Origin of the sequence: Pseudomonas sp. NFPP28 (assembly GCF_900115535.1) — a bacterium.
Lineage (GTDB): Bacteria > Pseudomonadota > Gammaproteobacteria > Pseudomonadales > Pseudomonadaceae > Aquipseudomonas > Aquipseudomonas extremorientalis.
In genome coordinates, this window is record NZ_FOWT01000001.1 from 1 (window position 1) to 57,671 (window position 57,671).

At 54.9% G+C, this 57,671-nt stretch carries 52 protein-coding genes; 14 read left to right on the forward strand and 38 right to left on the reverse strand.

Annotation, left to right across the window (positions count from 1 at the left end; genetic code table 11):
• From BM110_RS00005 to BM110_RS00020, 3 genes are all read left to right on the forward strand, one after another.
• The coding region (locus BM110_RS00005; RefSeq protein WP_175538829.1) for an RHS repeat-associated core domain-containing protein at positions 1-1,428 on the forward strand (1,428 nt) is incomplete at its 5' end.
• Positions 1,429-1,431: 3 nt separating this feature from the next.
• Positions 1,432-1,839, forward strand: a complete 408-nt coding sequence (locus BM110_RS00010; protein WP_093511839.1) for an Imm50 family immunity protein — start codon at positions 1,432-1,434, stop codon at positions 1,837-1,839.
• A 554-nt stretch (positions 1,840-2,393) separates the two neighbouring features.
• A complete protein-coding gene (locus tag BM110_RS00020) occupies positions 2,394-2,756 on the forward strand; it encodes an Mpo1-like protein (protein WP_058424472.1) in 363 nt (120 codons plus the stop codon).
• Positions 2,757-2,758: 2 nt separating this feature from the next.
• On the opposite strand, the gene BM110_RS00025 is transcribed toward BM110_RS00020, so the two are convergent.
• The 3 genes from BM110_RS00025 to BM110_RS00035 form a co-directional block, all read right to left on the reverse strand.
• Positions 2,759-3,556 carry an acyl-CoA thioesterase gene (locus BM110_RS00025; protein ID WP_093511841.1) on the reverse strand — a complete coding sequence of 266 codons (798 nt, stop codon included), beginning with the start codon at positions 3,554-3,556 and terminating at the stop codon, positions 2,759-2,761.
• A 90-nt stretch (positions 3,557-3,646) separates the two neighbouring features.
• Positions 3,647-4,408 carry a CHAD domain-containing protein gene (locus BM110_RS00030; RefSeq protein ID WP_093511843.1) on the reverse strand — a complete coding sequence of 254 codons (762 nt, stop codon included), beginning with the start codon at positions 4,406-4,408 and terminating at the stop codon, positions 3,647-3,649.
• Between the two features lie 44 nt (positions 4,409-4,452).
• A complete protein-coding gene (locus BM110_RS00035) occupies positions 4,453-4,731 on the reverse strand; it encodes a hypothetical protein (protein ID WP_012722962.1) in 279 nt (92 codons plus the stop codon).
• 214 nt (positions 4,732-4,945) lie between these two features.
• Between BM110_RS00035 and BM110_RS00040 the strand changes: the two genes are divergently transcribed.
• The gene (locus BM110_RS00040) at positions 4,946-5,983 is read left to right on the forward strand and encodes a patatin-like phospholipase family protein (RefSeq protein ID WP_058424475.1); all 1,038 of its coding nucleotides are present in this window, start codon (positions 4,946-4,948) and stop codon (positions 5,981-5,983) included.
• A 61-nt stretch (positions 5,984-6,044) separates the two neighbouring features.
• Here the strand turns inward: BM110_RS00040 and BM110_RS00045 are convergent, their stop codons facing one another.
• The 6 genes from BM110_RS00045 to kdpF form a co-directional block, all read right to left on the reverse strand.
• Positions 6,045-6,734: a response regulator gene (locus tag BM110_RS00045; protein WP_071490041.1), complete on the reverse strand. Its 690-nt coding sequence runs from the start codon at positions 6,732-6,734 to the stop codon at positions 6,045-6,047.
• 37 nt (positions 6,735-6,771) lie between these two features.
• Positions 6,772-9,423, reverse strand: a complete 2,652-nt coding sequence (locus tag BM110_RS00050; protein WP_092247625.1) for a sensor histidine kinase — start codon at positions 9,421-9,423, stop codon at positions 6,772-6,774.
• A gap of 124 nt (positions 9,424-9,547) precedes the next feature.
• Positions 9,548-10,093, reverse strand: coding sequence for a potassium-transporting ATPase subunit KdpC (kdpC, locus tag BM110_RS00055; protein ID WP_071490039.1), 546 nt, complete (start codon positions 10,091-10,093; stop codon positions 9,548-9,550).
• Between the two features lie 64 nt (positions 10,094-10,157).
• Positions 10,158-12,221 (reverse strand): potassium-transporting ATPase subunit KdpB, encoded by a 2,064-nt coding sequence (kdpB, locus tag BM110_RS00060; protein WP_071490038.1) that lies wholly within the window; start codon positions 12,219-12,221, stop codon positions 10,158-10,160.
• An 8-nt stretch (positions 12,222-12,229) separates the two neighbouring features.
• Positions 12,230-13,924, reverse strand: a complete 1,695-nt coding sequence (gene kdpA / locus BM110_RS00065; protein ID WP_071490037.1) for a potassium-transporting ATPase subunit KdpA — start codon at positions 13,922-13,924, stop codon at positions 12,230-12,232.
• Positions 13,925-13,933: 9 nt separating this feature from the next.
• Complete coding sequence (kdpF, locus tag BM110_RS00070; RefSeq protein ID WP_003218754.1) at positions 13,934-14,023, reverse strand: K(+)-transporting ATPase subunit F; 90 nt, start codon at positions 14,021-14,023, stop codon at positions 13,934-13,936.
• Between the two features lie 402 nt (positions 14,024-14,425).
• On the opposite strand from kdpF, the gene eat reads away from it, so the two are divergent.
• Positions 14,426-15,790: an ethanolamine permease gene (eat, locus tag BM110_RS00075; RefSeq protein ID WP_058424481.1), complete on the forward strand. Its 1,365-nt coding sequence runs from the start codon at positions 14,426-14,428 to the stop codon at positions 15,788-15,790.
• 112 nt (positions 15,791-15,902) lie between these two features.
• A complete protein-coding gene (locus BM110_RS00080) occupies positions 15,903-16,070 on the forward strand; it encodes a DUF2897 family protein (protein ID WP_093511845.1) in 168 nt (55 codons plus the stop codon).
• Positions 16,071-16,077: 7 nt separating this feature from the next.
• Here BM110_RS00080 and BM110_RS00085 read toward each other — a convergent pair whose 3' ends face one another.
• Both BM110_RS00085 and BM110_RS00090 read right to left on the reverse strand, forming a co-directional pair.
• Complete coding sequence (locus tag BM110_RS00085) at positions 16,078-16,926, reverse strand: urea carboxylase-associated family protein (protein ID WP_093511847.1); 849 nt, start codon at positions 16,924-16,926, stop codon at positions 16,078-16,080.
• Between the two features lie 15 nt (positions 16,927-16,941).
• Positions 16,942-17,586: a GntR family transcriptional regulator gene (locus BM110_RS00090; protein WP_093511849.1), complete on the reverse strand. Its 645-nt coding sequence runs from the start codon at positions 17,584-17,586 to the stop codon at positions 16,942-16,944.
• Between the two features lie 121 nt (positions 17,587-17,707).
• Here BM110_RS00090 and BM110_RS00095 point away from each other — a divergent pair, with 121 nt between their 5' ends.
• Positions 17,708-18,286 (forward strand): TetR/AcrR family transcriptional regulator, encoded by a 579-nt coding sequence (locus tag BM110_RS00095; protein WP_092247607.1) that lies wholly within the window; start codon positions 17,708-17,710, stop codon positions 18,284-18,286.
• 19 nt (positions 18,287-18,305) lie between these two features.
• Here BM110_RS00095 and BM110_RS00100 read toward each other — a convergent pair whose 3' ends face one another.
• A complete protein-coding gene (locus tag BM110_RS00100) occupies positions 18,306-18,638 on the reverse strand; it encodes a ComEA family DNA-binding protein (RefSeq protein WP_092247604.1) in 333 nt (110 codons plus the stop codon).
• A gap of 725 nt (positions 18,639-19,363) precedes the next feature.
• Here BM110_RS00100 and gmd point away from each other — a divergent pair.
• The 3 genes from gmd to BM110_RS00115 are packed head-to-tail and all read left to right on the forward strand — an operon-like array spanning position 19,364 to position 22,569.
• Positions 19,364-20,449, forward strand: coding sequence for a GDP-mannose 4,6-dehydratase (gene gmd, locus BM110_RS00105; RefSeq protein ID WP_093126539.1), 1,086 nt, complete (start codon positions 19,364-19,366; stop codon positions 20,447-20,449).
• Positions 20,450-20,455: 6 nt separating this feature from the next.
• Complete coding sequence (locus tag BM110_RS00110) at positions 20,456-21,400, forward strand: GDP-L-fucose synthase family protein (protein ID WP_218189507.1); 945 nt, start codon at positions 20,456-20,458, stop codon at positions 21,398-21,400.
• Entirely contained in the window at positions 21,397-22,569 is a 1,173-nt protein-coding gene (locus tag BM110_RS00115; protein WP_092247598.1) for a DegT/DnrJ/EryC1/StrS family aminotransferase, read from the forward strand. The genes BM110_RS00110 and BM110_RS00115 overlap by 4 nt, the downstream gene beginning before the upstream one ends.
• A 113-nt stretch (positions 22,570-22,682) precedes the next feature.
• On the opposite strand, the gene BM110_RS00120 is transcribed toward BM110_RS00115, so the two are convergent.
• The 26 genes from BM110_RS00120 to mtnA all read right to left on the reverse strand — a co-directional run bounded on the left by BM110_RS00120 (position 22,683) and on the right by mtnA (position 53,845).
• Entirely contained in the window at positions 22,683-24,677 is a 1,995-nt protein-coding gene (locus tag BM110_RS00120; RefSeq protein ID WP_092247595.1) for a polysaccharide biosynthesis protein, read from the reverse strand.
• A 109-nt stretch (positions 24,678-24,786) separates the two neighbouring features.
• On the reverse strand, positions 24,787-25,797 hold the full coding sequence (locus BM110_RS00125) for an MraY family glycosyltransferase (RefSeq protein WP_092247592.1): 1,011 nt from the start codon (positions 25,795-25,797) through the stop codon (positions 24,787-24,789).
• A gap of 41 nt (positions 25,798-25,838) precedes the next feature.
• Positions 25,839-26,795 carry an NAD-dependent epimerase/dehydratase family protein gene (locus BM110_RS00130; protein ID WP_092247589.1) on the reverse strand — a complete coding sequence of 319 codons (957 nt, stop codon included), beginning with the start codon at positions 26,793-26,795 and terminating at the stop codon, positions 25,839-25,841.
• Between the two features lies 1 nt (position 26,796).
• Complete coding sequence (locus tag BM110_RS00135; RefSeq protein ID WP_256575323.1) at positions 26,797-27,882, reverse strand: glycosyltransferase family 4 protein; 1,086 nt, start codon at positions 27,880-27,882, stop codon at positions 26,797-26,799.
• Positions 27,883-27,893: 11 nt separating this feature from the next.
• Positions 27,894-28,928, reverse strand: a complete 1,035-nt coding sequence (gene galE / locus BM110_RS00140; protein WP_092247583.1) for a UDP-glucose 4-epimerase GalE — start codon at positions 28,926-28,928, stop codon at positions 27,894-27,896.
• 18 nt (positions 28,929-28,946) lie between these two features.
• Positions 28,947-29,732 carry a glycosyltransferase gene (locus tag BM110_RS00145; protein WP_175507928.1) on the reverse strand — a complete coding sequence of 262 codons (786 nt, stop codon included), beginning with the start codon at positions 29,730-29,732 and terminating at the stop codon, positions 28,947-28,949.
• A complete protein-coding gene (locus BM110_RS00150; RefSeq protein WP_092247578.1) occupies positions 29,719-31,128 on the reverse strand; it encodes a mannose-1-phosphate guanylyltransferase/mannose-6-phosphate isomerase in 1,410 nt (469 codons plus the stop codon). Before BM110_RS00150 ends, BM110_RS00145 begins: the two co-directional genes overlap by 14 nt.
• A 244-nt stretch (positions 31,129-31,372) precedes the next feature.
• Positions 31,373-32,236: an alpha-1,2-fucosyltransferase gene (locus BM110_RS00155; RefSeq protein WP_093511852.1), complete on the reverse strand. Its 864-nt coding sequence runs from the start codon at positions 32,234-32,236 to the stop codon at positions 31,373-31,375.
• Positions 32,233-33,570, reverse strand: coding sequence for a hypothetical protein (locus BM110_RS00160; RefSeq protein WP_093511854.1), 1,338 nt, complete (start codon positions 33,568-33,570; stop codon positions 32,233-32,235). The genes BM110_RS00155 and BM110_RS00160 overlap by 4 nt, the downstream gene beginning before the upstream one ends.
• Positions 33,570-34,760 carry a hypothetical protein gene (locus BM110_RS00165; protein ID WP_139220303.1) on the reverse strand — a complete coding sequence of 397 codons (1,191 nt, stop codon included), beginning with the start codon at positions 34,758-34,760 and terminating at the stop codon, positions 33,570-33,572. The genes BM110_RS00160 and BM110_RS00165 overlap by 1 nt, the downstream gene beginning before the upstream one ends.
• 51 nt (positions 34,761-34,811) lie before the next feature.
• Entirely contained in the window at positions 34,812-36,086 is a 1,275-nt protein-coding gene (locus BM110_RS00170; RefSeq protein ID WP_092247566.1) for an O-antigen translocase, read from the reverse strand.
• A complete protein-coding gene (locus BM110_RS00175) occupies positions 36,086-37,213 on the reverse strand; it encodes a DegT/DnrJ/EryC1/StrS family aminotransferase (RefSeq protein WP_092247563.1) in 1,128 nt (375 codons plus the stop codon). Before BM110_RS00175 ends, BM110_RS00170 begins: the two co-directional genes overlap by 1 nt.
• Positions 37,210-37,674, reverse strand: coding sequence for an acyltransferase (locus BM110_RS00180; protein WP_092247560.1), 465 nt, complete (start codon positions 37,672-37,674; stop codon positions 37,210-37,212). The genes BM110_RS00175 and BM110_RS00180 overlap by 4 nt, the downstream gene beginning before the upstream one ends.
• On the reverse strand, positions 37,658-38,071 hold the full coding sequence (locus tag BM110_RS00185) for a sugar 3,4-ketoisomerase (protein WP_092247557.1): 414 nt from the start codon (positions 38,069-38,071) through the stop codon (positions 37,658-37,660). The genes BM110_RS00180 and BM110_RS00185 overlap by 17 nt, the downstream gene beginning before the upstream one ends.
• A gap of 568 nt (positions 38,072-38,639) precedes the next feature.
• The gene (locus tag BM110_RS00190) at positions 38,640-39,989 is read right to left on the reverse strand and encodes a Wzz/FepE/Etk N-terminal domain-containing protein (RefSeq protein WP_093511858.1); all 1,350 of its coding nucleotides are present in this window, start codon (positions 39,987-39,989) and stop codon (positions 38,640-38,642) included.
• A 424-nt stretch (positions 39,990-40,413) separates the two neighbouring features.
• Complete coding sequence (locus tag BM110_RS00195) at positions 40,414-40,656, reverse strand: lipopolysaccharide assembly protein LapA domain-containing protein (protein WP_093511860.1); 243 nt, start codon at positions 40,654-40,656, stop codon at positions 40,414-40,416.
• A gap of 24 nt (positions 40,657-40,680) precedes the next feature.
• On the reverse strand, positions 40,681-40,977 hold the full coding sequence (gene ihfB / locus BM110_RS00200; RefSeq protein ID WP_003189779.1) for an integration host factor subunit beta: 297 nt from the start codon (positions 40,975-40,977) through the stop codon (positions 40,681-40,683).
• 132 nt (positions 40,978-41,109) lie between these two features.
• A complete protein-coding gene (locus BM110_RS00205) occupies positions 41,110-41,394 on the reverse strand; it encodes a hypothetical protein (RefSeq protein WP_071489068.1) in 285 nt (94 codons plus the stop codon).
• A 162-nt stretch (positions 41,395-41,556) separates the two neighbouring features.
• Positions 41,557-43,248, reverse strand: a complete 1,692-nt coding sequence (gene rpsA, locus BM110_RS00210) for a 30S ribosomal protein S1 (protein WP_071489067.1) — start codon at positions 43,246-43,248, stop codon at positions 41,557-41,559.
• Between the two features lie 119 nt (positions 43,249-43,367).
• A complete protein-coding gene (gene cmk, locus BM110_RS00215; RefSeq protein ID WP_003172653.1) occupies positions 43,368-44,057 on the reverse strand; it encodes a (d)CMP kinase in 690 nt (229 codons plus the stop codon).
• Complete coding sequence (locus BM110_RS00220; RefSeq protein WP_256575348.1) at positions 44,054-46,264, reverse strand: bifunctional prephenate dehydrogenase/3-phosphoshikimate 1-carboxyvinyltransferase; 2,211 nt, start codon at positions 46,262-46,264, stop codon at positions 44,054-44,056. The genes cmk and BM110_RS00220 overlap by 4 nt, the downstream gene beginning before the upstream one ends.
• Positions 46,265-46,292: 28 nt before the next feature.
• Positions 46,293-47,405: a histidinol-phosphate transaminase gene (gene hisC / locus BM110_RS00225; protein WP_093511863.1), complete on the reverse strand. Its 1,113-nt coding sequence runs from the start codon at positions 47,403-47,405 to the stop codon at positions 46,293-46,295.
• Between the two features lie 9 nt (positions 47,406-47,414).
• Entirely contained in the window at positions 47,415-48,509 is a 1,095-nt protein-coding gene (gene pheA, locus BM110_RS00230) for a prephenate dehydratase (RefSeq protein ID WP_003172650.1), read from the reverse strand.
• Positions 48,509-49,594, reverse strand: a complete 1,086-nt coding sequence (serC, locus tag BM110_RS00235) for a 3-phosphoserine/phosphohydroxythreonine transaminase (RefSeq protein ID WP_093511865.1) — start codon at positions 49,592-49,594, stop codon at positions 48,509-48,511. The genes pheA and serC overlap by 1 nt, the downstream gene beginning before the upstream one ends.
• A 216-nt stretch (positions 49,595-49,810) precedes the next feature.
• Positions 49,811-52,465, reverse strand: a complete 2,655-nt coding sequence (gene gyrA / locus BM110_RS00240; RefSeq protein ID WP_010211963.1) for a DNA gyrase subunit A — start codon at positions 52,463-52,465, stop codon at positions 49,811-49,813.
• A gap of 303 nt (positions 52,466-52,768) precedes the next feature.
• Positions 52,769-53,845 (reverse strand): S-methyl-5-thioribose-1-phosphate isomerase, encoded by a 1,077-nt coding sequence (gene mtnA / locus BM110_RS00245; RefSeq protein ID WP_093511867.1) that lies wholly within the window; start codon positions 53,843-53,845, stop codon positions 52,769-52,771.
• 108 nt (positions 53,846-53,953) lie between these two features.
• Here mtnA and BM110_RS00250 point away from each other — a divergent pair, with 108 nt between their 5' ends.
• The 4 genes from BM110_RS00250 (at position 53,954) to BM110_RS00265 (ending at position 57,650) form a co-directional block, all read left to right on the forward strand.
• Positions 53,954-55,285 carry a TRZ/ATZ family hydrolase gene (locus tag BM110_RS00250; RefSeq protein WP_093511869.1) on the forward strand — a complete coding sequence of 444 codons (1,332 nt, stop codon included), beginning with the start codon at positions 53,954-53,956 and terminating at the stop codon, positions 55,283-55,285.
• A gap of 64 nt (positions 55,286-55,349) precedes the next feature.
• Complete coding sequence (ubiG, locus tag BM110_RS00255; RefSeq protein ID WP_071489061.1) at positions 55,350-56,048, forward strand: bifunctional 2-polyprenyl-6-hydroxyphenol methylase/3-demethylubiquinol 3-O-methyltransferase UbiG; 699 nt, start codon at positions 55,350-55,352, stop codon at positions 56,046-56,048.
• Between the two features lie 4 nt (positions 56,049-56,052).
• A complete protein-coding gene (gene mupP, locus BM110_RS00260; protein ID WP_058424511.1) occupies positions 56,053-56,724 on the forward strand; it encodes an N-acetylmuramic acid 6-phosphate phosphatase MupP in 672 nt (223 codons plus the stop codon).
• Positions 56,725-56,909: 185 nt separating this feature from the next.
• Positions 56,910-57,650, forward strand: a complete 741-nt coding sequence (locus tag BM110_RS00265; RefSeq protein ID WP_071496681.1) for a YciK family oxidoreductase — start codon at positions 56,910-56,912, stop codon at positions 57,648-57,650.
• Positions 57,651-57,671 lie beyond the last annotated feature (21 nt).

Consider the following 57,671-nt stretch of genomic DNA (forward strand, 5'->3'; position numbering starts at 1 on the left):
CTCACCTCACACCTGTTCAAGGCCGGTCGCGAACAGCAACGCCAACAAGGCCAACTGTTCAGCCACTACCAACATGACCACCAAGGCCGCCTGTTCAACCAGAGCATCGTTGATGCCGAAGGCCCGCTATACCGCCGCCACTACGACTACGACAAAACCGGCAACCTCACCCGCCTGCTCGACACCCGCAAGGGCGAACACCGCTACCACTACGACCCACTCAACCGCCTCACCCGCGCCGACCACACCCAAGCCGAGCAGGAACGCTTCGGCCACGACCCCGCCGGCAACCTGCTCATGCAAAACCGCCCCGGCCCGGACATCGTCGCCGGCAACCGCCTGATGATCCAGAGCGACCACCATTACGACTACGACGCCTTCGGCAACCTGATCCGCGAACGACGCGGCAAGGGCCATCAACTCGTCACCGAGTACCGCTACGACTGCCAGCACCGCCTGATCGGTATTAAAACGCCCAACGGCCAGACCGCCAGTTACCGCTACGACCCGTTTGGGCGGCGTATCAGCAAAACCGTCGACGGCATCACCACCGAGTTTTTCTGGCAAGGCGACAAGCTGATTGCCGAACACCATGCGGATCGGCATCGCAGCTATCTCTATGAACCGGACAGCTTCCGTCCGCTGGCCTTGCTGGAAGGCTTCGGCCCGAAGGACACCCAGGCCTACCACTACCAACTAGACCACCTCGGCACCCCGCAGGAACTCACCGCCCCGGATGGCGAAATCGTCTGGTCCGCGCATTACCGTGCCTACGGTGAAATCAGCCGTCTTGATACCGGAAAAATCGACAATCCGCTGCGCTTCCAGGGTCAGTATTTCGATCAGGAAAGCGGGCTGCACTACAACCGCCATCGCTACTACAATCCGGATGTTGGTCGTTACCTGACGCCGGATCCAGTGAAGCTGGCGGGTGGGATCAATGCGTACCAGTACGTGCCTAATCCCACGGGATGGGTGGATGCGACAGGGCTGAGCGCCAATTGTCCGCCGAAAGGGATACAACAGCCAGCCTGTAAAACACAGAATGAACCGGAAACACCTGATGTTTCTCGCAGAGGCGCTTTCAGACAAGCGAAAAGAGATGCTGGGATACCGATGGTTCAGGCCCCGGATATGGTAGTAGACCCAGACATAGGAAAGGCCAAACAATACACGACTGAAAAAATGACAGACAAGAATAGGAAAACAGTTCTGGATGAAAACGGCAAACCCATAAACACAAAAGTCTATCAATTCACAAGAGCAAACGGCTCGAAAATCCTTATCCAAGACCACTCAGCAGGCCATAAATACGGTAGCGTAGATGGAATTGGAGACCATTCATCGCACTTTAATTTGAGACCAATCGAAAAACCTCGAAAAGGTTATCTTGAAGGCGCAAAAAAACACTATCCATTCAGGAAATAAAAAATGAAATACTGGAACGAGTTAGAGGGGAGTATATTTCTTAGCAAAGTCTTCAGCCTTCCTGTTGAGATTGGAAAAATAGCCATTTCCTCATTAAGGGTAGAAAATGATCAGCCTTGTATTGGAATAGGATTCGACATCCCCGAATTTCCAGACAAACTACCAGAAAAATGGAAAAACAAAGGGTATAACATGTGCAGACTTGGAATAACCTGCAACGACATTAAAAATCTGAAAGTCTTTAACATCCCCGCACACGAGGTATTTACCGTAAAAATCAATAAGAAAATGGACCACTTTACTTTTGAAGCCACCAGCGATAATGCACACATAGAGTTCAACGCAAAATTTATTTCACTCAGCGGACCAACCGTTTACATCAACGATCCGGACGACTATTACTTCAAATAACCAAACCCAGTATATACTTCCCCATAAATGCGGCTAGGGGGCGCCACCTAATCCATCATCTCGAAAAAATATAGACAACTCATTCGAAACTTTAAATATACGCGCCAGAAAATTGAATCGGCAGAACTCACGACTTCGATTAACAATCTGGCGTGGAGTCTTTTCAAGTCAGAAAGCGATGTACCCGAACCAATCGAATTGAACGAAAAAGCACAGAATACGGCTCTAACTTCTGGCAGGAAATACAGAACAGGATTAGTCAAGAAATCTGGTTTCAGTGGGGTTCGATTCGGCATACAGGGCTTAGAAAATCCATGATGCAAAAGATATTACAGCGGTTCTGGGTGAGACGACCGGTTATCCATTCCAGATAACCGATAACAACCTCACGTTTCTGATACACATGGACGACCATGACTGCGTTATTTGGACATAAGGGGGGACATGCCGAAAACTACCCTCTATGACCCCCATAGCCAGCCCCAATTCGCCGCCCCGCCCGCCCCCGCCTAAACTCTGTTCAAGTTGTTTCAACGGACAGAGGATTCATCATCATGGGCAAACGTCACCCCAATCTCCCCGCCTGGCAATGGCGTCACTACCCGCAGAACCATCAGCACCCGACCAACCTGGCGTTGCACCTGATTGCCGTGCCGCTGTTCATCATCGGGTTTCTGTTGATTGTATCCGGGGTGTTCAGCCTGAGCCTGGCCAGTTTTGCCGTCGGTGTGGTCGGTATCCTGGCTGGCCTGGCGTTGCAGCGTCATGGTCATAGCCTGGAAGCCCAGGCCAGTGAACCGTTCAGTGATCGTAAAGATGCGGTCCAACGCCTGGTGGTCGAGCAGTTCGTGACCTTTCCGCGCTTTGTGTTGAGCGGTGGCTGGTGGCGCGCCTGGCGGCAGCGCCACAGGCATTGAGATCAGGCGAAGACCACCACGGTCTGGCGGCTGATAGCGATGAGTTCGCCGGTCGGGCTCCACAGGGCGGCGGCGGCATGGCCGTAGCCGTCGCGGGCGTGCTCGATATTGACGTAATACTGGCACCAGTCGAGGGTCGTGAGGTCTTGCAACGGCTGGATGAATTCGATGGTCCAGGTCAAGGTGCTGCCCGGTGCCGGCTTTTTCAGGTGCGGCAGCAACGCAGGGGGCCAGGCGTCGACCAGGGCAAGGATATGGGCCTCCGTCAGCGGCTCTTCCTTCACATCGCCACGCAACCGTACCCAACCGCCCATGTCGCGGGATTTATTACCGGTAAAGGGTAAGCCGCCGACGCTCCAGCGCATCGCCAGATGGCGCATGAATTCCGGGGTGACGCCCTTGATATAAGGCAGTTCCTGGCACTCATCCCAGTGCTTGAACACCGGCGGCGCTTCGCTTTCGACCGCGATTTCCGACTCACGGGCCCCACCGAAACTGGCCTGTACCAGTGTCGCCACTTCACCGTTCTGCACCACACGGCCAAGCAATTGGCTGACGGCTTTGCCTTCGCGCAGCACTTCGACTTGATAACTGGCGGGGACGTCCGGCGCTACCGGGCCAACAAAGGTGATTGCCAGCGACCGTAAAGGACGATCCGCGGGCACTTGGGCACGCAGGGCTTCGTATTGCAATGCGGCGACCAGGCCACCAAAGGTCGCACGGCCCTGGGCCCATTCGGCGGGGATGGTGACATCCAGCGGGTTGCTGCGGGCGGCATCGAGCAAATCACTAAAGCGCATGGCGGTCTCACATCAAAGGGAACAGATGAGGGATCTTAACCATCAGGCCAATCAGGTACAGCGCCTATTCCGGCCAAAAGCCGGACCGGCTTAGAAGCAATCAGCGCTGAGTTTATCCAGCACTCGATCCGCCTGCCCTTCCGCCTTGGCCATGGTGCGATGCCATACGGCAACACAAGGTTGCAGATCAGCCTGGTGTTCAGCCTGGACCAACCACTGCCAGCAGTCATGCCAATCCCCCAGGGCGCCCTGGGCTTTTTTCAGGTGCGACATGGCGTTGGCGGGCAATTTATCCAACTCGGGATAGGCCTCGGCGGCGTAGCGCACGCGCTTGATCAGCAAGCGGAGGCGATGGCGATCATGGCCCGGATCCTTCAAGGCCTTATCGAGTGCCTGCCATTGCTTGGCCAGACGCTTTTCGATGCGTGGGCGCAGGCCTTTGAGCAATTTCTGGTGCTCAGAAGCACGGATGAAACGCGGGAAGGCGTCGAGGATCAGCAGCAAGTGCGCAAGTTCCGGGCTTTGCGCCACCTGACGATAGGCCTCGGGTTGCAGGCGCAGTCGTCGGTTTGCAGCCTCATGATGGCCATGCAGGTGCAAATACGCCGCCAGCACCTCGCGGTCGCGTAGCGGCGTAGTCAATTGGCCGACGGTGCTGGCCGCCAATTCAAGCTGCTCCACCCCTGGCAAGCCGCGCAAGGGGCGCAACAGGCTGCGCAGACGGCGCACAGTGGTGCGCAGGTCATGCAGGGCTTCGTCGTCGGTGACGGCGGCAAGACGAGCCTGGCAGCTCAGCAACCCTACTTCCAGGCCAATGACCTGAGCGACTAACTGATCGACCAAAGCTGACATCCTGCCCCCACTACCTGATGAGAAATCCTACTCGCTGCTACAGGTCAACGCCCGGCACGAGACTCACGAATATAGAACCGCGCTTTCTCGGCCTTGTTGGAGCAGCCTTCAAACGCTTCAAATTGCTGCTGGGTCTTGGCGCCTGTCAACAGAGACAGTGCCTTAGAGTAGCTCACGGTGCCGGCAAAGCCTTCGGCCTTGGCCAGGTCAAGTTCTTTCCAGGCGGCGTCCAACTGGCTGCCGCAACTGTCGCGGTAGGCGGTTTTCCCGGCGCAACCAGCCAGGGCCAACACGATCACAGGCACACACATCCAGGCTTTCATCAATGACACCTCAAAAAGAAAAAACAGTCGTACGTTGTAGACGTTGCCTACAGGGAAAAGTGCCTGTCCTTAGCCTGAAATCGATAGTACCTATTGGCCAGAGCATACCCGAGCAGCAGCGCTATCCTGGAAAAATATTGCAGGCTCCCACGAATATTGAAGCCGGCCTCTCATGGGTGCATTGTGGGCACCTGCCTTGGGGAGGACATGGACCATGAAGAAACGTGTTGCCTTGGTGCTGGGTTCCGGTGGAGCCCGGGGCTACGCCCATATCGGGGTGATCGAGGAAATCGAGCGGCGCGGCTACGACATCGCCTGTATCGCCGGCTGTTCAATGGGAGCGGTAGTCGGCGGCATTTACGCCGCTGGCAAGCTGGACGAGTATCGAAACTGGATTGAAAGCCTCGACTACCTCGACGTGTTGCGCCTGGTCGACGTGAGCTTCCGCCTGGGCGCCATTCGTGGCGAGAAAGTCTTCGGGCAGATCCGCAAGATCGTCGGCGAGATCAATATCGAAGAACTGCGCATCCCCTACACCGCAGTCGCCACCGACCTTACCAACCAGCAGGAAATCTGGTTTCAGGAAGGCTGCCTGCACCAGGCCATGCGCGCCTCGGCGGCGATTCCCAGCCTGTTCACCCCGGTGATGCAAGGCAACCGCATGCTCGTGGACGGCGGCCTGCTCAACCCGCTGCCCATCGTGCCGGTGGTGTCGAGCCACTGTGACTTGATCATCGCGGTCAACCTCAACGCCACCAATCAGAAGCACTACCAGTTGCCGGTGATCCAACGCCCGCCCGCGTTCAAGAGCCGCTTCAACAACCTGGCGAGATCACTCGGTTCGCACCTGCCCTTTCGCCGCAAGCAGGCCGAACAATTGATGAAACTCGAGCAGGAGGCGTTGGAAGCGCAGGCGGCGGAGATCAACCCGTGGCTGGAATCTGCCGAACCGGAATCCCAACAACCCGCCGCGGCACCGGAAAAGCCCGGCGCACCGAAGTCGGCAACCGGGTCGTTCATCATTGATAACGTCGGCCCGGCTTCGCTGCTGGACCTGATCAACCAGAGCTTCGAGGTGATGCAGACGTCGCTGGCGCAGTACAAGATCGCCGGCTACCCGCCCGACGTGCTGATCAACGTGCCGAAGCGGGTGTGCCGTTTTTTCGAGTTCTACAAAGCGCCGGAATTAATCGCCCTGGGACGGGAAATTGCCAGTGATACGTTGGATCGCTATGAAAGTGAGCAACGCTGAAACAGGCGCGTCACTAACGCCGTTGTGGCGAGCCCGCTCGCCACAGAGAAGCACCTGAGATCTATCCGCCCAACAACCGATACCCCACCCCCGCCTCGGTCACGATAAACCGTGGCTGGGTCGGGTCATCCGCCAGCTTCTGGCGCAGGTGTCCCACGACGATGCGCAGGTAGTGGCTGTCCTCGGTATGGGTCGGCCCCCAGATATCCTTGAGCAATTGCTGCTGGGTAATCACCCGCCCAGGGTGCCGTGCCAGTTGCGCCAGCACCGCGTACTCCTTGCGCGTCAGCGCCACTTCAGCGCCGTCCAGCAGCACCCGGCGATAGGCCAGGTCCACCGTCAGCGGGCCAAAACGCAAGGCTGCTTCCTGGGCTTCCCCCGCTGGCGCCTGGCGTAGCAATGCACGCACCCGGGCGAGAAACTCCTGGATGCCAAAGGGTTTGGTCACATAGTCATTCGCACCACCATCCAGGGCCTCGACCTTTTGCCCCTCGCTGGCCCGCACCGACAGCACCAGCACCGGCACCGTCGACCACTCGCGAAATTCACGCAGCACCTGCTGGCCGTCCATGTCGGGCAGGCCAAGATCGAGGACCAGGAGGTCCGGCTTGTTCAACGCTGCCTGGGCCAGGCCTTCGTTGCCGGTACCGGCTTCGATCACTTTGTAGCCCTGGGAGGCCAGGCTGATGCGCAGGAATTTGCGGATCTGCGGTTCGTCATCAATGACCAAAATCGTCGCGGTCTGGCTCATGGCTTCCAATCAAAATCCGTGAAGAAAACAGGGTAGCTCATGCCTCGCGCTCCAGGCCAGGCTGTGTCGGCAACGGCAGGAACAAGGTGATGCAGGTGCCACGCCCGTCAATGCCGTCGGCCACGCTGATATGCCCACCGTGGGCGCCGACCATGCCCTGGCAGATTGCAAGGCCCAGCCCCGTGCCCTGCCCGCCTCGATCACCGCGTGCTGCGGTGTAGAACATATCGAAGATCTTTGCGCGCTCATCCTCGGGAATGCCGGGGCCTTCGTCGGCCACGGCGAAGAACAGCTGGTTATCGGCAACGCCGGCGCTCAGTTGCAAACGCCCTTGCGGCGGCGAAAAACGCGCGGCGTTTTCCAGCACATTCACCAACGCCTGCTCGATCAACGCAGCATGCACATACAACAATGGCAACTCGGGCGGTACGTCGGTACTCACCTGCAACGGCGCCAGCACTGCACGCAGACGGCCGAGGGCGCTGCCGACGATATCACCCGGCGACACCCAATCCCGCGCCAGCTTCAACGCACCGTGGCCGAGGCGGGTCATGTCCAGCAGGTTCTGAATGTAACGGTCAAGACGCTCAGCCTCATCGCGAGTGCCTTCAAGCAATTCGCGACGATCCTCCAGCGGGATCGCTTCACCAAGTGCCAGCAAGCTGTCGATGCTGCCACGCATGGAGGTCAGCGGTGTGCGCAAATCATGGGAGACCGACGCCAGCAAGGCGCTGCGCAGTTGCTCGGTTTCGCCGTGCAACCTTGCAGACTCCAACTCCTGGGCCAGTTGCGCCCGCGCCAGCGCCTGGGCCAATGGCTGGCTCAAGGCGGTGAGCAGGCGACGGCGTTGGCCGCTCAATTCCAGGCCCGGTTTGGGACTGACCCCCAGCAAACCCAGCGGGCCTTCTTCGCCCGACAACGGCCACCACCACCAACGCCCGAACGGCAGGGTCCCGGTGCCCATGCCCGCTGGTTGGTCATGTTGCCAAGCCCAATCGGCAGCAGCACGCTCGGCTTCGGTAAGCGTCAGCGGGCCGCCGGTCTCGATTGTCCAACCGCCTTGGCCATCACGGTTGACCAGGCACAGGTCCAGGTCGCTCCAGCCTTCCAGGTGATGTGCGGCAGCACTGATCACCGCCTGGCGATCGGTGGCGGCCGTGAGTTTGCGCGACAGGTCGAGCAGCTCGCTGGTTTCTTCCTGGGTGTCGCGCAACGCCTGCAACTGGCGGCGCTGGCGCGCAGCCAGGTTGCCGGTCAGCGCCGCCATCAACAGGAAGAACAACAGGGTCAGTACGTCTTCTTCACGCTGGATGGCGAAGGAAAAATTCGGCGGGATAAACAGGAAATCATAGGTCAGGAACGACAACGCCGCACACACCAGCGACGGCCCCAGGCTGCTACGCACTGCCACCAGCAATACCGCCGCCAGGAACACCAGAGAGATGTTCGGCAGCGGCAAGGCGCTGGACACCGCCCAGGCCACCGCCGCCGCGACCACCGTGGCCAAAACCGCCAGTGCGTAGTCGAACCACACTAGCCCGCGTACATCCGGCAAGCGCGGCGGCGCCGGGATATCGTCGCTGTCGAGGACGTTGATTTCCAAACCTCGCGCATTACGCAATAAACGCGCAGCCAGGCCACCGCCGAACAAGCGACGGCGCCAACGCATCCGCGACTGCCCCACCAGCAGCAGACTGGCGCGGCGTTCGGCGGCGTGCTGGATCAGCGTCTTGGCCACCTCCCCTGCGCGCAGCAACACCACCTCGCCGCCCAGTCGCTCGGCCAACTGCTGGGCATTTTGCAGGCGCAGCCGCGACTGCTCGTCCCGCGCTCGGCCGTTATCGATATGCACCAGGCTCCACGGCAAATGGCGGCGCTGGGCAACCCGGCTGGCATGGCGCACCAGGCGCTCGGCCTGGGCATCGCCATCCACGCCGACCAGCAAGCGCCCACGCACCGCCGGCGCGGCTTGGCCGAGCTGGCGATAGCCTTGGGCCAAATCGTCATCGACGTGGGCGGCGGCGGTTTGCATGGCCAACTCGCGCAAGGCCATCAGGTTGGTCTGGGTGAAGAACGCATCGATGGCCGCCCGCGCCTGCTCCGGCACGTAGACCTTGCCATCGCGCAGGCGCTCCAGCAGCTCGCGGGACGGCAGGTCGATCAACAGCAGTTCGTCGGCCTCTTGCAGCACCCAGTCCGGCAGGGTTTCACGCACTTGCACGCCGGTGATGCCGCGTACCTGGTCGTTGAGGCTTTCCAGGTGCTGGACGTTGACCGTGGTAAACACGTTGATGCCGGCAGCGAGCAGTTCCTGGATGTCTTGCCAGCGCTTTTCGTGACGGCTGCCGGGGGCGTTGCTGTGGGCCAACTCGTCGACCAGCACCAGCTTGGGCTTGGCGGCGAGCAGGCCGTCGAGGTCCATTTCTTCGAGCATCACGCCACGGTATTCGCTGCGCAGCAACGGTTGCTGCGGCAGGCCGCTGAGCAAGGCTTCGGTCTCGGCACGGCCGTGGGTTTCGACCACACCGGCGATCAGCTTCACGCCCTGTCGCAGTTGCGTGTGCGCGGCCTGGAGCATGGCGTAGGTCTTGCCCACACCCGGCGCGGCGCCAAGGAAGACTTTGAGCCGGCCACGGCCGTCCCGGGGCAGATCGGCTAACAGGGCATCGGCGCGGCCGGAGTCGCTCATGCTCGGGGTTCCTTCAGATGTTTATGGGTTGCGCCCCAGGCCGTCATCGCGGGCAAGCCCACTCCCACATTTGGAATGCATTCCCCTGTGGAAGCCGGCTTGCCTGCGATGGCGGCGCCACTGCCTACAACTTTTCCAGGGCCATATTCAGCGCCAGCACATTCACCACCGGCGGGCCTACCAGCGGGCTTTCGATGTGTTCATCGAGCAAACGCTGCAAAGTCGACACCGGCACATTCCGCGCCGCCGCCACCCTTGCCAGTTGATAGGCAATCGCCTGGGGTGGCAAGTGTGGATCAAGACCGCTGCCAGAGGTAGTCAGCGATGCCAGAGGCACCGGCCCTTGGCTCGGCACCAACTGTTTACTCGCGTCATCGAAGATACGCGTCGCCAGCGCCGGGTTGCTGGGGCCGAGGTTACTGGCGCTGCTGGAGACCGTCGCAAACGCGCCGGCCGATGGGCGCGGATGGAACCAGCTGGCACCGGTAAAGTCCTGGGCAATCAGGCTGGAGCCACGCACCTTGCCGCTGTCGTCGCGCACCAGACTGCCATTGGCCTGGTTCGGGAAAGCCACTTGGGCGACACCAGTCACCACCAGTGGGTAAGCGACGCCGGTGATCAGGGTCATGAGCACCAGCAGGCTCAGGGCCGGGCGGATCATGTTGGACATTTCGGATTCCTCAAATCGGTCATTGCAACCTGTGGGCACCCGTCGGGGGCCCACAGGAATCGGGTCAAACCAGGTGCAACGCAGTCAGCAGCATGTCGATCGCCTTGATGCCCACGAACGGCACCAGGATCCCGCCCAGCCCATAGATCAGCAGGTTGCGCCGCAGCAATGCCGCCGCACTCGCCGCCTGTACGCGCACACCGCGCAGCGCCAGGGGGATCAGCACCACGATGATCAGCGCGTTGAACACGATGGCCGAAAGGATCGCGCTCTGCGGGCTCTGCAAGTGCATCACGTTGAGCACGCCCAGTTGCGGATAGATCGAGGCGAACAGCGCCGGCAGGATCGCGAAGTACTTGGCCACGTCGTTGGCGATGGAAAAGGTGGTCAATGCGCCACGGGTCACCAGCAATTCCTTGCCGATCTGCACCACGTCCAGCAGCTTGGTCGGGTCGCTGTCGAGGTCGACCATGTTGGCGGCCTCGCGCGCAGCCTGGGTGCCATCGTTCATCGCCATGCCGACGTCCGCCTGGGCCAGCGCCGGGGCGTCGTTGGCGCCGTCGCCGCACATCGCCACCAGGCGACCATCATTTTGCTCATGACGGATGCGGGCGAGTTTTTTCTCCGGGGTGGCTTCGGCCAGTACGTCGTCCACGCCCGCTTCAGCGGCAATCGCGGCGGCGGTCAACGGGTTGTCGCCAGTGACCATCACGGTACGGATCCCCAGTTTGCGCAGCTCGGCGAAACGCTCACGGATGCCCGGCTTGACCACGTCCTTCAGGTGGATCGCGCCGAGCAACTTGCCGTCGGCACACACCAGCAACGGGGTGCCGCCGCTCTGGGCGATCTTGTCGATTTCCCGCGACAGCGCAGGCTGCAAGTCGCGACGTTGTTGACCGATGAAGGCCAGCAGCGAATCCACCGCGCCTTTGCGGAACACACGGCCCTGGTAGTCGACACCGGACAAGCGGGTTTCAGCACTGAACGGCACGGCCGTCAGTTCGTCTGCGGTCGGCTCGGCTTGAGGGTGCAAGGCGCGCAGGTATTCAACGATGGATTTACCTTCCGCCGTGTCATCGGCCAGGGAGGCGAACAATGCGCCTTCGGCCACTTCCTTGCCACTGACGCCAGGCGCCGCGACCACCGCCGCACAGCGACGGTTACCGAAGGTGATGGTGCCGGTCTTGTCCAGCAGCAACACATGCACGTCGCCCGCTGCTTCCACGGCACGCCCGGACTTGGCGATCACGTTGAGGCGCACCAGGCGGTCCATGCCGGCGATGCCGATCGCCGACAGCAAGCCGCCAATAGTTGTAGGAATCAGCGTCACCAGCAGTGCGACCAGGAACACCAACGGCAAGCTGCCGCTGGCGAAATGGGCGAACGGCTGCAGAGTTACCACCACCAACAGGAAGATCAGGGTCAGGCCGATCAGCAGAATATCCAACGCGACTTCGTTGGGGGTTTTCTGGCGCTTGGCGCCTTCCACCAGGGCGATCATGCGGTCCAGGGTCGACTCACCAGGGTTGGCGGTGATACGAATCAGCAGCCAGTCAGACACCAGGCGGGTGTTGCCGGTGACGGCTGAACGGTCACCACCGGACTCACGGATCACCGGTGCCGATTCACCGGTAATGGCCGCTTCGTTGACTGCCGCAATGCCTTCGATGACCTCGCCGTCACCGGGGATCATTTCCCCAGCGGCAACGCGCACCACATCGCCTTTGCGCAGGCTGGTGGCCGGCACGACCTTGAAGCTGCCATCGGCCTCCTTGCGGCGTGCGCTGAGGCCTTCGCTGCCGGCCTTGAGGCTGTCGGCGCGGGCCTTGCCACGCCCTTCGGCCAGGGCTTCGGCGAAGTTGGCGAACAGCACGGTGAACCACAGCCACACGGCGATTTGTACGGCGACAAACGTGGGCACGGTGGTGTCGGGCACGAAACACAGCACAGTGGTGAGGATCGCGGTCAGTTCGACCACCAGCATCACCGGCGAACGTTGCAGTTGGCGCGGGTCCAGCTTGACGAACGCCTGGACCAGCGCCGGGCGCCACAGAGCCGAGACGGCGGTTTTGGCAGGCTCCTGGGTTTTGACCGGGGCCGCATTTTTTGCAGGCATATTCATGTTCATATCGCCTCTTAGAAGCCCATGCTCAAGTGTTCAGCAATGGGACCCAGCGCCAGCGTTGGCAGGAAAGTCAGGCCGCCCACCAGCAGAATGGTCACGGTCAACAGGGTCACGAACAGCGGGCCATGGGTCGGGAAGCTGTTCTGGCCGATCGGTGCGGTCTTCTTCATCGCCAGGCTGCCGGCCAGGGCCAGGACCGGGAGGATGTAGCCGAAGCGGCCGATCAACATGCCCAGGCCCAGCATCAGGTTATGGAACGGTGTGTTGGCGCTGAAGCCACCGAAGGCCGAGCCGTTGTTGGCACTCGCCGAGGTGTAGGCGTAGAGCAACTGGCTGAAGCCGTGGGGGCCAGGGTTGCTGATGGCACTGGCCGGGCCAGGCAGGCTGGCGGCAATGGCGCCGAGCACGAGCACACCCACCGGCATCACCAGCAGGGTCACCACCAGCAATTGCACTTCCTTGGCCTGCAGCTTCTTGCCCAGGTATTCCGGGGTGCGGCCGATCATCAGGCCGGCGAGAAACACCGCGATCAACACGTTGAGCAACATGCCGTACATGCCGGCGCCGACGCCGCCGAAGATCACTTCGCCGACCATCATGTTGACCAGCGCGACCATGCCGCTGAGTGGATTGAGGCTGTCCTGCATGCCGTTGACCGAGCCATTGGATGCCGCTGTCGTCGTCACCGACCACAGCACCGTACCGGCGGTGCCGAAGCGTGCCTCCTTGCCTTCCAGTGGCGCAGTCTGCTCCACGGCCGGATTGTTCAGGGTCGGGTTGGGCTGGTATTCGGCCCACAGCGAGGTCGCGCCGCCGATCAGGAACAACGCCAGCATGCAGCCGAGGATCGCGCGGCTCTGACGCAGGTCTTTCACGTAATGGCCAAAGGTGAACACCAGCGCCACGGGGATCAGGATGATTGACGCCACTTCGAACAAGTTTGCCCAAGCGGTAGGGTCTTCAAACGGATGCGCCGAGTTGACACCGAAGAAGCCGCCGCCGTTGGTGCCCAACTGCTTGATCGCAATCTGACTGGCGGCCGGGCCCAGGGGGATCACTTGATCCACACCCTGCAGGGTCACGGCATCCACGTAATGGGCGAAGGTCTGCGGTACGCCCTGCCACACCAGGAACAACGCCAGCACCAGGCACAACGGCAGCAGGCCGTAGAGGGTGGCGCGGGTCATGTCGACCCAGAAGTTGCCAAGGGTCTTGGTGGATTTGCGACCGATCCCACGGCAAAGCGCGACCAGCACTGCCAGACCCGTCGCCGCGCTGACAAAGTTCTGCACGGTCAGGCCGGCCATCTGGCTGAGGTAGCTCAGGGACGCCTCGCCACTGTAGGACTGCCAGTTGGTGTTGGTCATGAAACTGACCGCGGTGTTGAAGGCCAGGGTCCATTCCTGCCCCGGCAATTTCTGCGGGTTCAGTGGGAGGTAGTCCTGGAACAACAGGATCGCGAACAGCAGCAAAAAGCCCGCGAGGTTGAAGGCAAGCAAGGCGAGCATGTACTTCTGCCAGCTTTGCTCCTGATGCTCGTCCACGCCCGACAGGCGATAACAGGCGCGCTCCACGGGACCGAACACCGGCGTAAGCCAGGTGCGCTGCCCTTCCATTACTTTGTAATAGAACCGCCCCAGGAACGGGGCCGGCACCAGCACCACGGCAAAGAAGGCAATGATCAGCCAATAGTCATAACTGTGCATGGCCAGCTCCTAGTTCCGATCCGCGCGTAACAGCGCAACCAGCAGATAAATGAACAGCGCCACGGCCAATAGCAGTGACACCCCGTCCAGAACGCTCATGGAAGTCTCTCCGTTTAGCGGCGAGTGCCGCGTGTGGGGCAATTGTCGGCAGGAGTGGCGTAAAGGAACGAGAGCGAGGGAGTGGGCGGGGCGTAAAGACGGCGTAAAGAGTGGGTTTATGCGGGGTTTACAGGGAGGTTTGTGCTGGATTGGAGGGCCTCATCGGGGGCAACCCCCCTCCCACACCGGGCCTGCGTACACCGGTCAAAATGTGGGAGGGGGCTTGCCCCCGATGAGGCCCTGCCAGCCACCCCCGCACTTATCTGGTGCGACACCGGAAAATTTCAAACGCCAAACCATCCCCCAGACGACAGTTGCGCCGCTTTACGACACGGTTGTAAGGCATGGCATGTCCGCTGCAACACCTTGAATCATTCCAAACCGTTCAGGGAGCGCGTCACGATGAACACACAACTCAAACCCACCCTAGGCACTCTGCACTTATGGGGCATCGCCGTCGGGCTGGTGATATCCGGGGAGTACTTCGGCTGGAGCTATGGCTGGGGCGTCGCCGGGACCCTGGGCTTCCTGGTGACCTCATTGATGGTCGCCGCGATGTACACCTGCTTCATCTTCAGCTTCACCGAACTGACCACCGCGATTCCCCATGCGGGTGGTCCGTTTGCCTACAGCCGTCGCGCCTTTGGTGAGAAAGGCGGCTTGATCGCGGGGCTCGCGACCTTGATCGAATTCGTTTTCGCACCGCCCGCCATCGCCTTGGCCATCGGCGCCTACCTGAATGTGCAGTTCCCGGCGCTGGACCCCAAACACGCCGCCGTTGGTGCCTACATCGTGTTCATGGGCCTGAACATCCTCGGCGTCAAGCTCGCTGCCACCTTCGAACTGGTGGTGTGCGTGCTCGCCGTCGCTGAGTTGCTGGTGTTCATGGGCGTAGTGGCGCCCGCCTTCAGCTTCAGTAACTTTGCCCTCAATGGCTGGGCCGGTTCCGACACGTTCGGCGCACCGGCGATTGCCGGCATGTTTGCCGCAATTCCCTTCGCCATCTGGTTCTTCCTTGCCATCGAAGGCGCCGCCATGGCCGCCGAAGAAGCCAAAGATCCGAAGCGCACCATTCCAAAGGCCTACATCAGCGGCATCCTGACCCTGGTGATCCTGGCCATGGGCGTGATGTTCTTTGCCGGCGGCGTGGGTGACTGGCGCACCCTGTCCAACATCAACGACCCACTGCCACAAGCCATGAAAACCGTGGTCGGCGACAGCTCCGGCTGGTTGCACATGCTGGTGTGGATTGGCTTGTTCGGCTTGGTGGCCAGTTTCCACGGCATCATCCTCGGCTACTCGCGCCAGTTCTTCGCCCTGGCCCGCGCCGGTTACCTGCCGTCTTTCCTCGCCAAACTGTCGCGTTTTCAGACACCCCATCGCGCAATCATCGCCGGCGGCGTGGTCGGCATCGCGGCGATCTACAGCGACGGCCTGATCAACCTCGGCGGTATGACACTGACCGCAGCGATGATCACCATGGCGGTATTCGGCGCCATCGTGATGTACATCATGAGCATGCTCAGCCTGTTCAAACTGCGCAGGACCGAACCGCTGCTGGAACGCACCTTCCGCGCGCCGGGTTACCCCATCGTGCCGGGCATTGCCCTGGTGCTGGCGGTGGTGTGCCTGGTGGCCATGGCTTGGTTCAACGCGCTGATCGGGCTGATCTTCCTGGGCTTTATGGTGGTGGGGTTCGCCTACTTCCAGATGACTGCGCAAGACCGTGCCGATGCACCGGCGGATGCGATGTTGACCGGGCTCTGATCTACTGCGAGGCAGAACGGGCCTACACTGAACTAGTAAGAAAGCCCGTCACTCAAAGCAGTTATTACCGTGGGAAAACTCTCCCGCGGCAATCTGCCTCAAGGAGAGCCTTATGCCGTGGTACGCGTGGTTGATTATGGTAGTTGCGATCGGGTCGATCGTCGGTGGACTGATGATGCTGCGTGACAGCGCCAACAAAGTGGAACTCACCGACGAACAACGCAAGCGCGTGGCCGAGCGCAACGCCCAGGCGGATGCCAAGGATGCGCAGGACAGCTGAGCCTTGGCTACTCCCAATCCGCCTTGGCAATACGCAACCCGTGCTGCCCCTTGTAGGCAGCACGTTCCGGCTGGCTCCAGCCATTGAGCAGCGCATCCTCCAACGTGTAGATCTCAACCCCCAACGGACGGCATACCGTCAGCGGGTCCTGCGCCTGCGGCCCCCACATCGGCAGCGACAAATCCCCTCCTGGGCACGTCGACAGCGCGCATAGCAAATCAATCTCGGCAAAGAACTCCAGGTAGTCGCCCTTCTGCGCGGGGCAGGCCTTCATGAAGTACATGTCGTCGTGATTTAGACCGGTGCACTGGAAAATATTCAGCACGTCATGCACGTCGAATTCCGTCAGACCGTGAGGCAACACCGCGCGTGTCAGGTTGGAGTGGCAATGATGATGGAAATCCTCACCGGTCAGCATCCGATTCACATAGGGATCACAACGTGTGCCAAGCAAATCATGCAGCCGCCCGCCGTGCTCATCAATGCCGTAGCTGGCCAGGCTGTCATCGGTGATCGTCACCAAAGGCCGCAGGAATGGCAGGTTCGACCACAAGCGGTCATGGGTGCTGACATGGGCGCCCTGCAACTGCCGGGTGCGAGCCGCCCACAGGCGCTCACGGGGGTCATTGGCATTCCATACGTTGAAATCACCCACCTGCGGGCCGACCGGCGTGGTCACACGGAACACATGTCCGGCTGGCACCTTCCACGCCCTGCCCGTACGAATCGGCACCTCAAACTGCTCGATCAGCGTGCGCTGGTCTTTTCGATCACGGATGCGCTCGTAAAACGCTGTGTCGACCTGCAACGCCGAACCTTTACTGACCTGATAAGCGGCCGGATAGTCTTTGTACATGGTGCGGATCCTCGATCAGGGGTGGTTAAACAAGGCCAGGGACAAGCGTTCCGAATCATCCAGGTAGAGGCTCATCGCCTCCCCCGCCGCCGGTTTATCCTGCCGGACCAATAACGTGTAGATCTCACGATCACGCTCCAGCCACGGCGACTGGAAGCGCTGCTCATCGGGCGCGGCGCAGAACATCAGCCGCAGTTGGGCGATGACCTGGGCAAAAAACTCATCAAACAACGGGCTGCGCATCAACCCGACGATGTGCTGGTGAAACACCAGGCTATGGGTGGCGACCGCACGCCAGTCTTCGCGCTCGCGGGCCAGGGTGGTGGCATCGATGGCGTTCTGCATGCGCCTGGATTGATCTTCTGTCAGAGGGCCGCTCTGGGCGATGGCCTGCAACTCCAGGGTGCGGCGCACGACAAACAAATCCCGCACTTCCTCGCGCGCAACCCGCCGGACCATCACGCCTTTATTGCGCACATAACGGGTCAACCCTTCTTGCCCAAGGCGGTGCAACGCTTCACGAATCGTGTTGCGCGATGCGTTGTAGGCGTTGACCAGTTCCCCTTCGACTAATGGCATGCCTGGCAGCAATCGCCCGCCGATGATGTCGGCGCGGAGCTCCAGGGCGATCTGGTCGGCGAGAGACAAACTGAGTGTCATGGTTACCTTCACGATTGTTGAACAATCCTTAGTGGGCAGGTAATCACTTTTCATGCCAACGTGTCAGCGTGTAAAAAGATTCAAGTCGGTTAAAATGCCAGCCTGTCACTGAGGCCCATCTATGCGTTACTCATCCGACCACAAAGCCAAGACCCACCAACGCATCATCAAGGAAGCCTCGGTACGCTTTCGTCGCGACGGGATCGGCGCGACCGGTCTGCAGCCGTTGATGAAAGCCCTGGACTTGACCCATGGCGGTTTCTACGCGCACTTCAAATCCAAGGACGAACTGGTGGAAAAGGCACTGCAAGCCGCGGCTGCCGAGCTGGATGCGCATTGCGAGATACTGTTCAGCCAGGAACGGCCGCTGGAAGCATTCATTGATAGTTACCTGTCTGAATGGCACCTGATCTCGCCGGCTGAAGGCTGCCCATTGCCGACCATGTCTTCCGAGTTGGGGCTGAGAGGCCAACACAGCGCGACTACAGATGCTGTGCTCGGCGCAAGGCTTCAGCAGATTGAGACAGCGCTGGGGGATGGACAACGTGATGCACAAAGCCTGGTGATGATGTCGACACTGGTGGGTGCCCTTGTGCTGGCTCGAAGTGTCCAAGACTCGGCAATGGCGATGCGCATCATGGGTGTGGTGCGGGGAAGCTTGAAAACCCAGGTTTCACAAGATGAAAAAGCCGGCCAATGACCGGCCTCCCCTCATTGGATTAGTTGATGACAAGCCTATCGCGATTCTTTTCCAGCAGAGCCTTGCCGATCCCCTTAACTTCCAGCAACTCATCCACCGCAGTGAATGGACCATTGCTTTCACGATAGGCAACGATTGCTTTGGCTTTGGAGACGCCAATACCGAAGAGGTCGCGGCGCAGGGTTTCGGCGTCGGCAGCGTTGAGGTTGACCTTGGCGGCCTGATCTACCTTGTTCATCTGTGCAGAGATCGGCGTTTGCGCCTCGGGTCTACTGGCAGGTGCTGCTGCGCTGGCGACGGAGAGGCTTGTGAGAAAGGCAAATATAAGGGACGAGATGTAAGTGATTTGCATCGGTGACGCTCCATGACATAGTTGAGAGAGCAGCTTTTCCGAAGCTGCTTTTCTAGGGTAGGCGATGGAGGAAAGCTGTCAAAAATAACGCAGTTACAGAGTATGTGGAAGCTAAAAACAGATGACTAATGAGCAAGAAAAATGCATGCCCGTGCGCCAATGCTCATTGAGACCATGAGCACATCTACAACACTTGAAAAAATAACCTCCCAGTCCTCGCATCAGGTAAAATTGGTCAGAAGCGCGAAGTCAGGTGTAAAGTACTATGTTGACTTTGACTGCAGCGAAGCGGTGCGCCGCGAAAGCTCGCGAGACCACTATCAACAGCCTAATGCATAAGGTTTTGCTATGCGGTATGAAAATAGAGGGTCCCTTTTGCAAGGCCGTACATTTAATGACAATTCAGGTAAACATCTTGATTTGAACATACTCTCAGTCTTTTATTTTCCCGGAGGCTAATTAGGTCATGCGAATATCAGCTCTCCAAGCTTTTAGCCAAGCAGATCAATGATTATGACTGCGCACAATCTTAGATTAGAAATGGGATGAAACGCCGCGTAATGGAGGGACTATTACGAAGTAAATTTACATCGACCAAATATAGACTTACGTACGCCCTCTGTAAGATCTTCGAGTTTAAAAAACGGACCGTCTGAACTAGAAACCATCGAGTAAGCTCAGACAAATCCAGCCACTAAATCCAAAATACAATTATGGAAGAGAACATGACTAAAAAAGCACTTATTACTGGCATCACAGGACAAGATGGTGCTTACCTTGCTGAACTTTTGCTGAGCAAAGGTTATGAGGTACACGGGATAAAGCGACGCAGTTCGTTATTTAATACTGCCCGAATTGATCACCTGTTCCACGACGTACACGACAAAGGTCACCCTTTTTTCCTCCATCATGGAGACATGACTGACTCATCCAGCTTGACTCGTATCATTCAAAAAGTTCAACCAGATGAAATTTACAACCTTGCAGCACAAAGCCATGTTGCCGTTTCGTTTGAAGAACCAGAATACACCGCAAACTCTGACGCACTCGGCTCCCTGAGAATTCTGGAAGCCATTCGAATTCTTGGCCTCGAGAAAAAAACTCGCTTCTATCAAGCCTCCACCTCAGAACTTTATGGCCTGGTTCAAGAAACTCCCCAGAAAGAAACCACCCCGTTTTATCCGCGTAGCCCTTACGCGGTCGCCAAGCTCTATGCGTACTGGATTACCGTCAATTACCGTGAAGCCTATGGAATCTACGCTTGCAACGGTATTCTCTTTAACCACGAAAGCCCGATTCGCGGTGAGACTTTTGTTACTCGCAAAATCACCCGCGCACTCTCCCGCATCAAGCTTGGCCTGCAAGAGTGCCTCTATCTGGGCAATATGGACTCACTTCGAGACTGGGGACACGCCAAAGACTATGTCGAGATGCAGTGGCTGATGCTTCAACAGGAAAAACCTGAAGATTTCGTAATCGCAACCGGTGTGCAATACAGCGTACGAGACTTTGTAAACGCTGCAGCCAAAGAACTAGGTATCACCATCACTTGGAAAGGTGAAGGTGAGGATGAAAAAGGCTACAACGAAGTCGGTAAATGCATTGTAGAAGTGGATCCCCGCTACTTCCGCCCAACCGAAGTTGAAACTCTATTGGGGGATGCATCCAAAGCTAAAGAGAAACTTGGATGGACTCCGAAAATCACGTTTGAAGAGCTTGTCAAGGAAATGGTACGTGAGGATCTGAAAAGTGCTGAACGGGATGAGCTGATCAAAAAGCATGGATACACAACCTTCAGCTACAACGAATAACTCTATTTGGCAATCTACCAGATGAATAAGATGCGAATATTGTTGACGGGCGGCGGCGGGATGGTCGGGCGCAATCTCCTCGAGCACCCCTGCATTGAAGACTTTGAAGTTCTTGCTCCGCGTAGTAGCGAACTGGACTTACGTGATTTCAACGCAATTCAAAAGTATCTATCTGAGTCCAAGCCCGACTTGATCATTCATGCGGCCGGAAAAGTGGGTGGTATCCAAGTGAACATCAGAGAGCCTGTGGGGTTTCTGCTGGACAACCTTGATATGGGCAGAAACATTGTATGGGCTAGCCGTCAAGCAGGCGTAAAGCGCCTAATAAACCTAGGTAGTTCCTGCATGTACCCGCGCAATCATTCCGAGCCTCTCAGCGAAGAAATGATTTTAAAGGGCGAACTGGAACCGACTAATGAAGGCTATGCATTAGCAAAAGTTACTACAGCACGCCTTTGCGATTACATCACACGCGAAGACTCGAGCTTTCAATACAAGACTCTGATTCCTTGCAATATTTATGGTCGTTTTGACAAGTTCGACCCTGCGCACTCACACCTGCTACCCGCGATTATACATAAGATTCACACAGCGAAGATAAACAATGATTCAAATGTCGAAATATGGGGTGACGGGACTGCCCGACGTGAGTTCATGTATAGTGGAGACTTGAGCGACGCCATTATGCAGGCATTACGGAAATTCGATTCCCTGCCCCTGAACATGAACGTGGGTCTTGGGCAGGATCACTCAATCAATGAGTACTATCACGCTGTAGCTGCAGTAATGGGATACAGCGGTCAATTCGTACATGACACTACCAAGCCGGTAGGGATGGCGCGCAAACTCGTGAATATCGAGCGTCAGACACTGTGGGGTTGGAAGCCGCACCATACCCTGCAAGAGGGTATTGAAAAGACCTACAGCTATTATATGGAGCATCAACAATGAGTATTAATTTTCCGCTAGCCGCTTCTTCTTGGGAAAAAGAAGAACTCGACGCAATGCAACGCGTTATAGCCACCGGCATGTTTACAATGGGCGAAAATGTAAAAGCATTTGAACAAGACTTTGCGCAGTTTGTAGGCAGTAAACATTGTGTAATGGTTAATTCTGGCTCGTCCGCAAACCTCTTGATTATTGCCGCTCTTTTTTACACTAAAAACGCCGACTTAAAACTGCAACGCGGCGATGAAATCATTGTACCGGCCGTTTCGTGGAGTACCACTTACTACCCGCTTTACCAGTACGGCTTGAAGATTAAGTTCGTTGACATTGATCTCCAAACCTTAAACTACGACCTTGAACAGCTTAAACTCGCTGTCACCGATAAGACCCGCGCCATTATGGCCGTAAACCTTCTTGGCAATCCGAATGATTTCGCACGCATTCAAGAGATCATCGGTAAGCAGAAGATTGTCCTGATTGAAGATAACTGCGAGTCGATGGGAGCATCTTACAACGGAAAACAAGCTGGCACCTTCGGTATTATGGGTAGCTTCAGTTCCTTCTTCAGCCACCACATTTCGACGATGGAGGGAGGTCTGATCGTAACCGATGACGAAGAGCTGTATCAGATCCTGCTCTCCCTGCGAGCCCATGGCTGGACTCGAAACCTGCCTAAGCAAAACTTAGTATGCAGCGATAAGAGTGATGATTCGTTCGAAGAGTCATTTCGCTTCGTTTTACCCGGTTACAATGTTCGGCCGCTTGAACTCGAGGGCGCACTAGGTGTGGAGCAGGTAAAACGCCTGCCCACTCTAATTCAGGAGCGACGTAAGAATGGTGCTCTTCTACAAGCAGCAATGAAAGACCACCCGGAAATCATCATTCAACGAGAGATTGGCGAATCCAGTTGGTTTGGTTTCAGCTTGGTGATACGCCCGGGAAGCAAGTTGACACGCAAGTCACTTGTTGAAAAACTGAACGAACTCGGTTTTGAGTGTCGCCCTATCGTAGCTGGAAATTTCGCAAAAAATGAAGTTGTAAAGTATTTCGACTGCGAAGTTCATGGAGAACTGAAGAACGCCGAGCATATCGATAAATTTGGCCTATTCGTTGGCAATCATCATTATTCGATCTCGGAAGCTTTTCCACTGCTTAACAGTATTAAAGCCTGATTCAGCTGCAAAGCTTAAAAGCACAAAGTGCGGAAAACTTACAATGATGGCAATAACAGCAACTAATTGTAAGATTTTCCGCACCGGCTATCTGGAATCCAACTCTCCGAGCTTCAGGGCTCAAAGCGGCGTTGCTGATAGATCCAATCAACGATTTCCCCATCAGGACTATAACCACTGACTGTTTCACGTAGTAGTTGGCGGACACGAGCGTAATCGTCTTTATCTACTGCCACAAGCAGCTCGGCGAGTTTAATTTTGAGAGACTCCCAGGATAGATAATCTTCGTTGGCACTCATAATCATCGGGTGTGGCGTTGCGACGACATTGTCACCAATGAGCAGTTCTTCGTAGAGTTTTTCACCCGGCCGCAAACCCGAAAACTCAACTGAAATATCTCCATGAGGGTTTTTCTCTGAGCGAACACTCAAGCCAGAAAGGTGAATCATTTTCTCCGCCAGTTCGATAATTTTTACCGGTTCCCCCATATCCAAGACAAAAACGTCGCCCCCTTGCCCCATGGAGCCAGCCTGAATCACCAGCTGCGCTGCTTCAGGAATGGTCATAAAATAGCGCGTGATTTTAGGGTGAGTAACAGTGAGCGGGCCACCCGACTTAATTTGCTTATAAAATAATGGGATAACCGAACCTGAAGAACCGAGAACATTCCCAAAACGAACCATCGTAAAGCGAGTCTTGTTAACTCGCGAAACATTAGACTTTTCCCCGAACAAAACAGGAGCCACCTCCTGACTGAGAGCCTGCAGCGTCAACTCTGCTAATCGTTTCGTGCTGCCCATAACATTAGTTGGTCGAACAGCTTTGTCAGTAGAAATCAGGACGAAGTTCGCGACTCCCACCTGCAACGCTGCTTGAGCGGTGTTAAGCGTTCCCATTACATTATTTAATACGCCTTCTGCAATATTATGCTCAACCATGGGTACATGTTTGTACGCCGCAGCATGATAAACTGTATCAACGCGCCAAGCCCTCATGACGTCGATTAGCTTTTTCTCATTACGCACTGAACCCAAAATCGGAAGCAACCTGACGGGCAAAGAATCCCTAGCAATTCGCAACTCTAACTCTGATAAAATACTATAAAGATTGAATTCGCTATGCTCGAACAGCAATAACGTTGTTGGATTTGAATTTAGTATTTGCCGACAGAGTTCAGAGCCGATCGAACCGCCTGCACCAGTGACTAGAACAGATTTCCCTTTTATACAGTGCTCCAACAACTCGTTTTGAGCAGGCACTGCATCTCGTCCGAGTAAATCCGCAATATCAACCTCTTGAATGTCATCTACTTTTACGCGCCCACTCGCGAGATCCATAAATCCAGGAACACTGCGGACATGCAAAGGAAAGCCTTCAAGAAAGCCCAGAATCTCTCGACGGCGAGCGCGATTTGAAGACGGAATTGCAAGCAAGATTTCTTGAGCGCCAGTGACATCAATCATGCGCTGAATATGTTTTGGCTTATATACCTGCAGTCCAGAAATCACTCGATCGGAAATACTGGAGTCGTCGTCAATGAAAGCAACCGGACGCATGACACGTCCCATACGCAACGCTGCAACTAATTGGTTACCCGCAGCGCCCGCACCATATATAGCAACCCTGGGCAAACCATCCTCACGGCTGGTAAAGGGTACATGTTGTGCCGCAGCAAACCAATCACCAAGAAAGTATTGACGCATTGCCAGTCGCAGTCCACCAACCAGGATCAAACTGAGCCACCAATAGTTAAAAATGATTGAACGAGGAACTACATTTTGGTGATTACTATACCAGTAGACAACAACCCCCAGAATTAACGACGACAAACTGACAGCTTTAATAATCGCAATAAGTGCATCATTGCCAAAATAGCGCATTACTGCACGGTACATTCCAAAGCGTATAAAAAGCGGAATTGCCACGATAGGTGCGGTCAGAAACAACCAAAAATGCGTGGTAAACGGGTTAACCAGCTCGTCCAAACCCAAACGCACCAGAAAAGCCATCCATAGCGCGAACCAAACCAGCAAAATATCAGCAGCGACTTGGAGGATGCGCTTTTGCCTACGCGGTAAACTCAGCAAAAATGCTCTCATTTTGTCCATAATTTACAGCACCTTACGAAGCTCCTGTCGCTAATGCCACAGGTCATTAATTGCATTTTAACCGACCTAATGACGGTTATTTTAAAGTAATATATCTCGACCACAAAACTTAACCATCTTTACCTGCACGACATTTATAGACCAGGATGACCAAAGGCACATAAGCAATAATCACGCCCAGAAGACTATTTAGTTCAAAAACAGCAATGCAGATAGCTATCGGAAACAACCAAAGCGTGTTGATAGCAGCAACAGCCCCTGTCACCGAAAGATGGTTACCAAGTTTACGTGCCGCATGCTGATAAGCATGACTTCGATGAGCCTCATACACCCGGCGCCCTTGCAAAAATCGAGAACATAGAGTGAACGTCGCATCGACTATAAAAACACCTAAAAGAACCAACCATACCCAAAGAAAAGTCGGACTTTTCCAAGCAGCATAAAGCGAGAGAACCCCCATCATTAGACCGAGAAACCCACTACCCGCATCACCCATAAAAATGCGCGCCGGTGGGAAATTCCATATGAGGAATCCAGCGACAGCCATTGCCAAGAGCAAGGGTGGCCCAATTAAACCGGGAAAGCCTGTTAGCCAGTAGATAACGCAAACCCCAACACAAGTACAGATAGCCTCAACGCTCGCGAGTCCGTCTATACCATCCATAAAGTTATATAGATTCAACAACCATACAAGATAGAAGGCAGCCACAATTACGCCGAACCACTGAAGATCAATAACTCCTCCCCAGTACCCAATCGGTGGGAGGCCCCCCAGCCAACACAATGCCCAGGCGGCGCACAGAAAATGACCGAGCAAGCGCCACCGAGCAGCGATATGACCATGATCGTCAAGAAAACCGAGTACAGCGACGCCTGTACCAGCCCCGATTATCGACCAAATCAAGGACCATTCCGATTCCCCGGTAACACCAAAGAATGGTAAGAACAGCAAAAAAATCAGGACGATCGCAACACCGCCGCCTCTAGCCGTAGGAACCGAGTGAGAACTGCGCGCGTTAGGCACATCGATGAGGCTACGACTAATCGCGTATCGACGAATACCCCCCGTCAGCAAAGCGGACAAAATGACAATAGCAGGATATAAAAGCCACATACTCATAAAAAAGACACGTCCTTGAGGCTACGGATTAATAGTTGGCATCATGATCTTAATGTTAGGAACTCGCGACCACATTTTTGTAATGCAAGCTCGGGAGACAGCGGTGGTGTCCATTCAAGGAGCGATCTGGCTTTGCTCGAGTCAATCGTGAGAGACTCACATAACTGTGTATACATACCCTGTCTGCCTATCAAACTCGCCCCCCATCGCATCAGGGCTGGCGGACAGGGTAGCAAACGGGTTTTCACGCCCATCCCGAGGGCTAGGTGGACAATTATCTCCGGAGTAGACAGAAAAATACCGTCAGAAACCAGAAATAGCTGATTAGCGGCGGATGGATGAGTGATGCATTGACGCAAAAAATGCACCAAATTTTCTAACGCTATCATGCTTCTGGAGTTTTCCACCCAAGCAAAAGGCAAAGGAAAACCGGATGATACCAATTTGAGCAGCCGCCCAAAGTTCCCAGGAGCCTCAGCCCCGTAGACGAGTGGCGGACGAACGATGACCCACTCCATTGTCGAGCCTTCGGCAACCTGACGTAATGCCTCCTCGGCCTCGAGCTTGGAAACGGCATAGTCTGCATGCGGTAAGGGAATAGAACTTTCGACAAAAGGCGTATTCATCGTTCGCGCGCCATTGACCCCAATTGAACTAATAAGGATGAAGCGCTTCACCCCCGCTTCAAGTGCCTGTCTAGCAATCGCGCTGGTTCCTGCAACATTGACTGCTCTGAACTTATCCAGTGCGTTTGCGGGTAACTCGCCCATGACATGAGCACGGCCAGCCAGATGGACAACCACATCCACCCCCTCAAGCGCAGGTGCCCAATTAACCTGTCCGGAGATATCGCCAACAACTACTACGTCAACGTTTCGCTCAGTGGCCCCCTGAGGATGACGCACTGCCGCCAATACATCAATGTCATCAGAATCTGTACATGCATGAATCAAAGCACGGCCGACGAATCCGGTAGCTCCCGTTACAAGAACACGCATATCACACCTTTACCACTTCTGAATAAACGGTAATTGTTCGCTGCAACATTAGCTCAAAAGTGAAGTCACTAGAAAACCTTGATTTACCCAAAATTCCCATCTTTGAGCGCAACTCCCGCGAGCCAATTAACGCATCTAACGCGTATACCAATCCCTCATGATCGTGCTTAGCGACCAAAATCCCTGTCTCCTGCTGCTTTACTGCCTCTGGAACACCGCCAACCCCCGATGCGATGACCGGTAGTCCAGAACGCATAGCTTCCAGTACAGTCAACGGTAGTCCTTCCCAATTTGATATAAGGCAAAAGACGTCAGATCTGGACAGCCGTTCGGATACATCAGAACAAGCGCCCGGGAAGAAAATTTTATCTGCCAAGTCGAGTTCGGCAACGAGCTGCTTTACTTTTGACATAGTGGGCCCATCCCCGACAAACTCCATAGCCCAATCATTACGAGTCAATGAGGCCAGGGCACGAACCAGAAAAGCATGATCTTTGGGCGCATCGAACCTTGCAACCATTATAAGCCGAGTTATTTCGGATGCGACTTTTGTAGCAGAACTGTCCTCTACGGAAGGCATTCCATTATGAATGGTGACAATGAGATCCGCACTTCCCACGCCCGACCTCAGCGCCAACAAGCGATCATAATCAGAGACAGTAATAATTTTATTCGCAAGATTGGCGACAGCGCGTTCAATCCAGCGGTATAAAAACCGCCGAGACGCTGATACGCCTTCGGTAAAAGCCCAACCATGCGCGGTGAATAAACATGGAACGGACAACTTTTTTGCAACCAATCGCCCTATTATTCCGGCTTTCGATGAGTGCGCGTGAATCAAATCCGGTTTCCAGGCCGACACGATGCGCTTTAGTTCCAAATAGCAGCGAAAATCGTTGATAACGCTCAAGGGACGGACCAAATGATTCGCGGAAACACATGCAAGCCCCCGATCTTTAGCGCGCTCGATAAAGACACCCTCGCCGCCTACAACTATAATCACTTCATGCCCTGCCTCTTGGACTCCGCTGGCGAGATCAAGAAGATGAACGCTCGCCCCTCCGATAACGTCGGAACGGGTAATCACATATAAGATTCTCACCCTTCTTCCTCCACATCATAACCATGAGGATTTCGGGATTGCCAACGCCAGGAATCTTCAACCATCGCCTTCAAATCCAGAGTTGCGGCCCAACCCAGGTCCCTCTTTGCTTTAGAGGGATCAGACCAACAAGCAGACAAATCACCAGGCCTACGTCCGAGGTACTCAAACGGTATGTTCACTTGGCTAACCGTGGAAAAAGCCTTGATTACTTCAAGAACCGAATAACCTCTCCCTGTACCCAAGTTCCATAAAAAGCAACCGTTGTGTGAATCAAGATAGCTCAATGCAGCCAAGTGCCCCTTGGCTAAGTCCACTACATGGATGTAGTCCCTAATACCAGTGCCATCAGAAGTAGGATAATCATTGCCAAACACACTCACAGAGGGCCTTAGCCCCACAGCCACCTGGCTAATGTAAGGAAACAAATTGTTAGGGGCCCCCTTGGGATGCTCCCCTATCAGGCCACTTGTATGAGCACCAACGGGATTAAAGTAACGCAAAACAGCAATAGACCATCGGGAATCAGCATGAGCTAAATCAAACAAAATTTGCTCAACCATCAATTTGGAATGCCCATACGGGTTGGTGGGGGACGCAGTACGTGAATCTTCGCGGAGCGGCATCTCAAGAGAATTACCATACACTGTAGCAGAAGAGCTGAACACCAACTTATAAACACTCATTCTGGCCATAATCTGAAATAGAACAATGGACCCGAGCACATTATTATTATAGTACTTTAAAGGCTTTTCAACACTTTCACCGACCGCTTTGACGCCTGCAAAATGAATTACAAAATCAATTAAATAGGTGTTAAATATTATTGTGAGCAATTGAGCATCACAAACACTTCCATTAAAAAATACAGGACTAACACCGGTGATATTTTTAATTCGAACCAGTACTTCGCTGGAGCTATTACTGAGGTCATCTAGGACCACCACTCTATAGCCCGCCTGAAGACATTCCACAAGTGCATGAGAACCGATATAACCTGCCCCTCCAGTAACCAAAACCGTTTTCAAAATTTCACCTCACACCAAAAACTATTTTTTTGACTTAAAAAAAACTTTAAACACGGAAAAAAACACACTCACGAGCTTTTTAAAACCAGGCTCAATCAGGAATTCTCTAAAAAAATATGAAGCAACCTCCGCATAGGCTTGACGGCTTCCTTTTGATTGGAAATCTGAAATTCTGTAATCAATCATTGGAAACGATGTAAATACACACTTTACATCTGCACGCTTGGCCAACCTGATCCAAAGATCATAGTCCTCGCTCTGAAAACCACCCAGATATCCTCTTGCAGATAGGATCAGATCTCTCCTAATTACCATTGCTGGATGGATAAAAGGGTTCGAGTACGTGATTTTAGAACGCCAATCCTCCTCCCTTAGAACTCGAACACCGACCACATTACCCAAAGCATCAATGACCCGACAAGATCCAGCAACGATGTCCGTATCCAAGTCTTTTTGAATAATCTTGTAAGATTCCGCAAGCCTATCAACATGACAAATGTCATCACTGTCAAATCTGACGATATAAGTTCCAATCGCACTGTTGACGCCAAAGTTAAGATTGAAGGATAACTGGCCTATTTCTGTTCGAAACAACACAATTCTCGGGTCTTTTATTGCGGCTACCGAATCATATAACTCATCAGTACAACGATTCAAAACGATTATAAACTCAAACGAACTGAAATTTTGTGCTAGAACACTTTCAATGGCCTGATTAAGATAACCATCATCACGATTACAACACATGAGTACACTGAAAAACGGCGTCTGAGCATCCTCTACCTCAACCATTTCAGCTACGCCCATAATTATCTGAAAATCGGATAATGTCATCCTCACCTAGGTAAGAGCCTGACTGCACTTCAATAAGCTCTAGCGGTATTACACCTGGATTTTCGAGCGCGTGGACCCCGCCTATTGGGATATAGGTAGATTGGTTTTCAGTGACAAGATAGGTTTTTTCCCCGTTAGTAACTTTTGCAGTGCCACTAACGACAATCCAATGTTCAGCGCGATGGTGGTGCATTTGTACAGACAGCTTATGTCCTGGCTTCACTGTAATTCTTTTAACTTGGTAGCGCTGCCCACTATCAATAGCATCGTACATACCCCAAGGCCTGTAAACCTCACGATGTGATATATGCTCTCTCCTTGCATCTGCCTTTAGTTTCTCAACTACTCTTTTTACGTCCTGAACATGATCCTTGTGAGCTACAAGTACAGCGTCCTTGGTTTCAACGACAATCAGATCATTGACGCCAACCGTAGAAACCAGACGACTCTCTGAATAGACGTAACTATTTGACGTATCTATCGAAATCACATCACCTTCTAGCAAGTTTCCATCTTCGGAACGGCTACCCGCCTCCCACAACGCGGTCCACGAACCAATATCACTCCAATTGGCATCAAGTGGCACCATGACAGCTTGAAGGGTTTTCTCCATCACAGCGTAGTCGATCGAGTTATCAGGGCACCGCAAAAATGCATCCCGGTCGACCCGAGTGAAATGCATGTCCTGTTGCCCTTTGGCCAACGCCTCGCGACAACAGGAGACAATTTCGGGCTCAAAGGTCTGTAGCTCCTCCAAGTAACGACTTGCCCTAAACATGAACATTCCGCTATTCCAGAAATAATCGCCGCCAGCAAGGTAAAGCTGCGCAGTCTCGGTATCTGGCTTCTCAACAAAGCGTGTAACTTCAAACCCTCCTTTTCCGACTGAAGCACCCTGCCGCAGATAACCGTAACCTGTTTCTGGCCTTGTGGGCGTGATACCAAAGGAAACGAGTTTACCCGCCCCTGCAAGTTCCGCCGCAATACGTATTGCGTCTTGGAAGGCTTCGGTATCCTGAATCAGATGATCCGCAGCCAACACCAACAACAGAGGGTCATCGCCTCCGGCGGTCGCTTGAAGAGCCGCCAAGGCAATGGCGGGAGCCGTATTACGGCCCATTGGTTCCAACAGAATATTGATATCTTCAAGACCAAGCTGGCGTAACTGCTCCGCAGCTAAAAACCGATGCTCCTCATTGCAAATCAACTGCGGTGAGGCATGAGTCAAACCTTCCAAGCGATGAATTGTGGCTTGCAGCATCGAAAATTGGGTGTCTACCAGCGGAAGAAATTGTTTTGGGTGAAGCTGACGAGACAATGGCCACAAGCGAGTCCCCGAACCACCTGCCATAATAATTGGAACAAACATTGATATCGTCCTTTGATTGCCTACCAGAAGGCGTAATGACACCACATACGAACCCGAACGGCATGGCGAGTTGGGAAGCAATAGGGCAAATGCCCATTATCACTCATCAGCACATTTTTTTGAACGTACAAAATTGAGGCAGAGACTACGAGTTACCCATTATGCGAGTATACCGGCGATTTTCAAGCCAGAGTTCTGACTCTCATGACTTGGCAATCACTCAGCAAAGCATACCTTACGGGCGTTACTCACTCAAAATATAACTCCAGCCAATCAGCTGATTACTCATTTCGCTCTGGAATGGGAGATTCACGCGAGGCAAGTAAACAACCGGGTTGCTGCTGAGACTTAAAAATGCAGCCCACCAAGCGAACGTGCTAGTGCCTACTATATAATCTTTACAACAAATCAAGCTCAAAAAATCCGCGATCGCAGGCTTCACTTCATTTCCAAGAAGCCCACAGATTTCAAAATCTTGTCCCTTGAAGACCTCTTTACACCACTCCCTATCATCCGTGAATATCACGAAACGACGACCTTTGAAACTCTTGATTGCTTTTAAATAATAATCCTCGCCCATGACTTTATGACGAGGATCTGTTGATAGTAAAAAATCGCCTCGACGAACATGAACACCAACGCTGCCGGAGTAGAGCTCTCTGCCCTTTGCCAACAATACAGAATTTTTCTGAAGAATCAGCGACTTCAGCTCATCCCTGAAATAAAGAGCGCTTTGGACATACTGAAAGTAACCAAAATGAAATTTCGAATTTATCGCCTGGCAGGCTTGATCAAAGTTGGTATCCGCATCGTAATCATAAAAAATATGATCACCTAATCGTCTAATATTCAACTTTCTAATTATGAGTCGAATAACCTTTGCAAAAATATTATCCTCAAAAAAAATACAACTTTCCGATGACTGATCATGATCAAAATCAATCAGATCCGACAGACGGATACCTCCATGAATCCCCTTACTGAGCAGTCTCTTACTATTACACGCAACCTTAGAACTAGACACAGACTCGATGTACCTGGCCCACGCCAGCTGAAACAGTTGATTTCCCAATCCGCCTTGGAGCATAACGCTAACATGCATATTCATTTGAAAACCCTACGATATCTTTTTATATAAGTCATTACTATAGCCATGACCATCAGCACCATTGAAACTTGCAAGAACTTAAATAAAAACTCATACATGCTTGAGCGCGAAAAATACACGAGATTTGGTAAGACCGAGAGAATCAAAAAAATAACGCCGCCATGGTTCCCACAGGCAGATCTATTGTCTTTATAAAAAGCAACCGCTCCATCTAACGTACGCACCAAACATCCAAAAAGAAGACACCAAAATATATAAAAAACCCATCCCTGATAGTAGGCTTCAGCAAAGAAACTTGTAGAAAAACCACCACTGACAAAGTTTATATGACGAGCCTGATCAACACAGATACCAAAAGCTTCATTCGTCGAGTTCAAACATTCACGCACCGCGTTACCAAAATTAACAGCGCCATATAAAACCTCGAAAGAAGCACCTTGCCCATGCAATGTTTGAGATATCTTATCTACCACTCCAGTAGCGACCTCAAAACCCAATCTATACTCGAGCAATATATTTGCAAAAATCAATGAGCCCAGCCCTAACGCCACTAGAAATATGTAATTGATCCGCCGCTCCAACCCGTATACAAAAACAAACAAAAATAAATAGACAAAAAAATAGCCGCGAAGGCCGATCATTAAAAAGCCTACTGCAAAAAATACCCATATGAACGAAATAATTAAAAGTCGATTAGAGTTTTTTCCAAAAATACCCCACAACAACAAAATATTTTTCGCAATAAAAAATGTTAATATGTGCGCATGAAACTCAGGATTTTCCAATGCTGCGAAATAATCGCCGACCATATACTTGCTAGCTAAAACATAAGACTTGCCCAAAAAGTACATACCACTGCACGACGCAAGAAAAATTATAAAACCACTTGCGAGGCGAGACAAAGTAAACACCGGAAATTCTACCAATGCCCTGGATAGCCTTGAAGTAAGCCTTGAGCTAAAGAAGTGGCCTGAAAATATAAATATACATCCCATCGCCAGGATAACGACAGATTTTCGAACTGAGCTTTCGCCCAGCACTATTCCCGCTTCAACAATGTCTTTATCAAAAATTAATGTCAAAAACGGACGTGCCCACATGAAAAAAAATATCGAAATCGATACCAGCGATGTAATATTTAAAGGGTTCTTGTAAGCCCCCTGAAAACAGAAAAAAACCAAAAGAGCAGTAGTAGAAACCAAAAATATATTAAATAGGAAAGCCTCGACACCACCAGTCTCCTCACTTATCGACAGAGCCACCAAGACAGTCAGTACAAAATTGAACAGCAAAAGAAAACCAAATGCGAGTTCATTCCGCTTGACAATAATCATTAAGCCCGCCTCAAAATAATCTTGGTGGCCGCCTTGATTTTTTTAAGCATAAAAAGCTCAAAAGACTTTACATATAACATATACGAGGGCAGACTTTTTCTCGCCACGACATCTAGTTTTTCAAATACTAGTTCAGCATCAAAAAACTTCGAATATTCGTAGGCAGCATCTGAAAGCTCACTGGCGCTGTTAATAAATTTATCGAGTAAAATATTCATCTGACTTGATGGTTGTACCGGCCTGATTCCTGCGTAACTAAGTTCTCCCAGAGAGTAACCTTTAGACTCTGAAACCCACCTATATGAAGGCATCTGTAAATCATCTCTGCGAGCTCTAGGAGGAACTACTATAGTGGGAATTTTATTTTTGGCCGATTCTAATGACGACGTTCCCATCGCAAACATCAAGTCGATATTTTCTCTAATAAATCCACTGAGCTTTGCTTTATCAATGAAGGGAATAAGGTGATATTCAATACTTAAATCAGTAGAAACGAGCTCCTTCAAAGCCTCAATAGCATCACCATTTCCGACGATATAAAAAACAATTTTTCCGTAGCGCTTTAATATCTCTTCTTGAAGCGCACGAATATCAAGTATGACTCGCTCCAAAGCATAGAATTTGAAATCCATATCAACGCGACCAACCCACCCTAGCCGAAGAATATTCGTTGGAGCGCTATATTCAAAATATTCAGAAGGACTTTTATCTATGACAATCGGGCAAATCAAATCTTCTAACTTCTGATCAAAACTCAAGCCGCCAATATCAGCAAACGCCCCAACCTCGTCAGTAAAAGCTATAGATTTGCTATTAAGAAACGTAGCTAACCCGCGCTGGGATCTTGCCTTCAGCGCCCTTATGACTTTGGCTTTGAGGTTGTTGGAGGTAATGTGCTGGGAGTACTCCTCATCAGCAATGGACAAGTATGCGCCGCGAAATGCTGCATACCCCATACACCATATGCAGACATGCTTAAACTTTACAGATGATACTGAAAAAAGCCAAAGCCGGCTGACCTCGGAGGTTGGAAGAAATACAATATCGTATTCCTTCAGACCCGGCCTTTCAGCCGGCGTGATGATATCAACGTAGCAATGGTTTAATTTCAACCAACTACTGAGGCGCGCAAGAAGAAAATCCGTCCCACCAAAACGCCCCTGAGTTAAAATCAATACTGTCGTCTTCACCACAACGCTTTACTCCGACGCTTTTTAAAATAGTTTGAACTAGACTAGTAGCTAATTTTTATTTTCCGTAAAACCCTGTCGATCAACTAATTTACGCCATATAAAAAAAGCCATAACCAGCCAATAAAGAAAGTAGTTCACAGCATGTGCTATTGCGACCCCTTGAAATCCATATATCTTGGTAAAGCCCCATGTAAATGCTACAAAACCAGCTGCAAAAATCACTTCCGAGCAAATAAATAGTTTCATCATGGCTTTACCCAACATAAGATAAGCCAAAACCCACCCCCCTATCTTCAAGGTATCGCCAAGCATTTGCCAGGCAAACAGTTCACGCATAGGTGAAAAATCCCCGGTGAACAATGTAACAATGATAAAGTCTCTCATCAGGTAAATAATCAATGCACTAACAATAGCAATTGGCAAAATGACTCGATACCCTTGTACTATTTCACTCCTGATTTCATTTGCGCCTTTAAGCTCAGACAACCGGGGCAGGTAATACACACTCAATGTGGTTGTCACGAGCATTAAGTACGCAGCACTTAAACGCCACATTGCCTCCCAATAACCAGCCGCCTGCAAACCAAACGTTTCGCCAAGGTAATCACGAACCAGTATATGGCTTACGGGAACACAGGCCGCCGACGTAAACGCCATCAACGCATATTTACTCAAGTTTAGGGCAACGGCAGCGTCAATACCGGAGAAGAAATATGAAACTCTAAACCAAGGAGCTCTATAGCACAGCGCCAGCGTAACAACGAAAGCAAAAGATTGATAAACTGCAAGGGCAATCAAAGCTCCATATAGGCCAAAGTTCATAGCCATGAATGCGGTGATTACAAGTGAAAAAATACTTCCAGCTATATTAGCGAGCACATAGGTTGCTATTTCTTTCCGCCCATTTAGGACAGCCAACAATAGTGCGTTAAACGAAAAAAACACAAGCGAGACCGCAAAGCATATGAATACTCCGCCATACCCCTCGCTGCTCAAAAACCAACTCGACAGTGTTTTGTTACAAAAAATGATGATAAACGCGCTCAGCAAAGACCCTATTAGCGCTATTGTCCCTGCGGTCCCCCATACTTTGCGCTGCGATATGTGATCCCCGACATACTCCGCAGTATATTTTGTGACGCCAGTATTAACTGCACCACTTGCAAATGTCGTGATCATTTGGATAGCGTTCTGAAATTGCCCAAGCGCTGCATATCCACCTGGGCCAACATAGATAGCAAGAACCTTGTTGACCCCCAAAAGTGTCAGCATTTTTATAGCAACGGCAATGCTATTCAACAAGCCTGTGCGTATTAATGTCATTAGATGCTGCCGACCCGAAAGCTGTTACAGGCCGACACAACTTTCCACGCCTCTTCCAAGGTTAAAGTAGGGCCAAGTGGAAGGCTCAAAACTTCATCATGGATCAACTCTGTAATGGGCAATGATAATCCTGACATATGGGTATATGCTTTTTGCTTATGAATCGGTACTGGGTAATGAATGAGTGTTTGAACTCCGTTATCTTGAAGATGTTTTTGTAGTTCATCGCGATGGGCGGTTCGAATGACGAATAAATGCCAGACGTGCTCTGCAAATTCCTGCACGCATTTATCTACTGGCAATGGTAAAATTAGGTTTGGGTTTTTGATACCTTGTAAATATACGTCTACAATCTCACGTCTCCGTGCTGTCTGCGCATCCAGATATTTTAGCTTCACAGACAGCACCGCTGCCTGTAGTTCATCTAAACGACTATTTACCCCTCGATATATATTCTGATATTTTTCATGAGATCCGTAATTACGAAGAGCACGCAACACTTGAACCAGTTCTTCATCGTTCGTTGTAATGGCCCCTGCATCTCCAAGGGCTCCTAAGTTTTTTCCTGGGTAAAAACTAAAACCTGAAGCATCCCCCCAAGCCCCCGCCTTCTTCCCCTGGTGAGTTGCCCCGTGAGATTGCGCGGAATCCTCAAGCACCAATAACCCATGTTTCTTTGCGACCGTAAGCAAAGCTGGCATATCCGTAAGTAACCCATAAAGATGTACAGGTAGCAAAACCTTTGTTCTCAGGGTAATCGCGCTCTCAATATTGCTTACATTTAAATTGTATGTCGCAGGGTCTGGTTCAACCAAAACTGGGACGAGACCGTTTTCAGTAATAGCGAGAACACTTGCTATGTAAGTGTTTGCCGGAACAATTACTTCATCACCATCCCTAAGGCGACCCAGTTCTTTCCAGGCCCGTAACGTCAGGCTTAATGCGTCTAAACCGTTAGCTACTCCAACACAAAATTTAACGCCGCAATATTCCGCGAACTCTTGCTCAAAGCGTTGCAACTCAACCCCACCGATATACCAGCCAGAGTCAATTACGCGGGCGCATGCCTCCAGTAACTCACTCCGCATATCGTGATTAATTGTTTTCAGATCTAGAAACTTGATCATACCGTTAGATACCGAATTATTTTAGCTGGATTACCGACTACCACGGAGAAATCAGGCACGTCTTTCGTCACAACGGCGCCTGCACCGACCATAGCGGAACGCCCAATAGTAACGCCAGGCAAGATAGTTGCATTAGCACCGATGCTTGCACCAACCTTCACCGTAATACCTACAAATTTCTCCGGGTAAACTTTCGAACGAGGCATCGAATCATTAGTAAAAGTTGCGTTAGGTCCGATAAACACATTATCTTCAATGCGAGTGCCATCCCACAAAAAGACACCAGACTTCAGAGTCACGTTATCACCAATGACTACATCTCCTTCAACTAGCGTATGCGCGCAAAGGTTGCAACCTTTACCAATCTTCGCGCCCTCAAGCACAACACAAAACTGCCAAACACGTGTACCCACGCCTATATCACTACTTTTTACATCTGCAAGCTCATGTATTTTCGGCATAACTTACAAGACCTATAAACTCTGAATAATCTCGAATATAGTCCTGCTCATTATAATAATCACTGGCCAGGACTAAAAGAACGCAATCTGATGAAAAATCATGCATTTCATGCCATATCATTTTATCGATAAATATTGCCTTACTTGAGCTATTCAATAGAACTTGCTCGCTGGTTATGCCATTATTCATCAACATACGACACTGACCCGAAACACAGATTGCTGCTTGCTGTAACTCTCGATGAGCGTGAAAACCGCGAGATACTCCTGGGCGTGTTCCCATCAGAAAATAAACGCGTTTAATGTCAAACGGCACATTTTTTTGCGCTTCTAAAACTACCAGCTGCCCACGCTCATCGCCTAGAACTTGTAAGTCGACCAAGTCTACCAAACTCATTTAGATCCCTCTCAAAGCAGCTTTCATGTCAATTCGCCAGCACGATGCCAGATCGTAGGGAAATATTTATTATTAGACCACGAAAAACCCCACATGCCAAAAAACCAATGTTCTTTTGCAGCGATGAGTGGGTCGGCTCAAAACAATTCCTTGCCGCTGCCCTCTGTCGATTTACCAGTAGTCGCGTCGCTGAGGACACGTGGCGAGTACCGCAGCTCTTGGTGCTGGGGAGCCAGCCCTTCCAGCAGAGAGGTTCCGCTCAGTTTGTATCGACCTCTGTGAAGGGCATCATCGCTTAACTAGCTAAAGGTAGTCACCTAGTCCATACGATGACTTCGGCTATTCAAAGCCGTGGACAAAGCATTTGCTTGAGTCCCGATCATCAAACGACAGCTGCTGCAAGCTCTACTTAGGGTGGGGGAACGCCCCACCCTTCGCCCAACCGGAGATGAATGTAAAACTGGCTGACTTTCGGAATCGCTAACACTGACCACTGGATCTGCTCTTGACCAAAACGATCAGGAGGCAATCCCAGCCACAATACCCTTGAAGTCCTGTACCAAGCTCATCATTGTACCTTTTCGTAGTTTTGGCTGAACGCCCGCGGAACAGCAACTGCTGCGCCAGGCAAAATTTGTAATTCTTTTTCGACAAGACGCCTCGAAATTAGAGTGTAAATAAAAGCAGCGATTACTCCAAGGATCACTCCGAGAAGAAGTCCTGAAGCAACGATGATGGTTTTATTTGGAGAAACTGGACCTAAAGGCTCCAACGCCTCTTTATCTAAAACCACCAATTTCAAAAAGTCCATGTTGACATTCAGATTCCGCAGTCGCGCAGCTTCTGCTCTAAGTGGCTCAACACCATCGAGAAAAAGATCTTCATTCTGACGGCTGTTTAGCATTTCAATTTGGCGATTGAACTGAAGCAATTGAAGCTCTCTGGCAATCTGAGCAACACGCCCTTCGCTGAAGTCATCGGACTTGCGTCGCAACAGCACTTGCCGTTCTGCCTCCAGAGCCTCAACCCCCATAAAGTATAGCGGGGTTTGCTGACTATTAATTTCTGTTCGCATGACACTCGATGCCGTATTACGCCGAGACTCCTCCATAGAGGAAGGTGTCGTAGGCCTTAGGATGTTCAAAGACTTGGCGATACCAATCGCCTCAGCAAGCTGTTCTATGCGATCATTCCGACGGGTCTTGAGTTCAGCCCTAAGCGCCTTCAGCTCATCTTGAAGCTGAGCTTTTTTCAGGAAATCCGACTCCGATAGCGAAGCAATTTCTGCCTCCTTTCTCCCGGCATAACTGGATCGTGCGGCAGCCAATCTTCCATCCAATTCGCCTAGACGGTTCCTTACAATCACACCTAGATCTGCGGCTACCTGACCACGCGCACTTGATATAGCATAATTAACAAAGCCATTGAGAATAGCCACCCCATCAACCCCCTCGGGGTAACTCATTTCAACTTTTATATAAGAACTTATAATATCTTTCTTATTTGAATCCGGAAAAACAATTACGAATGAATTTCGATTAAACTCTTCAAAGCTTTGCTCCAACGTCCGCCCTGGTTTTTCGAATGATTGAAATATGTTTTGATTGGCACGAAAGAAGCTGAGCCGGGTGTCATAAGATTCCAGAGCAGCACCAACTTTAGTCAGAGCGTCTTTTGGCGAAAGTTCATAAATTTTTGATCGATTTAAAGCATCAAGTTCATTAATGGCAGCAGGGCGCAGGATACTAGATACCTTATATTCAGGAGTGATCGTGAAGGCATAGACACCCGAAAGCAATGTCACGATCAACGCTACCGTGCAGACTATAAACTTCTGCCGCCATACAGACAGGAAAAGGGCGTATAGGTCAATTTCATCCGCAGGGGGAGTTGGGGGGGTACGAAAATTACTACTCACAACAAAAACCTGCCTTCAAAGAGAAACTGCGGGCTCGTTATGCAGACTATTTCATGTGTTTTTTATTTTAGTTATATGACCGCCAAAACCCAGCGTCTCTGCCAAATTTTGAGCACACAAAATGCCCGTTATCGAGAACAGATTTCATTTTGCCATCTCTCTGACATATTACAAGTCTTGACAGAGCCGTCAGATTTTTCCCAAACAGGCACGTCAACCCGCCAGAGGCCATGTCTGAAAAATCTGAAAGCGCAAAGGAAATTCCGAATTGTCGAGTTAGACTCAATGAATCCGGGGATGGGAACTACTCGAGGATGACCGCATCATTACAGGACAAAGGCAAAACCGATGCGCCATATCAAGGCAGTTTTCTGACGAACGGCTGCTAAACGTGCGCTCACGCGGTTTAAAGAGAGAGAGTCCCTTAGGCGCGCCCTGCTGGGACCGACCCATGACGCCTAGTGCACACCAGCACACCTAACAACGGCCCTATCAGCATACCGAGAATCAACGCCACGATCACAAATACCGACACCGGCAGCGGCCCAGTCGCCATCCCTAGGAATGAGAGAGACACGCCCTGCTGATTCTCCAGCACAAACGCCAACACCACTAGCGAAACCACCAGCACCGTCAGCACCACAACAACGCGTTTAACTCCGCGCATGACCTTCTCCTACCCCAAAAACACTCAGACGCCTTCTTCCTCTTCTTCGTTCACCCGGTCGCGCAATTCCTTGCCCGGTTTGAAGTGGGGAACGAACTTACCGTCCAGGCTGACGGACTGGCCGGTTTTAGGATTACGGCCTACACGGGGCGCACGATAGTGCAAAGAGAAACTGCCAAACCCACGGATCTCAATCCGATCCCCGGTCGCCAGGCACTGGGACATTTGCTCAAGCATGGTCTTGATAGCCAGCTCGACATCCTTGGATGAGAGCAGCCCTTGATGGGTGACAATTCGTTCGATCAACTCCGACTTCGTCATATTTTTCCCTTCTTTTTCAAGCAGCTAGGAAAAGCGCTTCGAAGGTTTTAGCATGACTTGATGAATTTGAACAGCCCACCGAACAACTTATCCGCAGGATAGGTGGCAACCGGCTATAGGCGTATTCCGACCTCAATTACAGATGACCAGCATAGTGCGGGTTACAGCGCCGGCAGGGTTCCAACCGAATAGATAGTCACCCTCTTCGTCCTTGGCGTCGCTGGACCTGGTGATCACCTTATAGCCCTGCATCTTGCACTCACGGGCAGCGCGCCTCTCGCACTTCTCCCAGCGATTGCCAAGGCCTGAGCAATCGATCTCAATGCCGCTGACGCCGCGCTTGGCGTGGGTTTTAGCGCTGGTGGAGGAGCAACCGGCGAGCACTATCATTGCAAGTATTACGATAAGCCTGTTCATTCAAATCCTTACTGAAACAACAACACAAGAACCGCATTTTTCTTAAGACTATAGTGAGTTCTGACACTGAGCTGTATGCCTTGGTTCTAGGTTGTTGATTCAACGAATTTCAGGCACAAAAAAGGGCGACCGAAGTCGCCCTTTTTTATGGTCTGACAGAACTTAGTTCTGTTTTTCCATTTGTGCACGCAACAGGTCGCCCAGAGTGGTAGGACCAGCAGCGATGCTATCCGAAGGCTTGTCTTTCAAGCTCTGGATGGCTTCTTTCTCTTCAGCATCGTCTTTCGACTTGATGGAGAGCTGGATTACACGGCTCTTGCGGTCAACGCTGATGATCTTGGCTTCTACTTCCTGGCCTTCTTTCAGAACGTTACGCGCGTCTTCAACGCGGTCACGGCTGATTTCGGAGGCTTTCAGAGTCGCTTCGATATCGTCGGCCAGAGTGATGATGGCGCCTTTAGCGTCAACTTCCTTCACGATGCCTTTAACGATTGCGCCTTTGTCGTTGTCCTGAACGTATTCAGAGAACGGGTCGCTTTCCAGTTGCTTGATACCCAGGGAGATACGCTCGCGCTCTGGGTCAACCGACAGGATAACGGTGTCCAGCTCGTCGCCCTTCTTGAAACGACGAACAGCTTCTTCGCCCACTTCGTTCCAGGAGATGTCGGACAGGTGAACCAGGCCGTCGATGCCGCCGTCCAGACCAATGAAGATACCGAAATCGGTGATCGACTTGATGGTGCCGGAGATTTTATCGCCCTTGTTGAACTGGCCAGAGAAATCTTCCCATGGGTTAGATTTGCACTGCTTGATGCCCAGGGAGATACGACGACGCTCTTCGTCGATGTCCAGAACCATAACTTCCACTTCGTCGCCGACTTGTACGACTTTCGAAGGGTGGATGTTCTTGTTGGTCCAGTCCATTTCGGAAACGTGCACCAGGCCTTCCACGCCTTCTTCCAGCTCAGCGAAGCAGCCGTAGTCGGTCAGGTTGGTAACACGCGCGGTTACGCGAGTGCCTTCTGGGTAACGGGCTTTGATAGCAACCCATGGATCTTCGCCCAGTTGCTTCAGGCCCAGGGAAACACGGTTGCGCTCGCGATCGTATTTCAGAACCTTGACATCGATCTCGTCGCCAACGTTGACGATTTCGGAAGGATGCTTGATACGCTTCCAAGCCATGTCGGTAATGTGCAGCAGGCCATCCACGCCACCCAGGTCGACGAATGCGCCGTAGTCGGTGAGGTTTTTGACGATACCTTTGACTTGTTGGCCTTCCTGCAGGGATTCCAGCAGAGCTTCACGCTCGGCGGAGTTCTCTGCTTCCAGGACGCTGCGACGGGAAACGACAACGTTGTTGCGCTTCTGGTCGAGCTTGATGACCTTGAATTCGAGTTCTTTGCCTTCCAGGTGCGTGGTGTCGCGCACTGGACGAACGTCGACCAAAGAACCTGGCAGGAACGCACGGATGCCGTTAACGTCGACAGTGAAGCCGCCTTTAACCTTACCGTTGATAACGCCCTTGACCACTTCTTCAGCTGCGAAGGCTGCTTCGAGAACAATCCAGCATTCAGCGCGCTTGGCTTTTTCACGGGACAGCTTGGTTTCACCGAAACCGTCTTCAACCGAGTCCAGAGCAACGTGAACTTCGTCACCGACATTGATTGTCAGATCACCAGCATCGTTGTAGAACTGTTCCAGCGGGATCAGAGCTTCAGACTTCAGACCAGCGTGAACGGTTACCCAGCGAGCTTGGTAATCGATATCAACGATAACACCGGTGATGATGGAGCCTGCCTGAAGGTTCAGGGTTTTTAGGCTTTCTTCAAAGAGTTCCGCAAAGCTTTCGCTCATTTTAATTCCTGTTGATAAGGGCGAAGAATACGCCCATCTCCACACCCCAGACGGTGTGGGTCAGTTTCAATTAAAAGAAGCACCACAGGACTATGACTGGTCCCCTGCGGCCTTCTTGGTCACCCGGCGATATCGCGAATGGCGATCTCGCTCAAGATGCGTTCCAGCACCTGCTCGATGGACAGCTCCGTGGAATCCAGCTGTATGGCATCAGCCGCCGGCTTGAGCGGGGCTACTGCGCGCTGGGTATCACGCTCATCGCGTGCACGGATCTCATCTAGCAGACTCGACAGACTAACACCATCGACTTTGCCCTTCAACTGCAAGTAGCGGCGGCGAGCCCGCTCCTCGGCGCTGGCGGTCAGGAAAATCTTCAATGGCGCCTCGGGAAACACCACGGTTCCCATATCGCGGCCATCGGCCACCAGGCCCGGCGGTTCCTGGAAAGCCCGCTGGCGCTGCAACAATGCGTCCCGCACCGCTGGCAGCGCGGCAACCTGGGAGGCCCAGGAGCCAACTTGCTCATTGCGCAGGTCATCGGTCACATCGTCCCCTTCAAGGATGATGCGCTGGGGATGCCCTTCCGTCGCGCCGACGAACTGTACATCGAGGTGCGCCGCCAGCAGCTTCAGGGATTCTTCGTTGGTCAGGTCGACGCCATGGTTGCGTGCGGCGAATGCCAGCAGGCGGTACAGCGCGCCGGAATCCAGCAGGCACCAGCCCAGGCGCTTGGCCAGGATGCCGGCGATCGTGCCTTTGCCCGAGCCGCTTGGCCCGTCGATGGTAATCACCGGTGCTTTGATATTCACAATTGAGCCTCTTGGGCAACACGGATGCCGACTTGGGCACACAGTGTAAGAAAGTTCGGAAAAGACGTAGCAACATTGGCGCAGTCACGGATACGAATCGGCGCCGCCGCCCGTAGGGAAGCCACGCTGAATGCCATGGCAATCCGGTGATCGCCATGGGTATGTACGTCACCGCCACCCATCGGGCCACCGTCAATGATAATCCCATCAGGCGTCGGTTCACACGTCACGCCCAGTGCCAGCAGACCATCGGCCATGACCTGAATACGGTCGGATTCCTTCACGCGCAGCTCTTCGGCGCCGCGCAACACGGTCCGCCCTTCGGCACAGGCCGCCGCAACGAACAGCACCGGGAACTCGTCGATCGCCAAAGGCACCAGTGCCTCGGGAATTTCAATACCTTTCAACGCCGCGGCACGTACGCGCAGGTCAGCCACCGGCTCGCCACCCACTTCACGCGGATTTTCCAAGGTAATGTCCGCCCCCATCAGCCGCAGAATGTCGATCACGCCGGTGCGGGTCGGGTTGACACCCACGTGCTCCAGCAACAACTCGGAGCCTTCGGCAATCGAAGCCGCCACCAGGAAAAACGCCGAAGAGGAAATATCCCCCGGCACTTCAATATGTGTTGCAGCCAACGCATGGCCCGACTCAACCGACGCCTTGCCCCCTACCACATCAACCGGATATCCAAAACCGCGCAACATGCGCTCGGTATGATCACGGGTCGGCGCAGGCTCGGTCACCGAGGTCTTGCCCTCGGCGTAAAGCCCGGCCAGCAACAGGCAGGATTTAACCTGCGCACTGGCCATCGGCATCGAATAATCGAAACCTTTGAGCACCTGACCACCCCGGATAGTCAGGGGCGGACGCCCTTCCGGGCCGGTCCCGATCACCGCACCCATTTCCCGCAACGGCTTGGCCACGCGATTCATCGGACGCTTGGACAGGGAAGCGTCGCCCGTCAGCACGCTGTCGAAGCTCTGCGCAGCCAGCAAACCGGACAGCAGGCGCATGGAGGTGCCCGAGTTGCCGAGGTAAATCGGCCCCGGTGCGGGCTTCAAACCATGCAGCCCCACGCCGTGGATGGTCACGCGCCCATGGTGCGGCCCTTCAATCACCACGCCCATGTCGCGAAACGCCTGCAGAGTCGCCAGGGCGTCCTCGCCTTCGAGGAAACCTTCGACTTCCGTCACACCCTCAGCCAACGAACCGAGCATGATCGACCGATGAGAAATCGACTTGTCGCCCGGCACCCGAATGCTTCCGCTCAAGCGGCCGCCCGGGTTGGCGAGGAAGGTCAGGTCATCAGCGTTCACAGCGGTTTCCATATACGCCCGGCGTGCCAGGATCTTGCTGAAATGCTCACGCGCCACCCGCGCACGGGTGAACACACCCAATAATTGATGGCCATCCCCGGCGTCGACCGCATCGCGCAAGGCGTCGAGGTCGCTGCGGAAGGTGTCCAGGGTGCGCAACACCGCTTCGCGATTGGCGAGGAAGATGTCGTGCCACATCACCGGGTCGCTGCCGGCAATCCGCGTGAAGTCGCGGAAGCCACCGGCGGCGTAACGGAAAATCTCGAGGTTCTCGTTGCGCTTGGCCAAAGAATCCACCAGGCCAAACGCCAGCAAATGCGGCAGATGGCTGGTCGCGGCCAGCACTTCGTCGTGACGCTCGACCTGCATATGCTCGACATCCGCACCCAACTCGCGCCACAGGCGATCGACCACCGCCAGCGCCGCCGGATCGGTTTGCGCAAGCGGCGTCAGGATCACTTTGTGTCGACGGAACAGCTGCGCATTCGACGCCTCCACCCCGCTTTGCTCCGAACCGGCAATCGGATGACCCGGCACGAAGCGCGTCGGCATGCCACCAAACGCCTGCTGCGCCGCGCGCACCACATTACCTTTGGCACTGCCGACGTCCGTCAGGATCGCCTGGCCCAGGTCCATGCCCGCCAACACGGCGAGCAATTTCTCCATGGCCAGGATCGGCACGGCCAGCTGGATCACATCCGCGCCCCGGCAGGCGAGCGCCAGGTCCGCTTCACAGCGATCCACCACGCCCAACTCGACCGCCAACTGGCGCGATTGCGGGTCCAGGTCCACACCGACCACTTCGCCACACAGCCCGCTTTCACGCAGGCCTTTGGCGAAGGAGCCGCCGATCAACCCCAGGCCGACCACCACCAGGCGACCGATCATAGGCACAGCAGGTTGCAATGCAGTGACATCAACCACGAGCCAGAACCTTGGCCAGCGCCTCCAGGAAGCGACTGTTTTCAGCCGGCAGACCGATGGTGATGCGCAGGTGATTCGGCATGCCGTAGTTGGCCACCGGACGCACGATCACACCTTCACGCAACAAGCCCTGGAATACCGGAGCGGCCACCTGACCGAGGTCGACGCAGATGAAATTACCCTTGGACGGAACCCAGCCCAGGCCCAGCTCGCGGAAGCCTTCCTGCAACTGCAGCATGCCGCTTTCGTTGATACGACGACCTTGCTCCAGGTACTCGGTATCCTTCACCGCCGCACAGGCCGCGGCCAGGGCCAGGCTGTTGACGTTGAACGGCTGGCGCACGCGGTTCAGCACATCGGCAACCACCGCAGTGGACAGGCCGTAGCCCACGCGCAGCGATGCCAGGCCGTAAGCCTTGGAGAAGGTGCGCGACACCAGCAGGTTCGGGTACGCGGCCAGGAAATCGAGGCCGTTCGGCAGGTCACTGCCTTCGGCGTACTCGATGTAGGCCTCGTCCAGCACCACCAGCACGTGCTTGGGCACGTCTTGCAGGAAGTCGTTCAGCGCCTGGGCGTCGAACCAGGTGCCGGTCGGGTTGTTCGGGTTGGCGATGAACACCACGCGGGTCCGGGCATCGATGGCTGCCAGCATGGCCGGCAGGTCATGGCCCCAATCCTTCGCCGGAATGATGCGCGCATCGGCACCGACGGCCTGGGTCACGATCGGATAGACCGCGAAGGCGTGCTCACTGAACACAGCGTTCAAGCCCGGCGCCAGGTAGGCACGGCCGACCAGCTCGAGAATGTCGTTGGAACCGTTGCCCAGGGTCACCTGGTTCAGCTCGACGCGGCATTTTTCCGCCAGCAACGACTTGAGCGCGAAGCCGTTGCCGTCCGGATACCGGGTCAGCTCAGCCAGCTCTTCACGGATCGCCGCCAGGACTTTGGGGCTAGGGCCCAGCGGGTTCTCGTTGCTCGCCAGCTTGACGATTTTCGAAGGATCCAGGTTCAACTCACGCGCCAGCTCGTCCACAGGCTTGCCCGGAACGTAAGGCGACAGTTGTTGCACGCCCGGCTGCGCCAGGGCGAGGAAGTTGCCACTCATGTTAAAGCCTCACAAAACCGCTTTCGGGTAAGAGCCCAGCACCTTGAGTGCCACGGCTTCCTGACTGATTTTCTCGAGCACGCCCTTGACCAGTGGGTCGCGGTGATGGCCGATGAAGTCGATAAAGAACACATAAGTCCATTTACCGCTGCGCGAAGGACGAGTCTCGATGCGCGTCAGGTCAATCCCGTTGTCGTGGAACGGCACCAGCAGCTCATGCAGTGCGCCGGGCTTGTTGCTCATGGACACGATGATGGAGGTCTTGTCGTCACCGGTCGGCGGTACTTCCTGGCTGCCGATCATCAGGAAGCGCGTGGAGTTGTCCGGGCGGTCCTCGATTTTCTCGGCCAGGCGCGTCAGGCCGTACAGGCCCGCCGCCATATCGCCAGCGATGGCTGCCGAATTCCACTCACCCTTGACCCGCTTGGCGGCTTCGGCGTTGCTGGAGACCGCCACGCGCTCGACATTCGGGTAATGCGCATCCAGCCACTTGCGGCACTGGGCCAGCGACTGGGCGTGGGAGTAGATGCGACTGATGCTATCGGTCTTGGTGTTCTCACCCACCAGCAGGTGGTGGTGGATGCGCAGCTCGACTTCGCCACAGATCACCATGTCGTGCTCGAGGAAGCTGTCCAGCGTGTGGTTGACCGCGCCTTCGGTGGAGTTTTCCACCGGCACCACGCCAAAGTTCACCGCACCGGCCGCCACTTCACGGAACACTTCGTCGATCGCCGCCATTGGCTTGCTGATCACCGCGTGGCCGAAGTGCTTCATGGCCGCCGCCTGGGTAAAGGTGCCTTCCGGGCCGAGGTAGGCCACTTTCAGCGGCTGCTCCAGCGCCAGGCACGAGGACATGATTTCACGGAACAACCGCGCCATCTCTTCGTTGCCCAGCGGGCCCTTGTTGCGCTCCATCACACGCTTGAGCACCTGGGCTTCACGCTCGGGCCGATAGAACACCGGCACTTCGCCTTCGGCCAGGGACGCCATCTTCACCCTTGCCACTTCCTGGGCGCACCGCGCGCGCTCACTGATCAGCTCCAGGACTTTCTCGTCCAGGCTGTCGATGCGTACACGCAGGGCCTTGAGTTCTTGCTCAGACATTAGCCGTGTTCCTTTTCGAACTCTGCCATGTAGGCAACCAGCGCGTTGATCGCGTGGATGTTGACGGCGTTGTAGATGGAGGCGCGCATGCCACCCACCGAGCGGTGACCCTTGAGGTTCAGCAGGCCACGCGCGTCGGCACCGGCCAGGAACGGCTTGTCCAGGCGGTCGTCAGCCAGGCGGAACGGCACGTTCATCCACGAGCGGTCGGTCAGGTTGATCGGGTTGCTGTACAGGCCGCTGGCGTCGATGAAGTCGTACAAGACGCGCTTCTTCTCTTCGTTGAGCTTGCCCATCGCAGCGACACCGCCCTGCTCTTTCAGCCACTCGAAGACCAGGCCGGACAGGTACCAGGCGAACGCCGGCGGGGTGTTGTACATCGAGCCGTTATCCGCCGCGACCTTATAGTTGAGCATGGTCGGGCACAGCGAACGGGCACGGCCCAGCAGGTCTTCGCGGATGATGTTGACCAGGATGCCGCTCGGGCCGATGTTCTTCTGCGCGCCAGCGTAGATCATGCCGTACTTCGACACATCGATCGGGCGCGAGAGGATGTCCGAGGACATGTCGCACACCAGCGGCACGTCGCCCACTTCCGGCACCCAATCGAACTCCAGGCCGCCAATGGTTTCGTTGGCCACGTAGTGCACGTAGGCAGCGTCCTTCGACAACTTCCACTCGTTCTGACCCGGAATGGCGAAATAGTCGTAAGGCTTGGCGGTGCCCGCCACATTGACGTGACCGTAACGGGAAGCCTCTTCAATGGCCTTCTGGCCCCAGATACCAGTGTCGATATAGTCGGCAGTGCCGTCTTCCGGCAGCAGGTTCAGCGGGATCTGGGCGAATTGCTGGCTGGCGCCGCCCTGCAGGAATAGCACTTTGTAGTTGGAAGGGATGTCCAGCAAGTCGCGCAGATCCTGCTCGGCCTTGGTGGCGATGGACACGAACTCATCGCTGCGATGGCTCATTTCCATCACGGAGAGGCCTTTTCCATGCCAGTCGAGGAGTTCACCCTGCGCACGCTGCAGGACTGCTTCAGGAAGCGCCGCGGGACCGGCACAGAAGTTATAGGCTCTCTTGCTCACATCCAATCTCACTCTGATCTGGTGGGGCTGCAATCATGTTCGGCAACGCTCCGCTTCCGGAGCGGACCGTTGTGGAAGCTGGCTTGCCTGCGATACAGGCGCCTCGGTAAGTCAGTGATACCGTGGTGATGCCATTGCAGGCAAGCCAGCTCCCACATGTTTCTAAGGGGACAAACAACAAGGGGGCGAATCTTCATCCGCCCCCTGTGTGTCCGCTTATTCCTGCGGTTCTTCTTCGTCTGCGGCAGCGTCGAGGGTTGGCTCGTCGACGTTGTCATCGCCTGCTGCGATCACCTCGCCTTCAAACTCCTCGCCTTCCAGCTCTTCGCCTTCGACTTCCGATGGCTCCTGAACACGCTCCAGGCCGACCAGTTTTTCGTCCTTGGCCAGCTTGATCAGGGTCACGCCCTGGGTGTTACGGCCCAGGCTCGACACTTCAGCCACACGGGTACGTACCAGGGTGCCCTGGTCGGAGATCAGCATGATTTCCTCGCCGTCGAGCACCTGCACCGCACCGACCAGACGGCCGTTGCGGTCGTTGCTGACCATGGCGATCACGCCCTGGCCGCCACGCTTGTACTCCGGGAACTCGCTGATGGCGGTGCGCTTGCCATAACCACGCTCGGAAGCGGTGAGGATCTGGCTGCCTTCTTCCGGGATCAACATCGAAATCAGCTTCTGCCCTTCCGGCAGGCGCATGCCGCGCACACCGCGGGCAGTACGGCCCATGGCACGAACGTCGGATTCCTTGAAGCGCGTTACTTTACCGCCGTCGGAGAACAGCATGACTTCACGCTCGCCGTCGGTGATGGCAGCGGAGATCAGCACGTCGCCTTCGTCCAGCTCCAGGGCGATCAGGCCCACGCTGCGCTGGCGGCTGAAGGATTCCAGCGGGGTCTTCTTCACGGTGCCTTTGGCGGTGGCCATGAAGATGAAGTGACCTTCGGTGTATTCCTCGACCGGCAGCATGGTGGTGATGTATTCATCACTGTCCAGCGGCAGCAAGTTGACCAGTGGGCGACCACGGGCGGCACGGGACGCTTCCGGGATTTCGTAGGTCTTGAGCCAGTACACCTTGCCCTTGCTGGAGAACAGCAGCAGCGTGGTGTGGCTGTTGGCAACCAGCAGGTGAGCGATGTAGTCCTCATCCTTCACGCCGGTAGCCGATTTACCTTTACCACCACGACGCTGGGCCTGGTACGCAGCCAGCGGCTGGGTCTTGGCGTAGCCACCGTGGGAGATGGTCACCACGCGCTCCTCTTCCGGGATCATGTCACCCAGGGTCAGGTCGAGGCGTGCATCGAGAATCTCGGTGCGACGCACATCGCCGTATTCGGCGCGGATCACTTCCAGTTCTTCGCGGATCACTTCCATCAGGCGCACGGCGCTGCTGAGGATGCGGATCAACTCGCCGATCTGGTTGAGGATCTCCTGGTACTCGGCCAGCAGCTTCTCGTGCTCCAGGCCAGTCAGGCGGTGCAGGCGCAGTTCCAGGATGGCCTGGGCCTGTTCCGGCGACAGGAAGTACTTGCCTTCACGCAGACCGTATTGCGGGTCCAGGGTCTCCGGACGGCACGAGTCGGCGCCGGCACGTTCAACCATCGCCACCACGGCGCTGGATTCCCAAGGGGTGCTGATCAACGCTTCCTTGGCTTCCGACGGGGTTGGCGAGGCCTTGATCAGAGCGATCACCGGGTCGATGTTCGACAGCGCAACTGCCTGGCCTTCCAGGATGTGGCCGCGCTCGCGGGCCTTGCGCAGTTCGAACACGGTACGGCGGGTGACCACTTCGCGACGGTGACGCACGAAGGCTTCCAGCAGGTCCTTGAGGTTCAGGATGCGCGGGCGGCCATCGATCAGTGCAACCACGTTGATACCAAACACGCTTTGCAGCTGGGTCTGGGCGTAGAGGTTGTTGAGGATCACCTCAGGCACTTCGCCACGACGCAGCTCGATCACCACGCGCATACCGTCTTTGTCGGACTCGTCGCGCAGCTCGGTGATGCCTTCGAGCTTCTTCTCTTTGACCAGCTCGGCGATCTTCTCGATCAGACGTGCCTTGTTCAGTTGGTACGGCAGCTCGGTGATGACGATCTGCTGGCGGCCACCGACCTTGTCGATGTCTTCGATGATCGAGCGGGCACGCATGTAAATGCGGCCGCGACCGGTGCGATAGGCTTCGATGATGCCGGCGCGACCGTTGATGATCGCGGCGGTCGGGAAGTCCGGGCCGGGGATGTATTGCATCAGCTCATCGACGGTCAGCTCGGGGTTGTCGATGAGGGCCAGGCAACCGTCGATGACTTCACCGAGGTTGTGCGGCGGGATGTTGGTCGCCATGCCCACGGCGATACCGCTGGAACCGTTGACCAGCAGGTTGGGGATCTTGGTCGGCATGACGGCCGGGATCATTTCGGTGCCGTCGTAGTTCGGCACCCAGTCCACGGTTTCTTTATGCAGGTCGGCCAGCAGTTCGTGCGCCAGCTTGGTCATGCGCACTTCGGTGTATCGCATGGCCGCGGCGTTGTCGCCGTCGACCGAACCGAAGTTGCCCTGGCCGTCTACCAGCAGGTAGCGCAGGGAAAACGGCTGGGCCATCCGAACGATGGTGTCGTACACCGCAGTGTCGCCGTGAGGGTGATACTTACCGATCACGTCACCGACAACACGGGCAGATTTCTTGTACGGCTTGTTCCAGTCGTTACCCAGCTCGCTCATCGCGAACAGCACACGCCGGTGCACGGGCTTCAAGCCATCGCGCGCATCAGGCAGTGCCCGACCGACAATTACGCTCATCGCGTAGTCGAGGTAGGACTGTTTCAGCTCGTCTTCGATATTGACCGGGAGGATTTCTTTGGCCAGTTCGCCCATGAGAAGCCTGATTCCTTTTTCGGGTGAAACCTCGTCACATCCATATGGGACGAACGAAGCTCGCCGCTGCCGGCAGAGTGCCTGACAACGACTTACGACAAATCAACGAGTTATGACACGGATCTGCACGTTATAGGCCACCCCTCGGGGCAGCCCTGGAAACCGCCGGATGTTATCACAATCGCCGCCACGCACCTATCCCCCTGATGCGCATGGAGCATAGTAAGTTGACGGATGACAGGCTTGAGGGCGACGAGAGGGGCTCAGAGCTGGAACCAAGCCCGATTTCGGGGGAAAATTGGCTTAGTGCAAGCGCTTACGACACATCAACCTGGCCAGCTTGGCGGTGTCCGGCCGTTCGACCACGCCTTTTTCGGTCACGATCACATCGATCAGGTCGGCCGGGGTCACGTCGAACACCGGATTGAAGGCCGCCACATCGGCCGCGAAGCGCTGGCCGGCGACTTCCAGCAACTCACCGGCCTCGCGTTCTTCCAGCGCTACGTCATCGCCAGTGGCCATCATCAGATCCAGGGTGGAACTCGGCGCCACCACCATGAAACGCACGCCGTGGTGCATCGCACACACGGCCAACTGGTAAGTGCCGATCTTGCTGATCACATCGCCGTTGGCGGCAATGCAGTCGGCGCCGACAATCACCCAGGTCACGCCTTTGGTCTTGAGGATATGCGCACCGGCCGAGTCGGCATTCACCGTCACCGGGATGCCCTCGCCCGCCAGCTCCCAGGCGGTCAGCCGCGAGCCTTGCAGCCAGGGCCGGGTTTCATTGGCGTAGACCTGCTCGACCATGCCTTCGAGGTAGGCCGCGCGAATCACCCCGAGCGCCGTACCGACACCGCCGGTCGCCAGGGCGCCAGCGTTGCCGTGGGTGAGGATGGCCTGGGCGTTGCCCTGGTGCTTGCGGATCAGCTCGACGCCCAGCTGGGCCATGGTCAGGTTGGCTTCGCGGTCACTCTCATGGATGGCGATGGCTTCCGCTTCCAGCACCGCCACAGGGTCGGCGTGCTTTTTGACGCGGTCGAGCCGGTCACGCATGCGCTTCAAGGCCCAGAACAGGTTCGACGCGGTGGGGCGGGCATCGGCTAACAATGCGTAGTCTTCTTCCCACGCTGCCTGCCAGTCACCGCCCTCGGCGATCCGCTCGCGGGCGGCCAGCACCAGGCCATATGCGGCGCTGATGCCGATGGCCGGCGCACCGCGCACTACCATCGAGCGAATGGCTGCAGCCACTGCATCGACCGTCACGCAGGCCACCCAGCTTTCCCGGGACGGCAAGGCACGCTGATCAAGCAGGTACAGTGCGCCATCACGCCAATCGATGGCCTTCACTTTCTCCGCTGCCAACAGTCGATCGCGCATCCCTTACTCCGCACTCATAAACAAAGCCGCCGATTATAGCGATCCGCCAGCCAGGACGCTCGGGTATACTTCGCCCTTCTTTTATAGCTGCCTGGGAAGAAGCCTGCGATGACTGCCACTGCCGCCCCGCTCGACTTACTGTTGCTGCCGACCTGGCTGGTACCTGTCGAACCCGCCGGCGTGGTGCTCAAGGAACACGGCCTGGGCATCCGCGATGGGCGCATTGCGTTTATCGGGCCTCGCCAGGCGGCGTTGAAGCTGACCGCCAAGGAGACCCGCGAACTGCCGGGCATGTTGCTCAGCCCCGGCCTGGTCAACGCCCACGGGCACGCGGCGATGAGCCTGTTTCGCGGCCTGGCCGATGACCTGCCGCTGATGACCTGGCTGGAAAAACACATCTGGCCCGCCGAAGCCAAGTGGGTCGATGAAGCGTTCGTGCGTGACGGCACCGACCTGGCCATCGCCGAACAGCTCAAGGGCGGCATCACCTGCTTCTCCGACATGTACTTCTACCCCAAGGTCGCCAGCGACTGCGTGCACAACAGCGGCATGCGCGCACAGATCGCGATTCCGATCCTCGACTTCCCGATCCCCGGCGCCGGCAGTGCCGACGAGGCGATTCGCCAGGGTGTCGAGCTGTTCGGCGACCTCAAGCACCACCCGCGCATCAAGATCACCTTTGGCCCCCACGCGCCCTACACCGTGTGCGATGACAACCTGGAAAAAATCCGGGTGATCGCCGAAGAGCTGGACGCCGCGATCCATATGCATGTTCACGAAACCGCCTTCGAAGTGCAGCAAGCGGTCGAGCAGACCGGCGAGCGCCCGCTGGCGCGCCTGGGGCGCCTGGGGCTGCTGGGCCCGCGCTTCCAGGCCGTTCATATGACCCAAATCAGCGAGGACGACCTGGCTTTGCTGGTAGAAAGCAACACCAGCGTCATCCATTGCCCGGAATCCAATCTGAAACTGGCCAGCGGCTTTTGCCCGGTGGAGCGTCTGTGGCAGGCTGGCGTGAATGTGGCCATCGGCACCGATGGCGCCGCCAGCAACAATGACCTTGACCTGTTGGGCGAAACGCGCACGGCGGCGATGCTGGCAAAGGCCGTCGCCGGTTCGGCCACCGCACTCGATGCCCATCGCACCCTGCGCATGGCCACCCTCAATGGCGCGCGAGCCATGGGCCTGGAAAGCGAGATCGGCTCGCTGGAAGTCGGCAAGGCGGCGGATATCGTTGCTTTCGATCTGTCGGGGCTGGCGCAACAACCGATCTATGATCCGGTCTCACAGCTTATATATGCCACCGGACGCGATTGCGTGAAACACCTTTGGGTCGCTGGCAAGCAATTGCTCGACGACCGGCAATTGACCCGCATGGATGAACAACAGTTGACCGCCACGGCCATCGCCTGGGGCCAACGCATCAGCGGGCACAGCGAATAACGACGGCCTTGAACCCTGGCGTTCAAGACCGACAAACCGATTTATCAGATTCAGAGGATTCACCATGAGCAACGTCGACCACGCCGAAATCGCCAAATTCGAAGCCCTGGCTCACCGCTGGTGGGACCGCGAAAGCGAGTTCAAGCCTTTGCACGACATCAACCCGCTGCGGGTCAACTGGATTGACGAACGCGTCAACCTGGCCGGCAAAAAGGTACTGGACGTCGGTTGCGGCGGCGGCATCCTCAGCGAAGCCATGGCCCAACGCGGCGCGACTGTGATGGGCATCGACATGGGCGAAGCGCCCTTGGCCGTGGCCCAATTGCATCAACTGGAGTCCGGGGTGAGCGTGGAATACCGCCAGATCACCGCCGAAGCCCTGGCCGAAGAGATGCCCGAGCAGTTCGACGTGGTCACCTGCCTGGAAATGCTGGAACACGTGCCCGACCCGTCCTCGGTGATCAGCGCCTGCTTCCGCATGGTCAAGCCCGGCGGCCAGGTGTTCTTCTCCACCATCAACCGCAACCCCAAGGCTTACCTGTTCGCGATCATCGGCGCCGAATACATCATGAAGCTGCTGCCGCGCGGCACCCATGACTTCAAGAAATTCATCCGTCCGTCCGAGCTGGGTGCGTGGAGCCGCCAGGCCGGGCTGACCGTCAAGGACATCATCGGCCTGACCTACAACCCGCTGACCAAGCACTACAAGCTGGCCAACGATGTTGACGTCAACTACATGATCCAGACCCTGCGCGAGGAGTGAGCCTGTGAAGTTGCGAGCGGTTCTCTTCGATATGGACGGTACCCTGCTGGATACCGCGCCGGACTTCATCGCGATCTGCCAGGCGATGCGCGCCGATCGCGACCTGCCGCCGATCAACCCCCAGCACATCCGCGATGAAATCTCCGGCGGTGCGCGGGCAATGGTTGCGGTGACCTTCTCGATGGACCCGGAATCCCCAGGCTTTGAAGAACTGCGCCAGGAATTCCTCGAGCGCTACCTCAAGGGCTGCGCGGTCCACAGCAAGTTGTTCGACGGCATGGCGCAGCTGCTCGAAGACATCGAGAAGGCCAAGCTGATCTGGGGCGTGGTCACCAACAAACCCCTGCGTTTTGCCGAGCCGATCATGCAGCAACTCGGCCTGGCCGAACGCTCGGCACTGCTGATCTGCCCGGACCACGTGAAAAACAGCAAGCCGGACCCGGAGCCGATGATCCTGGCCTGCAAGATGCTCGGCCTGGACCCGGCCAGCGTGCTGTTCGTGGGCGATGACCTGCGCGACATCGAGTCCGGCCGCGACGCCGGCACCCGCACGGCGGCGGTCACTTACGGCTACATCCACCCGGACGACAACCCACGCCATTGGGGTGCCGATGTGGTGGTGGATCACCCGCTGGAACTGCGCAAGGTGCTGGATAACGCACTGTGCAGTTGCTGATTACTCAACGCCCCCACCCTCTATGAAGATCCAATGTGGGAGGGGGCTTGCGCCCGATAGCGGTGTGCCAGCGCGCACCTCTATGACTGATAGGCCCTCATCGGGGGCAAGCCCCCTCCCACAGGGGATCTTCAGTGTTTCCAGAGTTGGGGTTCATAAGCTGCTGAATTTTATCGAGGCTATTTATGTTTGATTACTCCGCGCGTCCAGAACTGCTCAAGGGCCGGGTGATCCTGGTCACCGGCGCCGGTCGCGGGATTGGCGCGGCGGCGGCGAAAACCTACGCCGCCCACGGCGCTACCGTGCTGTTGCTGGGCAAGACCGAAGCCAACCTTGCCCAGGTATATGACGAGATCGAAGCCGCAGGCCAACCACAGCCGGTGGTGATCCCCTTCAACCTGGAGACCGCCCTGCCCCATCAATACGATGAGCTGGCGGCGATGATCGAGAAAGAATTCGGCCACCTCGACGGCCTGCTGCACAACGCCTCGATCATCGGCCCGCGTACGCCGCTCGAACAGTTGTCCGGCGAGAACTTCATGCGGGTGATGCACGTGAACGTCAACGCGATGTTCATGCTGACCAGTACCTTGTTGCCGCTGCTCAAGCTGTCGAAGGATGCCTCGGTGGTGTTCACCTCCAGCAGCGTCGGCCGCAAGGGCCGGGCCTATTGGGGAGCTTATGGCGTGTCGAAGTTTGCGACTGAGGGCCTGATGCAAACCCTGGCGGACGAGCTCGAAGATGTAGCGGCGGTTCGCTCGAACAGCATCAACCCCGGCGGCACCCGCACCAGCATGCGCGCCCAGGCGTATCCGGGGGAAAACCCGATGGAACGGCCGGCGCCGGAAGAGATCATGCCGGTTTACCTCTACCTGATGGGGCCGGACAGTGCCGGCATCAACGGCCAGGCGTTCGACGCGCAATAACCGGCACATTGTAAAACCAAA

What these genes read in the sequence shown, in the direction of transcription:
- BM110_RS00010 (WP_093511839.1), top strand. Translation starts at nt 1,432, where the DNA reads ATGAAATACTGGAACGAGTTAGAGGGGAGTATATTTCTTAGCAAAGTC.
- BM110_RS00020 (WP_058424472.1), top strand. Translation starts at nt 2,394, where the DNA reads ATGGGCAAACGTCACCCCAATCTCCCCGCCTGGCAATGGCGTCACTAC.
- BM110_RS00025 (WP_093511841.1), bottom strand. Translation starts at nt 3,556, where the DNA reads ATGCGCTTTAGTGATTTGCTCGATGCCGCCCGCAGCAACCCGCTGGAT.
- BM110_RS00030 (WP_093511843.1), bottom strand. Translation starts at nt 4,408, where the DNA reads ATGTCAGCTTTGGTCGATCAGTTAGTCGCTCAGGTCATTGGCCTGGAA.
- BM110_RS00035 (WP_012722962.1), bottom strand. Translation starts at nt 4,731, where the DNA reads ATGAAAGCCTGGATGTGTGTGCCTGTGATCGTGTTGGCCCTGGCTGGT.
- BM110_RS00040 (WP_058424475.1), top strand. Translation starts at nt 4,946, where the DNA reads ATGAAGAAACGTGTTGCCTTGGTGCTGGGTTCCGGTGGAGCCCGGGGC.
- BM110_RS00045 (WP_071490041.1), bottom strand. Translation starts at nt 6,734, where the DNA reads ATGAGCCAGACCGCGACGATTTTGGTCATTGATGACGAACCGCAGATC.
- BM110_RS00050 (WP_092247625.1), bottom strand. Translation starts at nt 9,423, where the DNA reads ATGAGCGACTCCGGCCGCGCCGATGCCCTGTTAGCCGATCTGCCCCGG.
- kdpC (WP_071490039.1), bottom strand. Translation starts at nt 10,093, where the DNA reads ATGTCCAACATGATCCGCCCGGCCCTGAGCCTGCTGGTGCTCATGACC.
- kdpB (WP_071490038.1), bottom strand. Translation starts at nt 12,221, where the DNA reads ATGAACATGAATATGCCTGCAAAAAATGCGGCCCCGGTCAAAACCCAG.
- kdpA (WP_071490037.1), bottom strand. Translation starts at nt 13,924, where the DNA reads ATGCACAGTTATGACTATTGGCTGATCATTGCCTTCTTTGCCGTGGTG.
- kdpF (WP_003218754.1), bottom strand. Translation starts at nt 14,023, where the DNA reads ATGAGCGTTCTGGACGGGGTGTCACTGCTATTGGCCGTGGCGCTGTTC.
- eat (WP_058424481.1), top strand. Translation starts at nt 14,426, where the DNA reads ATGAACACACAACTCAAACCCACCCTAGGCACTCTGCACTTATGGGGC.
- BM110_RS00080 (WP_093511845.1), top strand. Translation starts at nt 15,903, where the DNA reads ATGCCGTGGTACGCGTGGTTGATTATGGTAGTTGCGATCGGGTCGATC.
- BM110_RS00085 (WP_093511847.1), bottom strand. Translation starts at nt 16,926, where the DNA reads ATGTACAAAGACTATCCGGCCGCTTATCAGGTCAGTAAAGGTTCGGCG.
- BM110_RS00090 (WP_093511849.1), bottom strand. Translation starts at nt 17,586, where the DNA reads ATGACACTCAGTTTGTCTCTCGCCGACCAGATCGCCCTGGAGCTCCGC.
- BM110_RS00095 (WP_092247607.1), top strand. Translation starts at nt 17,708, where the DNA reads ATGCGTTACTCATCCGACCACAAAGCCAAGACCCACCAACGCATCATC.
- BM110_RS00100 (WP_092247604.1), bottom strand. Translation starts at nt 18,638, where the DNA reads ATGCAAATCACTTACATCTCGTCCCTTATATTTGCCTTTCTCACAAGC.
- gmd (WP_093126539.1), top strand. Translation starts at nt 19,364, where the DNA reads ATGACTAAAAAAGCACTTATTACTGGCATCACAGGACAAGATGGTGCT.
- BM110_RS00115 (WP_092247598.1), top strand. Translation starts at nt 21,397, where the DNA reads ATGAGTATTAATTTTCCGCTAGCCGCTTCTTCTTGGGAAAAAGAAGAA.
- BM110_RS00120 (WP_092247595.1), bottom strand. Translation starts at nt 24,677, where the DNA reads ATGGACAAAATGAGAGCATTTTTGCTGAGTTTACCGCGTAGGCAAAAG.
- BM110_RS00125 (WP_092247592.1), bottom strand. Translation starts at nt 25,797, where the DNA reads ATGAGTATGTGGCTTTTATATCCTGCTATTGTCATTTTGTCCGCTTTG.
- BM110_RS00130 (WP_092247589.1), bottom strand. Translation starts at nt 26,795, where the DNA reads ATGCGTGTTCTTGTAACGGGAGCTACCGGATTCGTCGGCCGTGCTTTG.
- BM110_RS00145 (WP_175507928.1), bottom strand. Translation starts at nt 29,732, where the DNA reads ATGGGCGTAGCTGAAATGGTTGAGGTAGAGGATGCTCAGACGCCGTTT.
- BM110_RS00150 (WP_092247578.1), bottom strand. Translation starts at nt 31,128, where the DNA reads ATGTTTGTTCCAATTATTATGGCAGGTGGTTCGGGGACTCGCTTGTGG.
- BM110_RS00155 (WP_093511852.1), bottom strand. Translation starts at nt 32,236, where the DNA reads ATGAATATGCATGTTAGCGTTATGCTCCAAGGCGGATTGGGAAATCAA.
- BM110_RS00160 (WP_093511854.1), bottom strand. Translation starts at nt 33,570, where the DNA reads ATGATTATTGTCAAGCGGAATGAACTCGCATTTGGTTTTCTTTTGCTG.
- BM110_RS00170 (WP_092247566.1), bottom strand. Translation starts at nt 36,086, where the DNA reads ATGACATTAATACGCACAGGCTTGTTGAATAGCATTGCCGTTGCTATA.
- BM110_RS00175 (WP_092247563.1), bottom strand. Translation starts at nt 37,213, where the DNA reads ATGATCAAGTTTCTAGATCTGAAAACAATTAATCACGATATGCGGAGT.
- BM110_RS00180 (WP_092247560.1), bottom strand. Translation starts at nt 37,674, where the DNA reads ATGCCGAAAATACATGAGCTTGCAGATGTAAAAAGTAGTGATATAGGC.
- BM110_RS00185 (WP_092247557.1), bottom strand. Translation starts at nt 38,071, where the DNA reads ATGAGTTTGGTAGACTTGGTCGACTTACAAGTTCTAGGCGATGAGCGT.
- BM110_RS00195 (WP_093511860.1), bottom strand. Translation starts at nt 40,656, where the DNA reads ATGCGCGGAGTTAAACGCGTTGTTGTGGTGCTGACGGTGCTGGTGGTT.
- ihfB (WP_003189779.1), bottom strand. Translation starts at nt 40,977, where the DNA reads ATGACGAAGTCGGAGTTGATCGAACGAATTGTCACCCATCAAGGGCTG.
- BM110_RS00205 (WP_071489068.1), bottom strand. Translation starts at nt 41,394, where the DNA reads ATGAACAGGCTTATCGTAATACTTGCAATGATAGTGCTCGCCGGTTGC.
- rpsA (WP_071489067.1), bottom strand. Translation starts at nt 43,248, where the DNA reads ATGAGCGAAAGCTTTGCGGAACTCTTTGAAGAAAGCCTAAAAACCCTG.
- BM110_RS00220 (WP_256575348.1), bottom strand. Translation starts at nt 46,264, where the DNA reads ATGATCGGTCGCCTGGTGGTGGTCGGCCTGGGGTTGATCGGCGGCTCC.
- hisC (WP_093511863.1), bottom strand. Translation starts at nt 47,405, where the DNA reads ATGAGTGGCAACTTCCTCGCCCTGGCGCAGCCGGGCGTGCAACAACTG.
- pheA (WP_003172650.1), bottom strand. Translation starts at nt 48,509, where the DNA reads ATGTCTGAGCAAGAACTCAAGGCCCTGCGTGTACGCATCGACAGCCTG.
- gyrA (WP_010211963.1), bottom strand. Translation starts at nt 52,465, where the DNA reads ATGGGCGAACTGGCCAAAGAAATCCTCCCGGTCAATATCGAAGACGAG.
- mtnA (WP_093511867.1), bottom strand. Translation starts at nt 53,845, where the DNA reads ATGCGCGATCGACTGTTGGCAGCGGAGAAAGTGAAGGCCATCGATTGG.
- BM110_RS00250 (WP_093511869.1), top strand. Translation starts at nt 53,954, where the DNA reads ATGACTGCCACTGCCGCCCCGCTCGACTTACTGTTGCTGCCGACCTGG.
- ubiG (WP_071489061.1), top strand. Translation starts at nt 55,350, where the DNA reads ATGAGCAACGTCGACCACGCCGAAATCGCCAAATTCGAAGCCCTGGCT.
- BM110_RS00265 (WP_071496681.1), top strand. Translation starts at nt 56,910, where the DNA reads ATGTTTGATTACTCCGCGCGTCCAGAACTGCTCAAGGGCCGGGTGATC.